Raw genomic sequence first — 57,671 nt, forward strand, 5'->3', positions numbered from 1 at the left:
GAGTGGCCAAAGGGAGCAGACTGTAAATCTGCCGGCACTGCCTTCGATGGTTCGAATCCGTCCCCCTCCACCATATTGAAGAAGCCAGCTCATTGAGCTGGCTTTTTTCGTTTCAGGATCTTGATAGCATAGTCCTACTACAACGAACCTTTCACTCCTAACCGAAACTCTGCTCGATTGAATACCTATCACGGTAAATAAGTGATCAGAAATAGCGTAGGGAAAATGCTTGAGAACAAGGCGCAATTTTTTGATAAGTAGTTATTCTACAATCAAAAATTGCAACGCAGTTATCGAGTATTTTAACAAGCTAGAATGACCTGTTATTTACTACGATTGGTATAACCTATACTCAATCTCACTAAAGCAACCAACCCCATGTGAAACTCCACAAACAAAAGGCTGAGGAGCAGATCTTTACCCTACAAACAATGTACTAGCTATTTTGATTTTGTTAGTTCGTATGGCCTTAATATGAATGTTCAATATAAATAGGAAAACACTTTAGGACTTACTAGAAAAAGTGGGCTCGCAAAATTAGAGCAAAAGTTATCAAGCGGACTCAATTAGTGATGTTTGTATAAAAACACGTACAAGAAATACAAATGATAGATACAAAAAATCCCGCAGGGGATGCGGGATTTTTACTAGTGACTAAATTGGTTTAAAGGTGACTAGCCTTGAATGCCAACGATTAACCATGGCGCATTAGGCGCAGTCAAGTCACGCTCTAGGTGCCAGATATCTTCGATTTCTTCTTCAACACCTTCTACTGTGTCACGGTAACGACCGCTAAACTGCAGACTAAGCTGTGCTTTATTTGCATCGTAATCAGCACGGACGATCTCCGCATCAACGTACATTACGTCAGTATGCTGCTCACCGTCGAGCTTCGCGCGCTCTGCTTTTAGGTCTTCAAACAAGCTTGGAGAAACATATTCTTCAATAGTTTCTAACTGGTTGTGATTCCACGCACCTTGCAGGATTCGATAGTGTTCACGAGAACCATTAATGAACGCTGCTTGGTCAAAACCCGGTGGGTAGTTATGTGGTACGTCTGTTTGAGCGCCAAAACCACCAAAGCCACCATTATTTGTGTTTGGTTGTTGCTCAAAGTTTTGCATGTTTGGTTGCTCAAACTTAGATGCGTTGCCACCAAATGCAGGCTGTTGACGATGCTGGTTCATACTGCCCTGCTTCGCACCTAGCATACCGCGCATTAGTTTAAAGATGACAAAGGCAATCAAACCAATAATTAGGATATCCATAAACTGGATACCTTCAAAAGCACCGCCAAAGAATGCAGCAAGTAGACCACCAGCAAGAAGTCCGCCTAGCAGACCACCCATAAGGCCTTTCTTACTTGAAGACTTTGTCGTCTGATCTTTGCCGACCGTATTGGTGTTTTGTTGCTGTTGTTTCGGTGCTGGTGCAGTTTTGTAGCTCTTACCGAAAGACTTACTGCCACCAAACTTCTTCGCTTCCGCTATAGGCGTTACAGCAACAGTAAACATCAATAAAGCAACAATAGAAAATAAACGTTTCATCGTTATCCTTAAAGTTAGCTATCTAAGATAGTGCCCCATTTTCAAGACGAAACAATCGTTGTTTCAAACAGTAGCACGCCAAAGATGATTTTTAAGTCATCATACTCTGTATACCGATTGATGAAAATAGCTTATAGAAGCTGACATGTATCAGAATATTGCCAAAAATGCAGACTGCTCACACTGCTTACAATTCAGCTGAAGGCGCTTGATCAATGTAAAAAAAGTATGGAATAAGTTCACTAATACTCCAGATTGTTTTACTTGAATTAGAATCAGTGACACAGCTCAGAATCCTACACCTTGAGGGCACTTGGATACATTGCCTTGTTGACGGTTAATAGGTAGCTGACTATCATATTGAACGATGTTCAATAAAGTAGTTTGAGAGTATGGCGCGCAGAAACGATCACACCCGAGAAGAGTTAGTGAATTTGACGTTAACAACGGTCAAAAACTTTTTAGATGAGAATTCTTACCACGAACTCAGTCTTCGTAAAATCGCTAACATGATTGGTTACGTGCCAAGCACATTGGTAAATGTTTTTGGTAATTATAATTTGTTGTTGCTTCATGTTGTCGCTCAAACTTTAGATGAGTTATCTCAAGAAGCACGCAAAGCGACTAATGACAGCAAAGACTCCCATCAAGCGCTTTTTGAACTCGCTTATTGCTACCACGATTTTGCTCAAAAACACCCATACCGTTGGCAGTTAGTGTTCGAACACAACATGAATGGAGCAGAACTTCCGGAATGGCATGCCAAACGTATCGATGGTATGACGGGAATGCTAGAGTCACTATTGGCTCAAATCGCACCACATCGTACTGAATCCGAAGTGATTCAAGCGAGTCGAGTCCTTTGGTCTGGCGTACATGGCATTACTTTACTCAGTGTTGATGATAAGTTTTTCTCTAGTGAACCTATTGATGGCAAAGAGTTGATCAGTAATCTTCTTTCTAACTATCTCACGAACTGGTAACAAAGGATTATCCATGTCATCCGACAGACAGCCGTCGTTACTTACGCAGAGAAAGTTCCTGCCCTATTTCATTACTCAGTTTTTTGGCGCTTTCAACGACAATATTTTTAAAAACGTTTTGCTGTTGTTTGTCGCATTCGCGGGCTCCAGTGCACTGCCTATTTCGAGCAATTTGTTCATCAACCTTGCGGCAGGCTTGTTCATTCTACCGTTCTTTTTGTTCTCTGCTTCCGCTGGCGTATTAGCCGACAAATATGAAAAGTCATGGTTTATTCGTAAGGTTAAACTATTTGAAATAGCCATCATGCTCTTGGGTGCCATCGGATTCATAACCGAAAGTTATGGTGTGCTTTTATTGCTACTGTTTTTAATGGGCACACAGTCAGCATTTTTTGGCCCAGTTAAATATGCCCTTTTGCCTCAAAAGTTAAATGCTAAAGAGTTAGTGCCCGGCAACGCTCTTGTTGAAGCTGGTACCTTTATCGCCATCCTTATTGGCACCTTAGGCGCTGGGATTATTGCCTCTGCAGACAACGCAAAATACCTTGCCGCATTTTGTGTCGTGATCTTCGCATTGTTAGGCTACTTGTCGAGCCGCTCAATCCCCTTTGCTGCAGCCAGCGCGCCCAATCTCTCTTTTCGTTGGCAACCATACAAGCAAACCAAACACACGCTCTCTATCGCCAAATCCGATCGAGTTGTTTTTCAATGCATAATGGCAATAAGCTGGTTTTGGTTTTTAGGCGCCGCATATCTAACACAATTTCCGAATTTCACTAAGATTTACCTAAATGGCACCGAGAGTGCGGTGTCTTTCTTGCTCGCTCTATTTTCCATTGGTATCGCGCTAGGGTCGCTACTTTGCAATTGGATCTCAAACCATCGTATCGAAGTCGGTATTGTGCCAATTGGTGCCTTTGGCATTACGGTATTTGGGTACCTAATGGCCACTTCCATTCCCAATGATCTACCTACTTTCCATAACTTTGTAGACTTCTTTAGATATGAGCCTTTTTGGCCATTATTTTTCTACCTATTGATGATTGGCGCTTCGGGCGGTTTATTTATCGTGCCTCTTTACGCATTAATGCAGCATCGAGCAAAGGAAACCGAACGTGCTCAAGTCATCGCAGGGCTCAACATTTTTAACTCTCTGTTTATGGTCGGCAGCGCTGTCTTAGGTATTGTGTGCCTAAGTGTAATCAAGATGACAATTCCTCAGCTGTTTGCATTGTTAGCCATTTTAAATTTCTTAGTCGCCGCTTACATCTTTTTGCAAATTCCTATTTTTGTAGTTCGCTTTGTCATGTGGATGCTTACGCACACCATCTATCGAGTTAAGCATAAGAATCTACACAACCTACCCGAGCATGGTGGGGCATTGATTGTATGTAATCATGTAAGCTACATGGATGCATTGCTACTTAGTGCCGTATGCCCAAGGTTGATTCGTTTTGTGATGGAGGAAGATTACGCCAACCTACCTCCATTAAGGCGCTTTTTACGTCGAACTGGGGTAATTCCAATTTCAGCGAGTAACAGAAGCTCTATCAGACGTGCATTTAACGATGTGGAAGCCGCGCTAAGCGAAGGTCATATCGTCTGTATATTCCCTGAAGGAAGATTAACGTCAGATGGTGAAATGAATGAATTCATGCGCGGTATTGATATAATCCTACGTCGTAGTCCAGTACCTGTCATACCTGTTGCACTTAAAGGCTTATGGGGAAGCTATTTCAGCCGCGCAAAAGGTCGCGCATGCTGTGGCTTACCGACTCGATTTTGGTCAAAGCTAGAAATTGAAGCAGGACAACCAGTGCCACCAAATGAGGCAACGGCAAAAACAATGTTCGATAAAGTGCATCAACTCAGAGGCGACTGGCGATAAAATACGCTTGAACACATGTTTAGAATAACTGAACATGTGTTCAAATCATTAAGACAAACTGACCACACCCAGTGCGATATACTCTCCCTTTCATTCACAACAGCGAATAAAAACCTTGAATAGAAACTACCTCCTGTTTGGATTGGCGTTACTTTTTTGTCTAACCCCTCTTGCCTCCTCTCCCATTGCTCTAGTTATCGGTTTTCTACTCGCAAGTTTTGGTTTTGTGCCTTCCGAGCTGCCCATCGCTTCTTTTACTAAAAAGCTGCTGTCTTACTCGATTATTGGCTTAGGCTTTGGCATCAACTTTGAGCAAGCACTTGCAGTCACATCGGATGGTATCGGCCTGATCATCGCCACTATTACAGGCACACTGATCATGGGCACTCTCATTGCCAGGGTAATTAAATTGGAGCGAGTAACCGCTTACTTAATCTCATCAGGTACTGCAATTTGTGGTGGTAGCGCAATTGCTGCTGTGGCACCGGCGATTAAAGCGAAAGACGAGCAGATTGGATTAGCACTGGCAACAGTGTTTGTCCTGAACTCCATTGCACTCTTTGTGTTTCCTGTGATTGGACATGCTTTAGGGCTAGATCAACACACGTTTGGCACATGGGCTGCGATTGCCATTCATGACACATCTTCTGTTGTCGGGGCTGCCTCGGCCTATGGGGAAGAAGCACTAACGACGGCAACAACATTGAAACTCGCGCGCGCTTTATGGATCATTCCTGTTGCTTTGATCAGTGCCGTCATCTTTTCAAGAGGCCAAAAAGAGAATGGAAAGAAAAAACTAGCTATCCCTTATTTCATTTTTTGGTACTGTGCAGCTATCGCGTTTAGCGACTTCTTTCCTCAATTTGAAATGGTCTATCACGGCATTTTCATTGGAGCAAAGCAAGCGTTGGTTGTATGTCTGTTCTTGATAGGTTGCAGCATTTCAATTTCAAAACTAAAGTCAGCTGGAGCTAAGCCGCTGTTGTTTGGTGTGACTCTGTGGGTGTTAATTTCGACCACTTCTCTAAGTTGGTTACTGTTTTAGATATTGGTGGTCTGCTTATCGCGTTGAGGGGACGGCATTTCCCGTTTGCTATTTTTGTATATAACGACCAACGCAATAGCGATCAAAAATGCCGTTAGCTCTGCAACAGAGCGGGCTAGCCCTTCACTACTTATCGCGATACCAATTTGTAGTGCTACTGCCGCAATTAAAACTAGCTTTGCCATCCTGAACCTTATGCATTTTCTCTCCACGAAGAAGCATAATTATGATTCAGAGTTATTAGGATACGAAATTCTCTTTATGACTAATACATAGCAAAATTGACTAATGCTGAAGTGATGACAGCAGCCACTCTTTCACTGCCTTACGCGAAATTTTGATCCCACCTTCTAGTAGAGTTTGTGGCATTACGTGGTATTCCACTGGCCATTTAAACTTCTCTAATTTTGATTGCAAATGCTGGTCATACTCCGATTTGCTGCGCAATCCATTGGTCTGAATCACAGCTACTGGTCTATGACCAAACTCCGCGTCTTCGACTGGAACCACTATACTCTGCACTACACCATCAATTTGGTTCAAAGCGGCTTCAATCTCTTCACAATGGATATTCTCACCACCAGAGATAAACTGATTGTCGGCACGGCCGATTATCTTTAATTCATCACCTTGCCACTCGCCAAGATCTTTGCTGTCAAACCAGCCTTTCTCATCCAGAAATGGGGTAACATGTCCTTGATGGAAATACCCTGCCGCTAATGTCTTACCGCCAACAAAAATGCGTTGGTCAACTAATTTTATCTTACGGTGCTTCAATACATGTCCAGCATTACTGGTGCTGTCAATTCTCTTTGCGGTAACGGTAGAGGCCGCCTCCGTCATCCCATAACCTAACCATGTCTCAATGCCTTGCCCTGTTGCTCGTAGTGCCAACTCGTGATCAACGTGGCTGCCGCCCAGTAGCACATGTGTCAATGACAAATGTGCATCATCATCCAATAACCGTTTGAGCTGAGTCGCAACCAAAGAAGCGTGTGATACGCCCTGAACATCATCAACAAGTTTCCCTGAACCGACTTTTAGTGTTGCTCCGACATATAGCCAACGATAGACAATCGCTAATCCAGAGACGTGATACAGTGGAAGCGATAACAGCCAAGCATCTTGCTGAGTGAAAATGAACTCCTGCAACAAGCCCTCTGCAGACGCAAGATGCTGTCGATGTGTATGAACCACAGCTTTAGGCTCCCCTGTAGAGCCAGAAGTAAATACTACTGAAGCGAGCCGGTCATGATGATAGCTATCTTCAGTCAACGAATCACTCTCTTGCTGTGATACTACAGGCGGTGAAAGCAATGTTGCCTTGAGTTTTTGTATATCATGTTCAGAAAAGATCGAAGCGCACTCCTGAGAAAACCAGATAAACCGAGTTTGATCAGGCCTGTAAAGTGTAGCAAGCTTACTCTGCAACTTATCTAGTGGTTGTTCCATGGTCAGCGCAGCGAGCGCGCCTAACTGTTTGGAGGCAAGATAAAACAACAGTGTTTCTACTTGGTTCTTGCCAACCAAAGTCAGCACATCCCCCCGAGTTACACCCAAGTCATTCAAATAGTGAGTGTATTGGTCAATACGCTTCGAGAGTTGTTGCCAGTTTAATACTTCTGTTGATGTCTTGAGTGCAATAGAAAAAGGGCTCGTTTGAGCCCAATATTTCCATGGTGCCTTCGCAATATTGTCTACGCAGAATGCCACACAATCTCCTGGTCTTTTAGAGGAAGAACGGGAAGTTCACACTTAGGCCAGCCCTGCTCTAGCTGAGCTTTGAATAAGCCAATCGTATCCAAACCTGGAACTTCATCAGGCAGCTGCCATTGGGCAAAGCGCGCTAATTGAGTTAAACCGAGACTGGATTCAATGCTCGAGCTAATCACTGCTTTCATCCCCAGTGACTTCGCTTTCTCTATCAGTGTAATACAAAAATCCACTGAACCAATGAGTGTGGGTTTGATGATGATCGTTTTCACACCAGTTAGATCTTCAAGACGGAAATCTTCACGACGAACCGCATCTTGCAATGTTTCATCCCAAGCGATAGCAATACCAGTATTAATCGCAAAAGAGAGACTATCGCCAGGAGAGCGGCACGGCTCTTCTAGAAACGTGATTCGTTGACGCAGAGACGGAGCAATGTACTTAGCGAACTGCTGCGCTTTTTCTGGTGTCCAAGCGCGATTGGCATCGAGTCGAAGCGTTAATTGAGGGATTGATTCAAGAAAAAGGTTCACAAGCATGCCATCGCGAATTGGCTCATAAAGTCCAACTTTCACCTTAGCGACTTTCTCACCTTCCATCTCGTTCAGCTTTGGAATGAGCTCATCTGGGTCGCCAGTGCATAGTGGCGCTGTTTGGTATTTACCTTGTTGTGGTAAGCCACCAGCTAATTCAAGCTGTGCCATCGATAAACCAAACGCAACCGACGGGTACATCTTGGCATAATCCACATCCAACTCTGCTACCCAACGCTCCGCCTGTTCTTGTAGCTGAACACCCGCATCTTCGGTGCTCTCTAAGCTAAAACAAGGAAGAGGAGCGACTTCTCCAAGCCCTGTTTTACCATCTTCGGAAAGCGCAACAACATAACCAACACGTTCGGTTAGCTTGTTGTCACGTAGGATGACACCACTATCCATGGGCAAGCTATAACGATAAATTTTCGCTTCACGCATAATTCAAGTCCTATGTAATGCCGTATATTTGAGCGTTCTGACGAGCAATCCCACCAGCCTCCCAGAGGGCGATGCGCTCAGGAAAAAAGTAACAGAGGAGCTAACACGCTCCTCATTTAGACGGATTATGGGTTGCGAGGGAATTTATCGAAGTCTGGGCGACGCTTCTCGTTAAAGGCATTACGACCTTCTTGGCCTTCATCAGTCATGTAGAACATCATCGTTGCGTTACCCGCTAGCTCTTGCAGACCCGCTTGACCATCACAATCTGCGTTTAATGCAGCTTTCAGGCAGCGCAATGCCATTGGGCTGTGCTGTAGTACTTCACGACACCAACGAACGGTTTCTTTCTCTAGATCCGCTAGTGGTACAACTGTGTTTACTAGGCCCATGTCTACCGCTTCTTGAGCATTGTAGAAACGACATAGGAACCAAATTTCGCGAGCTTTCTTTTGGCCTACGATACGAGCCATATAAGATGCGCCCCAACCGCCGTCAAATGAACCCACTTTAGGGCCTGTTTGACCAAATTGAGCGTTGTCAGCTGCAATTGTTAGATCACACATCATATGCAGTACATGACCACCGCCAACAGCCCAACCAGCTACCGATGCGATCACTGGTTTTGGACAAGTACGAATATCGCGTTGGAAGTCCAATACGTTGAGGTGATGTGTGCCTTGGTCGTCTTTATAGCCGCCGTAGTCGCCACGGATCTTCTGGTCGCCGCCAGAACAGAATGCGTCTTCACCTAGACCTGTCAGAATGATCACGCCAACACCAGAGTCGTAACGCGCATCTGCCAACGCATCAATCATCTCTTTTACCGTTTGAGGACGAAACGCGTTACGCACTTGAGGACGCGCAATGGTGATTTTCGCGATACCATCTTCAGACTTATGGTAATGAATGTCCTCGTATTTCTCGCCGCAATCTTTCCATTGAACCGGAGCGTAAAGTTCTTCTTCAGAAATGCCTACTGTTTTAGCCATGGTGATTCCCATTGTTCTCGTTACTCTCACCAAAGTGAGACTGAATTATTTGCTTGGTATGTATCGCAAACTGTTTGGGCTGCTCTTGATGGACGTTATGACCAGCGCCTTCAACTTGTCGATACGCCAACCCGCTACGTTGTGCCAGTTGGCTAAATTTTTGGTCTTTCTCACCACACAAGTAATACACTGGTATGTTCTGCTTTTGCAGTGAGGGCAACAAATATGCCTGTTTGGCTAACGATGTCGCCATCAACATATTCGCCACCGCTGAGCCAAGATTATCACTTCGCTTCGCAATGAATGTTTGTCTTTGCTCATGGTTTAGTGAAGAAAACACCGCTTGTTGGTACCAATCGTTCAAAACACGTTCAAGTGGTTCAGTTTTGAAACGCATTGCCCAGCGAGCATCATTCTCTAATCTCACCTGTTTCTCTGACTCAGTTTGAAGCCCGAAGTTTCCCCCTTCAATAATCGCGCCTGCAATATTGAGCTCTGGAAAGCATTGATGGGCAATACCATGCATCGCAATGCGGCCGCCCATAGAGTATCCAATCAAAATAAGTGGTTGTTGTGAGGGAAATAATAAAGATAGTGTGGAACCAAGAAGTTTGCAGCAATCATTTAAATCGCAGCAAAAAATAGATTGGCTGCGTCCGTGACCAGGAAGGTCAACCGTAACACGTTCATATTCGGGTAACGCGTTGATACACGATTGCCAGTCTTCACCGCTACCAAACAAACCATGCAAAAACACCAGAGTAGGCAAAATACTACTTTGGTGCTTTTCCGTTGCTGGGAAGCGTTTAGAATAGAGCATGCAAATTCTTGTTGAAGGATTTTAGTTGCTCTACCGCTTGGTTCGATGGCGTTTGAACTTCAACCACTAACGCCCCTTCGCCGCTAGCAAAATGCTCAGAGACTATAGATTGATACTCAGCCAGCGTGTTCGGTTTGCAATACTGTAAACCAAACTGTTTCGCTGCATGTTCAAATTCATAACCATGAGGCATTTGATAGAACGACTCGCGATGCTCTTGCGGTACAGGCAGTAAGTCAAAAATCGCCCCACCATCGTTGTTAGTAATCACCAACACCGAAGGCAACTTGTTGTGCGTAAACAGTGCCAATGAGTTCAGCCCATATAAGGCAGAAGTATCGCCAATAAACATTAACATCGGGTTCTGGCGCGCGCGTTGTACCCCGCTTGCTGTGGCAAACAGCCCATCAATGCCAGACGCACCACGGTTAGTGAAAACCTCTGTGTTATCAAGCTTGCCGAACATGTCGATCAATCGGACAAACAGACTGTTGCCAACAAACAGATCCACACCCTGAGCACGCTCAGCCACATCAATCGCTAACGCAATCTCACTCAGCTCACTCTTAGGGTCAGAAGCAAACAAGCCTTTCGCGTGTTGCGTGACCTGTTTGATGTCCGCGGCAAGTTCATTTGCCCAACCAGCATGTTCTGATGAAAACTCCGTCGTACGTTCAACCCATGAGCTTGGCTGCTCCGCCCAGTGCCATTGTGGTAAGTGACTTTGGTTATCTCGCTCTAATCGAGGCGATACGTACCAATATTGAATGTCACCACCTTGCTGATTACGTGCTACGTGTTTTTCTAACCAGTGATTAAAACGTTTAGAAATGATTCGACTACCGAACTGCACGATTAAGTCACAGCCATCCAGTAGGCTAGCCAATTTCGAATTCTGCAACCATAAATCAAAATGCGCCCAATCCGAACTGACACCACTTTGTGGATCAGCAAGGACTGGCCAGCCCATTTGCTCTGCAAACGCTCGTGCAGCTTGAGCCTGAACCAGTGGCAAACTACCAATGACCACCACACCTTTGTTATCCCCACAGCTTGGAATTGCACTGCTGGTTTTCGGGTTAAAGCGCTGGCAATACGTCACCTTGCTATCTCGCCAGCCAGCAACGGTATCAAGGTAATCCTGATAGGTACTCTTTTCTGTATTGGAGTACAAAGGCTCTGGAAATGCACAATTAATATGAACAGCACTACCCTGCAATTGCTGAGTAAACATCACTTCGTCAACAGAGGTCAGCAACCAGTTAAGCGACGTTGCTAAATTTGGGCTTGGTAAATTCAAACTGGCCGAAACATGATGTGAAAAAATACCCAATTGATTTATCGCTTGGTTTGCACCACAGCCGACAAGTTCTACTGGACGATCTGCTGTCAGCAGCACCAGTTTTTCACCAGTAAGTTTGGCTTCGGCAACCGACGGTAATAGGTTCGCCACTGCCGTACCAGAGGTAACGATAATTGCCACTGGCTCCTGAGTAGCTTTCGCTAAACCAAGAGCCATAAAGCCCAGTCCACGCTCATCAAAATGAGTATGAATGGAAAAGTCGGACTGTTCTGCCGCTTCTAAAGTTAAAGGAGTAGAACGAGATCCGGGAGCGATACAAACATGCTTAACGCCAAATCGCTGAAGCTCAATCAATATGGTTTCTGACCAAACTCGATTGAGCACCGCTTGGTCATGACTCATGATGCGACTCCCAATGGCGGATGATCAGAAATCAGCGTAAGTAACGTCGACATTTTCTTATCAAGTTCTGCCCACTCATGTTCTGCCACAGAACCAGGCACAATCCCTGCGCCCGCAAACAGTTGTACTTGATCACCGAGCACAAGCGCGCTTCTGATTGCAACACAAAACTCTGCTCGTTCATGGCTTATATAACCCATTGACCCCGCGTACCAGCCGCGTGCAAAGGGCTCATTATCAAGAATAAACTGCATGGACTCTTGTCGGGGTAAGCCAGCAACCGCCGCTGTTGGCTGAAGCGCCGATAACAACTGAACACCATTTATCCCCGCTCTTAGACTAGCGTGAATATTTCGCTTAAGGTGCTGCACTTTTCGTAGTCTGACCAAACTAGGTTCAGCTTCCACTTCAACCATTTCAGAATGCGGTGATAGACGATCAATGATGTCGTCCACCACATACTGGTTTTCGTTGAGGTTCTTTTGGTCTTGGGATAACCAATTCGCCAACTCCATATCTTGAGTGGCATTGTCTCCCCGACCAATCGTACCTGCTAACGCTTCGGTATGTAGCTCATGCCCTACGCGAGAATACAAACGTTCTGGTGTAGACCCCATAAAACTGTGCTTACTGTCTAAGCTCAGCATGAAATGGAAGCTATGATGGTTATTTAAGTAACTTGCTTTAAGTAGCTGTGCAGCACTTAATGTGTTATCAAGCTGCACGGTAGAGCGACGCGCTAAAACCACTTTCTTAAAATCATCATTCTCTATACCAGTCAGAACCTTATGAACTAACTCATTCCATTGAGGCTGACTTGGCGTATGAACAATAGAGCGGATGTGAGACGAAATTGGAGCTAAGGCCGCGACCTCACAAACCAGTTTATTCAACCCAGCTAGAGTTCGCGATTTGTCTTCTGAAATATTAACTGCGAGAGACCACTGATGGTCAAAACGAATTAACTCAATTTGAGGCAAAAAGAAAAAAGAAGGCATACAGCGACGATTCTTCTCATGCTGTCCATCAAAAGAGCGCCCGCCCCAGACTCTTTGCCCTTCACCTAGAATGGTATAAGCAGGACCTGGCTCAACAAAAGCGTGCAATTGCCCTAGTGCAACGACCTCTTCACGTGTATCGCGGGACTGCCAATAAAACTTAGGGAAAAGTGGTTGTGCATCAAGCCAATCAATAAATGAGAAATTGGGTTTCTCGCTAAGGGGCTCGACCAGACGTGTTTGATTGCCTTCCGATTGCTGAACTCGCTCGATAATTCTCTTTACGGCTTGATGGAACTGTGACAAATCAACCTCGTTGTATGTGAGGATAAATGGTAACTGACGGCTACTCTAAGTTTAGACCCAAAGCAAATCAAGGTCGTATGCGATCTTTTGCAAAATCCTGTGATAGCAAGCGAGCAAAACTTAACCAGCAGACAGATTATTTACAGATATATATTCTAATAAAAAACAAATTATTGTATTTTAATAAAGAAATTAACGAATTTTTAGGAATTAAACAATGCAAAATATCGGGATGTCGTCAAAACTCGACAATGTCTGCTACGACATTAGGGGTCCTGTACTCAAACATGCTAAGCGCATGGAGGAAGAAGGGCATAAAATCCTAAAGCTAAACATTGGTAACCCTGCCCCATTTGGTTTTGACGCCCCTGATGAGATTTTAGTCGACGTGATTCGTAATCTGCCGACTTCTCAAGGCTATTGTGATTCCAAAGGTATTTACTCTGCTCGTAAAGCTGTGGTCCAACACTATCAGCGTAAAGGTATACGCTCGCTAGATGTAGAAGATGTGTATGTAGGTAACGGCGTGTCTGAGTTGATCGTAATGGCCATGCAAGCGCTATTAAACAATGGCGACGAAATGCTGATCCCAGCACCAGACTATCCGTTATGGACAGCTTCAGTTGCACTATCTGGTGGTAAGCCGGTTCATTATCTATGTGATGAAGAGGCTGACTGGTACCCAGACCTTGAAGACATCAAAAAGAAAATCACACCAAAGACACGTGGCATTGTTCTGATCAACCCGAACAACCCGACAGGTGCGGTATACAGCCGTGACTTCCTACTTGAAGTGATTGAGATAGCACGCCAGCACAAACTGATCATTTTCGCAGATGAGATCTACGACAAAGTGTTGTACGACGGTGCAACACATACCTCAGTCGCCACACTCACTGAAGACGTACTAGTCATGACATTCAATGGCCTTTCAAAAGCCTACCGTGTTTGTGGTTTCCGTGGTGGCTGGATGTTCTTAACGGGGCCTAAACATCTGGCTCAAGGGTACGTGAATGGCTTGGAGCTGCTTTCATCGATGCGTTTATGTGCAAACGTACCAATGCAACATGCCATTCAAACCGCGTTAGGTGGATACCAGAGTATCAATGAACTGATTTTACCTGGCGGACGCTTGTTAGAGCAGCGCAACCGAGCGTATGAACTGATCAATCAGATTCCTGGCGTTTCTTGTGTCAAACCTAAGGGTGCGATGTACCTCTTCCCGAAAATCGACACTAAAATGTACAACATCAAGAACGATCAACAGATGGTTTTAGATTTCTTAAAACAAGAGAAAGTCTTACTGGTGCAAGGTTCCGGCTTTAACTGGCCAAAACCAGACCACTTCCGCATCGTGACACTACCGCACGTTGAAGATCTAGAAATCGCCATTGGACGTTTTGAAAGATTCCTATCAACCTACAGCCAGTAATGAATCACTGGTAGTAATTAGTGCTGATCTCTCATATGCTTAGAGGAACTCCTAGTGAGTTCCTTTTTTACACCAGAAACGGAGAAAGCCATGAAAGAAAGCCATTTTTTCGCCCACCTGGCTCGAATGAAGCTGATCCAACGCTGGCCTTTAATGCGGTCCGTCTCACCAGAAAACGTTTCAGAGCATAGCTTACAAGTTGCTTTTGTCGCTCATGCCCTTGCCCTCATTAAAAACAAAAAGTTCGGCGGCAACCTTAATCCAGAACGCATCGCGATTCTTGCCATGTACCATGACTCCAGTGAAGTATTAACGGGTGATCTTCCGACTCCAGTGAAGTATTACAACCCTGAAATTGCCAAAGAATATAAGAAGATAGAATCGGCAGCGGAGCAAAAATTACTCTCAATGTTACCGGAAGAGTTCCGAGATGATTTTGCCCCCTATCTTCTTTCTCACTCTGCACATGAAGAGGACGCAAAAATCGTTAAGCAAGCCGATTCCATCTGTGCCTATTTAAAATGTCTCGAAGAACTAAGCGCCGGCAACCATGAGTTCGCTCTGGCAAAAAAACGCTTAGACGTCACTTTGCAAGAACGCAGAACGCCTGAAATGGATTACTTTCTCAATACCTTTGCCCCAAGTTTCGAATTATCGTTAGATGAAATCAGTTAGCTTACGGAGATAATCGTGTCGTTTGAATTACACCCGCAATGGCAAGAGCGCCATGATGATGAGCATAAAATCCGTCGAGACGACCATCGGAGCCCGTACCAACGAGACCGAGCGCGCATTCTTCACTCGGCTGCATTTCGACGCCTACAAGCAAAAACCCAAGTACACGGCAATAGCTTGGAAGACTTTCACCGCAGTCGGTTAACGCACTCCTTAGAAGCGTCGCAACTCGGGACCGGTATCGTCGCCCAGTTAAAGAAAAAACAACCAGAGTTCCGTGAACTATTACCATCAGACAGCTTAATTGATTCATTATGTTTGGCTCACGACATCGGGCATCCTCCATACGGTCATGGGGGAGAAGTCGCTCTAAACTACGTAATGCGCGAACATGGCGGCTTCGAGGGGAACGCCCAAACCTTTCGTATCGTCACTAAGTTAGAGCCTTATACCGAGCATTTCGGAATGAATTTATCACGCCGCACACTGCTTGGTTTGATTAAGTACCCTGCCCTCATTAGTCAAACACGCTCCGTCAAGTTGCCTCAACCAGCCGAGCATCAACGTAAACTAAAAGCAAAAGATTGGAGCCCAGCTAAAGGCATTTATGATTGTGATAAAGACTTATTTGATTGGGTAATTGCACCGCTTTCTGACAACGACAAGGCATTGCTTAGTCTGATGCGTTCAACGCCAGAATCGGAGTTTGAGCACAGTAAAACGCGTTTTAAATCACTCGATTGCTCAATCATGGAGTTAGCAGATGATATCGCCTACGGTGTTCATGATTTAGAAGATGCAATCGTACTTGGTATGGTGACACGTCAGCAATGGCAAGAAGGCGCAGCAAGTCAATTAGTGGACTGTGGCGACCCGTGGTTTGAAGCTCATATCGATTCCATCGGACAGATGCTATTTAGCGGTAAGCACCATGAGCGGAAAGATGCCATCGGTGGTATGGTTAACGCGCTACTGACCAGCATTTCAATCAAAGCGGTGGATGAGCCGTTTAATAACCCGTTACTGTCTTGGAATGCGTGTTTAGAACCACAGATGGCACGTGCACTTGACGTACTCAAGCACTTTGTCAGCACCTTCGTTATCCAAGTCCCGCAGGTCCAGATCGTTGAGTATAAGGGTCAGCAAATTATTATGGATATTTTTGAAGCGTTAACAGCAGACCCAGAGCGATTACTACCCGTTCATACAAAAGATCTGTGGTGTCAGGCGAAGAGCGAGAGCAATAAGATGAGGGTCATCGCCGATTATATTTCTGCAATGACCGATGGTCACGCGCAAAAGCTACACCGCCAACTTTTCTCTTCCATCGTTCTTTAGTAACACTCAACCTTTCAAGTAATTCTTTTCAAAAACGCCCGGAGGCATCTGGGCGATTTGGAATTCGATCATCTTTTCAAAGGCACGCATCAGCGGTGTAAAGTCTCGCTCGGGTTCAAGCAAGCGAAGCGAATGATAACCAGCCTCGACTGTCGATAAGCTATTCTCAGAGGGCGCCTTACGAATGGTGTAGTGCCCTTGTAGTTGCTTAGGCAACTGCACGGTTGGGAATGAATGTAAGTTGCTTGAGAGTTGCCACATTTTGTACGCTTTTTTCCACGTACCATCGAGCAAAATCAAACGTATTTTCTTAGATACACTATGACTCGCTTGAGTGATTTCAGAAATGCATCGTGACTCTTCTGATGGGTAAAGAACAAAATGTTGATATGACTTATCCGCTAATAAGTGATTTAAGACATCATCACAAGAAAAGTCCTCTCCTATCAAACAAATACAGTTATCTAAACTCAAATTGAGAATCCGTGCCGTACCAAGCGGACGATGTTCTTCACTCGTGTGCTGAAGAATGATAAGTTCTACCTCGCTTGCCAGCGGTACAATCCATTGGCAAATACACGCTTTTTGCGATTTTCCACAACGAGAACAATAACGAGACATAGAGTGAACCTTTATACCTTGCTGAGTATTATCAGCGTGATCTGTTTGATACTTCAATTTGAACCAATGGCAAGCCTAACCGAGTGGCACAGCTACAATATACGCCATGGTGAATGGTGGCGAATCGTAACAGGAAATCTCACACATACCAACTTTGCGCACTTAGGAATGAACCTCGCCGGATTGTGGATCATTACTTTTATTTTTCGCCCAAGCACTCGTAACTTCCTTATCGTTTTTTCAATCTTATGTGCATGTGTTGGTGCGCTGAATTTGTTTACCAACATGTCGGTATACGTGGGTTTATCCGGCGTATTACACGGATTGTTTGGATTTTGGGCGCTCAGAGAAGTCTTTGAAAGCAGAAGAAGCAGTGTGTTGTTAGTCGGAGGGCTAATCGCCAAAGTAGCATGGGAGCAGGTCTATGGCCCATCCAGCAGTACTGCTGAGCTTATCGGTGCAAACGTTGCTATTGATGCTCATATGTTTGGCGCACTCGGTGGGTTAGTAATGGCTTTACTGGAAAAAGGCCTTCGCCGTCGTTTATTCGGATAAAAAATCCCGAACCACGAAAGAGGAGCTGGTTCGGGAAAGCAGTAATAGGGAAACAGATATTGTTCTGAATTCAGACTCAATATCTGCAATACATCAAGCTACAGTAAAATGCGGTCTTCGTTTTTCTTAACTGTCGCTTCACCTATGCCTTTTACGCTCTTCAAATCTGCTGCCGTTTTAAAAGGGCCATGTTCCTCGCGGTAGTCCACTATACTCTGCGCTTTCTTCTCACCTATACCTTTCAACATGGTCGCAATTTCTTCAGCAGTGGCCGTGTTGATATTTACAGTAATTTCAATTCCTTCATATTTGTCAGTGGCTGAATCCGCAGCCATGCTAAAAGGTGCAAAAACAAATAAGCACAATGTCAAAATCCATTTCATATTGAACATACAATCTCCAAAATAGTAGGCTAAAAACAGTCATCGAGAGCGAGTCACTATCAAGTTTGCAATGAAAAGCAATATGGTTATGCATTTAACAAACTGAGATGACCCGGAATTCACAACGGCCGCTATCACTTAAACGCGCACTAATTTAAGTAATGCCTATTGATGATTGAAGTTCATAAAGACAAAAATAAAACGGACCGCTTATGCGGTCCGTTTTATTCAACATACAAATTACACTAATTGTGCTTAGTTGCTCACAATAAAGTACTCAATGTCAGTATTTGCACGCAGTACGGCTAGTACAGATGATAAATCTTGCTGAGAAGATGCACGCTGCATTTGCATCGCAACTTGATCTTCTAACTCACTATCTAGCTCTGCATTTACAGCATCAAGCTCGATGATAATGATGTTACCTTCAAGATCTTTAGACTGACCGTATACTGGTTTACCATCGACTGGTTTTGCCATCGCGAATACCGTTGTTGCTAACGGAGAACGACGGTCTACTGTCTCTTGTTCACCAAAGGCAAGATTGTTTTCAGCAAGCACGTTCGTCTTACCTTCTTTCAATGCCGCAACGACTTGTGTTCCAAGTTTCATCGCTTCTTGCTCACCTTTAACACGAGATAGCTCTGCAACAACCTGATCTTTCACTTCTTCTAGTGGAAGAACTGTCTCGTCACGCGCATCTTCAACACGAACAACGATAATATGCTCAGGCGCAACTTCGATAGCTTCAGAGTTTAGGCCATCTTCTTTAACTTCAGGACTAAGGATAGCTTGCATTACCGCAGGGCTACGAAGCACTTCAGGTGCATCAACCTGAGAAATAAAGTCTGTTGTCTTCACTTCTTGGTTAACCGCTTGAGAAGCATCATACAATGAGTCTGGGTATTCAAACGCTACACGCTCAAGCTCATTTTGCAACTCGTAGAATTGATCGATCGCTTGTTGGTCCACCATCTCTTGTTTGATTTCAGCAGCGACTTCTTCAAATGGCTTCGCCACAGAATCTTTTAGCTCTTCAAGCTTGATAATGTGATAGCCAAAGTCCGACTTTACTAGACCTGACGTATCGCCAGGATTCTTCAGTGCGAATGCCGCTTCTTCAAAAGCAGGGTCCATCACATCACGCTCGATCCAACCTAAGTCACCACCGTTTTCAGCGCTGCCAAAATCGTCAGATTTCTCTTGAGCAAGCGTCGCAAAATCTGCACCCGCGTTTAGCTCATCTAGGATAGCTTGCGCTTTTGCTTCATCGTCCCCTTCTACAAGAATGTGAGCGACACGGCGTTGCTCTTCTGAAGAGTATTTGTTTAAGTGCTCGTCGTAGTACTTTTTCACCTCAGCATCAGAAACATTAACTTGTTCCTTTAGCGCTTCAGCTGACAGTTCGATGTAAGAGACTTTAACCTGCTCTGGGCGTGTAAAGTTGTCTGGGTTTGCTTTGTAGTACTCTTGAATTTCTTCGTCGGTCAATTCAATATTTTTCGCGAACTCCGCTAAGTCGATCTGAATCGTGCGAATATCACGAGTTTGAGTGAACAGCTTGCCTTCTGCTTGTACTTCACCCGGCAGAATAAATTCACTGTTTTTTAGCGCATTCAGCAGTTGCTCACGAACCAATTCACGACGCATGTACTCAGCAAAAGAGTCTGGCGAAAAGCCTGCACGACGCAAAGAAGCTTGATAGATCTCTTGATCAAACTGACCATTAGATTGGAACTGAGGCATGTCTAGAATCATGCTACGCACTTGAGTGTCGCTGATTCGCAGACCCAAAGCTTCAGCTTGTTGGTCAAGCAACACGTCATTGATCATTCGATCTAAAACGGATTTGCGGAAAGATTCAACATATGCAGGGTCAGCCAGCATTTGAGAGAAGTAGTCACCCAACTGAGCTTGCATACGGTTACGCTCATTTTGGTATGCCATCTCGAACTCACCACGAGGAATCTCAGTGTTACCGACTTTCGCTGCAGAGTTGTTGCTACCACCAACGATGTAGCTACCTACACCTGCAAATACGAAAGACAGGATGATAAGTCCAAGGATAATTTTGACCGCGATGCTATTCACGCCTTCGCGTAGTCGATCCATCATAATTTAACTGCTCTCCACAATTGAAGCCTACTGCTTCTATCTAATAGAAATAATGGCGCAATAATATCAGAAAAAGAAATGCGCATCAGTATGATGCGCATAATTTAAGAAAGTTCGGCTCGAAGTTTGTAAATTTTTGTTCGAAACTTATTGTTTGAGCAAAAGTTAAGCAAATGGCCGGTTACAGAAATAACGCCGTGATTAGTTACAAGCGTCTTTCAGTGCTTTACCAGCTTTGAAAGCTGGTACTTTTGCTTCTGCGATTTGGATTTCTTCACCAGTTTTTGGGTTACGACCAGTACGTGCAGCACGAGTACGAACGCTGAATGTACCAAAGCCAACTAGAGCGACTTGATCACCAGATTGAAGAGTTCCGCTTACTGCTTCGATGAATGCATCTAGAGCACGACCCGCTGACGCTTTAGAAATATCTGCATTTTCTGCGATTTGTTCTACTAACTGAGTTTTATTCACTGTAATTTCCCCTTTGTGTCATCTGTGATTATTTTTGTGATGACTTTCGTTCCATTGTTAAGAAAATATGCTCCACCCCTTATTCATCAAGGGCTGGCAGCTATCGAAACTAACTTAGCGCCCAAAAAAAACGCTGACAAGCCTTTTTGGGCTTATCAGCGTAAACTTTTACTTATTTTTGCTACACATCACTATTTTTGAGACTCAAACTCAACGCCCGTCGGGTCTCGCTCTAGTGCGACTTTCAGTACTTCATCAATCCACTGTACAGGGATAACTTCCAGATCCGCGATAACATTATCAGGAATCTCTTCCAAATCACGCTCGTTATCTTTTGGAATTAGCACTGTCTTAATGCCACCACGGTGTGCCGCAAGTAACTTCTCTTTTAGGCCGCCGATAGGTAAAACCTCACCACGCAGTGTGATTTCACCCGTCATCGCTACTTCTGCTTTCACAGGGTTGCCTGTCAGAGAAGAAACCAATGCTGTACACATTGCTGTACCCGCACTTGGGCCATCTTTTGGTGTCGCGCCTTCCGGGACGTGTACGTGAATATCTTTCTTCTCGTAGAAGTCAGTATTGATACCTAGCTTTTCTGCACGAGAGCGAACCACTGTCATTGCTGCTTGGATAGACTCTTGCATCACATCACCAAGAGAACCCGTTTGTGTTAGCTTACCTTTACCTGGCATTGATTGAGTTTCAATCGTTAATAGATCGCCACCCACTTCGGTCCAAGCTAGACCAGTTACTTGACCAATTCGGTTACTTTCATCCGCTTTACCGTAATCGAAACGTTGAACACCTAAGTACTCTTTTAGGTTGTCCATCGTTACCGTTACTGACTTGATGTCCTTATCCAGCAAGATGTTCTTCACTGCTTTACGGCAGATCTTAGAAATCTCACGCTCTAAGTTACGGACACCCGCTTCACGCGTGTAGTAACGAATGATGCCAATAATCGCAGAATCTTCAATGACGATCTCATCCGCTTTCAAGCCATTACGCTTCACTTGTTTATCAACAAGGTGACGTTTTGCAATGTTCAGCTTCTCGTCTTCGGTGTAACCAGATAAACGAATAACTTCCATACGGTCTAACAATGGACCCGGGATGTTCATCGAGTTCGATGTCGCAACAAACATAACGTCAGAGAGATCGTAATCCACTTCTAAGTAGTGATCGTTGAACGAGTTATTCTGTTCAGGATCAAGGACTTCTAGTAGAGCCGATGCCGGATCACCACGCATATCTGAAGACATTTTGTCGATTTCGTCCAATAAGAACAGCGGGTTCTTCACACCAACCTTCGACATCTTCTGGATCAATTTGCCTGGTAATGAGCCGATGTAAGTACGACGGTGACCACGAATTTCCGCTTCATCACGCACACCACCCAACGCCATACGAACATACTTACGGCCTGTAGCTGAAGCAATTGAACGACCAAGAGACGTTTTACCTACACCAGGAGGACCAACAAGACAAAGGATAGGACCTTTTAGCTTGTTGATACGGTTTTGAACCGCTAGGTATTCAAGGATACGTTCTTTGACGCGTTCTAGACCGTAGTGATCTTCATTAAGAACCTCTTCTGCTTTCGCTAAGTTTTTCTTAACTTTTGAGCGCTTAGCCCAAGGAACGCTGACCATCCAATCGATGTAGCTACGAACCACTGTTGCTTCAGCAGACATTGGAGACATCATCTTAAGCTTTTGCAGCTCTTGCTCTGTCTTTTCACGTGCTTCTTGAGGCATTTTTGATTCGTCAATCTTCTTCTGTAGCGTTTCGAACTCGTCTGGTGCGTCTTCCATCTCACCAAGTTCTTTCTGAATCGCTTTCATTTGCTCATTCAGATAGTACTCACGCTGAGATTTTTCCATTTGCTTTTTAACGCGACCACGAATTCGTTTTTCAACTTGCAGCAAGTCGATCTCTGATTCCATCTGGCCCATCAGGAATTCCAGACGCTCAGTGACATCAACAATTTCAAGCACTTGCTGCTTATCCACCAACTTTAACGGCATATGAGCCGCAATGGTATCCGCTAAGCGTGCAGCTTCGTCGATACCATTAAGTGACGTTAGCACTTCTGGTGGAATCTTCTTGTTTAGCTTAATGAACCCTTCAAACTGATTAATCGCGCTGCGCACAATCACTTCTTGCTCACGCTCATCCAATTCTGGCGTAACAACAAATTCAGCTTCCGCTAGGAAGAAGTCACTCTCTTTAAAGTGATTGATTTTTGCTCGCTGCTGGCCTTCGACCAATACTTTTACTGTGCCATCCGGAAGCTTCAAGAGCTGGAGAATGGTGGCTACCGTACCTACGTCAAATAGGTCGTCAACCGTAGGCTCGTCAGTATCCGCTTGCTTTTGTGCCACAAGAAGAACTTGTTTGTTGGTTTCCATCGCCGTTTCTAGACAGCTAATCGATTTCTCACGACCAACAAACAATGGAATAACCATGTGTGGGTAGACCACTACGTCACGTAGAGGTAGTACCGGGATCTCGATACGCTCGGAACGTTCCAAGTTCATATAATTCTCTCTTCCGCTTTCACGTTTAACGTATTACTTAAGGCAGTATATGGGGGCTAATTGTTTGGATTCAATAAGAGAAATAAAAAAAGGAGGTAATTACTTACCTCCTTTTTCATTATGGCTGAATTTACTCTGCTCCAGCTGCCTGATTGTCTGCGTTACTGTAAATAAGCAGTGGCTCTGACTCGCCATTAATGACGGACTCATCAATCACGACTTTACTAACGTCTGTTGCAGATGGTAATTCGTACATAGTTTCAAGTAGCACGCCTTCAAGAATCGAGCGTAAGCCACGAGCACCTGTTTTACGCTCCATTGCTTTTTTCGCGATAGCGCGCAGCGCATCTTCACGGAATTCAAGTTCGGCGTTTTCTAGCTCAAACAATGCTGCATATTGCTTGGTCAGTGCGTTCTTCGGTTCACATAGGATCTGAATCAACGCTTCTTCATCAAGCTCAGTCAGTGTTGTTGTTACAGGTAGACGACCAATGAATTCTGGAATGAGGCCGTACTTCACTAAGTCTTCAGGTTCAACTTGAGTAAATAGCTCACCAACTGTCTTCGATTCATTCTTCGAACGAACTTCAGCACCAAAGCCAATACCTGTACCTGTTGCAACACGCTGCTCAATCACTTTGTCTAAGCCAGCAAAAGCACCACCACAGATGAACAGAATCTTAGATGTGTCCACTTGTAGGAATTCTTGCTGAGGATGCTTACGACCACCTTGAGGTGGAACCGATGCAACCGTACCTTCGATAAGTTTTAGTAGCGCCTGCTGAACACCTTCACCAGATACGTCACGCGTAATAGATGGGTTTTCAGCTTTGCGTGAAATCTTATCAATTTCATCAATGTAAACGATGCCGCGTTCCGCTTTAGCTACATCGTAATCACATTTTTGCAGAAGCTTTTGGATGATGTTTTCAACGTCTTCACCTACGTAACCGGCTTCGGTTAGTGTCGTCGCGTCTGCCATTGTAAATGGCACATCCAAAAATCGAGCTAATGTCTCCGCAAGTAGTGTTTTACCACTACCTGTAGGACCAATTAGAAGGATGTTACTCTTACCAAGCTCCACACCTTCGCTCGTTGTATCACCATTGCGTAAACGCTTGTAGTGGTTATATACCGCAACTGCGAGCACTTTTTTCGCGTAATCTTGCCCGATCACATAGTCATCAAGGTGTTCACGGATCTGTTTTGGCGTTGGTAACGCTTCAGATTCTTTCTTAGGGAGAACATCCTTGATTTCTTCGCGAATAATATCGTTACATAAGTCGACACACTCGTCGCAAATGTACACTGACGGACCTGCGATTAGCTTGCGAACTTCGTGCTGACTTTTGCCGCAGAAAGAACAGTACAGCAATTTACCGCTGCCACTTTCTTTGCTTTTATCTGTCATTCGCTAACCTCTTAGCCTTTACTCTTCATGAATGAGTGTATATCAATTTTTGCCAAAATGCGCTGGCAAATTACTCGCCACGGTGGCTTAACACTGCATCCACGATACCGTATTCCACAGCCTGCTCTGATGACATGAAGTTATCACGATCAGTATCGCGCTCAATGACTTCAAGAGGTTGGCCTGTATGTTCTGCTAACAACTTGTTTAGCTTCTGTTTAATCGTCAGGATTTCCTGAGCATGGATTTGGATATCAGAAGCTTGACCCTGGAAACCACCCAATGGTTGGTGGATCATTACACGTGAGTTAGGCAGTACATAACGCTTACCTGGCGCACCACCTGCAAGCAGGAAGGCACCCATTGAACATGCTTGACCCATACATACTGTGCTCACATTTGGCTTAATGAACTGCATGGTATCGTAAATAGACATACCTGCTGTTACGCTGCCGCCTGGAGAGTTGATGTATAAGAAAATATCTTTATCTGGATTTTCAGATTCTAGGAAAAGTAGCTGAGCCACGACAAGGTTTGCCATGTGGTCTTCCACTTGACCCGTTAAAAAAATCACGCGCTCTTTAAGCAGACGTGAGTAGATGTCGTAAGAGCGTTCGCCTCGGGAAGTTTGTTCAACCACCATTGGTACTAGCGCGTCCATAATTGGCGACATTGCATTTTTTTCTTGGTAGCTCATATTCTTATGTCCCTAAAATAAATGGCCCGGATGATGACTATCATACGGACCATTGTTAGCAGAATAGTTAACGTTAAGTCAACCTTCTACGCAAGATATTGCTTATTAAGCAGCAGGTTGTTGTTGGTTAAGTAGCTCGTTGAAGCCTACTTCTTTCTCAGAAACCTGTGCTTTAGCGACGATCGCGTCGATTGCTTGCTCTTCTAGAGCTACGTTGCGCATGTTGTTCATCATTTCTTCGTTTTGCTCGTAGTAAGCAATAACTTCTGATGGATCTTCGTATGCAGTAGCCATTTCTTCGATTAGAGCTTTAACTTTCTCGTCGTCCGCTTTTAGCTCTTCAGATTTGATTACTTCACCTAGTAGAAGACCAACAACTACGCGACGTTTAGCTTGTTCTTCGAACAGTTCACGTGGAAGCTGAGCAGCAGCTTCTGGGTTACCACCGAAGCGTTGTGCAGCTTGTTGACGTAGAACTTGGATTTCTTGCTCGATAAGCGCTGATGGTACGTTGATGTCGTTTTGCTCAACTAGACCGTCAATCGCTTGCTCTTTGATGCGGTTCTTAACAGCTTGCTTAAGTTCGCGTTCCATGTTCTTGCGAACTTCAGCTTTAAGTGCTTCAACACCACCTTCAACAACACCGAACTTAGCAACGAACTCGTCGTTTAGTTCTGGAAGTTCACGAGCTTCAACTTTGTTCACTTTGATTGCGAACTTAGCTGCTTTACCTTTTAGGTTTTCAGCGTGGTAATCTTCTGGGAAAGTCACGTCGATGTCGAATTCCATACCAGCAGTTTTACCTGCGATACCGTCTTCGAAACCAGGGATCATGCGACCAGCACCCATTTCTAGAGGGAAGTTCTCAGCTTTACCGCCTTCGAACTCTTCACCGTCGATAGAACCAACGAAGTCGATGCTTACGCGTTTGCCATCTTCTGCTGCTTCTTCAACTTCAACCCAAGTTGCTTGTTGCTTACGTAGAGTATCGATCATCTCTTCTACGTCTGCATCTTTAACTTCTGTTAGTGGTTTTTCAACAGTGATGCTCTCTAGGCCTTTAAGCTCAACTTCTGGGTAAACTTCAAAAGTTGCAGTGAAAACTAGGTCTGAACCTTCTTTGTTCTCTACAGGAGCGAAAGTTGGAGCGCCAGCTGGGTTGATTTTCTCTTTAACGATAGCTTCGATGAAGTGGCGTTGCATTACTTCACCAAGAACGTCTTGACGTACTGCTTTGCCGTACATCTTAGCAACCATTTTTAGAGGCACTTTACCCTTACGGAAACCATCGAAACGACGGTTTTTAGCGATGTTGCGTAGTTCAGCTGTTACAGCGTCTTCGATGTTTGCAGCTGGAACAGTAATGTTTAGACGGCGCTCTAGGCCCTCTAGCGTTTCAACAGTAACTTGCATTATATATAAACCTCTAAAGTGGCTCGGTTTTCCGAGCGTATGAGCGAAACTCAGAGGAGCTTACGCTTCATCCTTGTGTAGTGTTCTGTCCGAACACCTAATTTAAAATCGAGTATCGATACTGGTTGTCAGTACCGGACTAATCAGTGATATCTTCGATAAAATAACCAAAGGTATCTCCTATTAGCCTCAGGACAGAATTTTTAGACGCGACATTCTAGCGATCTGTCGCAACCCTGTCGAGCCAATAGCCACTATGTGGACATTGTCTGCGCTAAATTCTCGAATGCTGACCCATTTTTTCTTCAAAAATGCGATTCAGACACCGTCTAAGCATCGCCAGCATATCTAGAATGGGGACAATAGCGACTTTTTCAAGAGAATCGACCGGTTTTTTTATCGAAAAGCCTAAAAAGAGATCTTGCTCTTGTTTTACTCCACAGAGTTGAAAACTAAATCCCTAATCCTTCCTACAAACTATTAACATTTTCTTACGTGACCAAAGGAAGTTGTAAGGAGTGTAAGGATGTCGCAAAAAAAACGGATTCTGCTGACATTTTTTGCTTTCTATTTCCTGTCCGCAATTATCGGTGGCCATTGGGTTTGGCAGACCAGTTATCAATCTCTACTTGATAAACACCAATCACAGCTGGAGCAGTTTTCTGGCTATATAAAAAATAAACTCGATAAGTACGCCCATATCCCAAATCTTCTCGCTAAAGATGATCCTCTTTATCAAGCGCTTCTGCACCCCAACAACAGTGCGCAACTGGAAATCACTAATCGGTATTTAGAATCCGTTAATGGCGTGATTGAAGCAGCGGATACGTACTTAATCGAACAATGGGGTACAACGATCGCGGCCAGCAACTGGCGTAAAGAGCGCTCCTTTATCGGTCGAAATTTTGCATTTCGACCTTATTTCAAACAAGCCATTGTAGGTAAACGAAGCCAATACTACGCACTGGGCTCAACATCTGGTAAACGTGGCTACTACTATTCTTATCCCATCGTATACGCTGGCGGTGTACTTGGTGTCGTCGTGGTGAAGATGGACCTAAGTAAGATAGAGGACAACTGGCAGCAACCTAACAGTGTTTTTGTCGCCAGCGACCCATACGGAATTGTTTTCATGAGTAGCCGAAGTGAATGGCTACTCAAAAGCTTACAACCACTGACAAAAAAAGAGAAAAAGCAAGTTTGGGCAAGCCAACAATATCTTGATGCGCCAATTGAAACGCTTGGATTAGTAGGTAGTTTGGACGAGGTGCATTCTGAGCTTAAACAGGGTTACCCATACAATAAAGGAACCTTGGTGGTCTCTTCGCTGCCCCTTCCCGAACTCAAACTGACAATTCGTGTGCTGTCTCCTAAACAGTCGATCGTTTGGTTCACCATGGGTTACATCTTTGTACTCACTCTAGCATTCATGGTTTTGTTTTTAATTGGTCAGCTTATCTATCACCGTCAACAGCGTCACTTGCAAATTGAACGAATTCAACAAGAAGCCAATCAAAAGTTGGAATATCAAGTCATGGCACGGACTGCCGAGTTGCAAGCTGAGATCGCACAGCGTATCGATACCGAGCAAACTTTACGCGTTACTCAAGATGAATTGGTGCAAGCAGCGAAACTCGCGGTGTTAGGACAAATGTCAGCCAGTATCAGCCATGAACTGAATAATCCACTTGCGGCAATTCGTAGCTTTGCGGAGAACGGCAAGCTGTTTCTAAAAAAAGAAAAATATGAGCGAGTGGAAGATAATCTCACTCGCATTTCTGCTCTCACTGACCGTATGGCAAATATCAGTCAGCAACTTCGCTCTTTCGCCAAAAAAACCAGTGGTGACGAGTTGGCTCAATCTCGATTGTTCCCTGTGATTGCCTCTGTAAAAGAACTGATGAAGCCCGCATTTAAATCAGGGCGCGTCACGTTAGAAACAAATTTGCCAAAGCATGATGTTGAAGTGCAGATCAATATTATTCAACTGGAGCAAGTGTTGGTCAATTTACTGACTAATGCGATAGAAGCACTCAAAGAACAACAAGACAAACAGGTAGAATTATCTGTAGAACACGATGAGCACACTGATTTGGTTTGGATTCATGTTGATGATAATGGCCCAGGGCTTGGCTCTTTCTCACTTTCTGATTTATGTGAACCGTTTCTAACTACTAAACTGAACGGTTTAGGTTTGGGTCTCTCTATCTCGCAACAAATCTTAGCCAGTATGAATGGAAAATTATGTGCCCATAATCGAGAACAAGGCGGCGCTCGATTCTCATTGTGTTTACCTATCACTTCTTACAACACTGAACCATCAAAAGGATAAGATCATGTGTCAGGTGTTTTTTATTGATGATGAGGCCGATCTCAGAATCGCTATAGAACAGACCTTTGAACTGGCGGATATCGACGCCAAGTTTTTTGTGGATGCAGAATCGGCTTTAATAGCGATGCAGCAAGGAGAAGAAGCTGGCGTCGTGGTCACTGATATCTGTTTGCCGGGCATTTCTGGTATGGATATGCTGACAACTTTGACTCAACGCGATGCAAACTTACCCGTCATCATGATCACTGGACACGGTGATATTTCCATGGCTGTGCAAGCCCTTCATCAAGGCGCTTACGACTTTATTGAGAAACCTTTTGCGCCAGAACATTTGGTTGAAACGGTTAAGCGGGCGATTGAGAAGCGCAAACTAACCAATGAAAATGAAAAACTGCGCCTGTCACTTAAAGCCAGTAAAACCCTTGGTCCACGAGTTATTGGTGAAACCTCTAGCATCCAAATATTACGAGAGACCATCACCCAAATCGCCGATACCGACGCCGATATTTTGTTGTTTGGTGAAACCGGTACAGGGAAAGAGTTAATCGCTCGTTCTTTACATGAGCAAAGCTCTCGCCGGAACCAAAACTTTGTCGCCGTAAATTGTGGAGCGGTTCCAGAGAACTTAATTGAGAGTGAACTCTACGGCCATGAAAAAGGCGCATTCACTGGCGCCGAAAGCCGTCGTATCGGTAAATTTGAGTTTGCACAAGGCGGCACACTTTTCTTGGATGAGATCGAGTCGATGCCTATCCAAGCCCAAATTCGTTTATTGAGGGTATTACAAGAGCGCGTGATTGAGCGTGTCGGTTCAAATGAATTATTGCCTTTAGATATTCGAGTGATTGCCGCAACAAAGGTCGATTTAAAACACGCAGCTGAAGAAGGTACTTTCCGTCAGGACCTCTACTATCGGCTCAATGTCGTGACCCTGGATCTCCCGCCACTACGCGAACGAAAAGAAGACATTCCCGCCCTCTTTCACCACTTTCTGTTGGTAGCAGCTTCACGTTATGGCAAAAGCTCACCTAGCTTGTCACCCCAAGATCTAGCGCAACTGATGAGCCATGACTGGCCTGGCAATGTTCGAGAACTCAGAAATGCTGCAGAGCGTTTTGTGCTATTGGGTAAGTTAATTCAGTTGGGAGAATCGAACCCAGTTGCTAAGTCTTCCTCAAGCCTTGCAGAGCAAGTGGCGGAGTTTGAGAGAGCAGCCATTGAAGGCGCTTTATTAGAAAACAACGGTAGTATTAAACAGACAATGTGCCAATTGAATGTGCCAAGAAAAACTCTTTACGACAAGATGCAGCGCTACCAAATAAATAAAGACCTTTACAAATAAAACACGTTCAAATAGCTGGCATTATATTCAACTTGAATCATAATTTTTAACAACGGGTTTATCATGGTTGTTATAGATATGAACGAAAAAGTGAGAATACCGATTGTTACAGATACCGTGCTCGTAGACGGTTGCTATCAAGAAGAGAGAAGATTCGGTGAAGAGCGTCGTAAAAATAAAAAGAGGTGGCGACACTATGAACGTCGAATTAATTCAGACCCGCGCAAAACTTGTTACAAGTCAATAGACGAAGAGGTGTGAATTCTCACACCTCTTTCTACTTTCTGGCTTCCATTACTTGGTAATGATCTCCGGCCCCATCAAGGTAGTAGGCAACCAAGTCGAAACCCATGGTACATATGTGACGATAATTAGGAACAAGAACATCACTCCAACCCAGGGTAATGCTGCCTTCACTACGTTCATCATCGACATTTTGGCAACACCAGCGGTCACAAATAAGTTAAGACCCACGGGCGGCGTTATCATTCCTATCTCCATATTCACCACCATCATTATGCCCAAATGAATTGGGTCTATACCTAATGCAATCGCAATTGGGAACACGAGCGGCGCAACAATGATCAACAAGCCTGATGGCTCCATGAACTGACCACCAATCAGCAACAAGACGTTCACCACAATCAAAAAAGTGATTGGTCCGAGACCAGCCGAGAGCATCGACTCGGTGATCATTTGCGGGATGCGTTCTTCCGTTAAAACATGCTTCAAAATTAAGGCATTAGCAATGATGAACAGCAGCATGATGGTGAGTTTGCCCGCTTCATACAGGGTGTGTTTCGTGTCTTTATGAACAAAGGTTTGGAAGATTTTAACGAGCGCAGGTTTAGTGTTTTTCTTGTCTGCAAATGGCCCCATGTCTTTGTATACAAAGTTAGCAATAAAGAATGAGTACACAGCAGCAACCGCAGCGGCTTCTGTCGGCGTAAAGATACCGCCATAGATACCACCAAGAATGATGACGACCAACAACAAGCCCCAGCTTGCATCCTTGGCGGCATCAAAAGTTTCTTTCCAACCGACAAAAGGTTGCTTTGGAAGGTTCTTGATTCTCGCGGCAATGTAAATCGCGATCATCAACATGACACCCGCCAGCAAACCGGGAATCACACCACCAAGGAACATACGTCCAACTGACACATCCGTTGCGGCTGCATACACCACCATCACAATCGAAGGTGGGATCAAAATCCCTAGCGTACCTGCGTTACAAATTACCCCAGAGGCAAACTCTTTTGAGTAACCGTTTTTGATCATACCTGCGATAACAATACTACCTATGGCAACAACCGTTGCAGGTGAGGAACCTGACAACGCGGCAAACATCATACACGCTACAACCGAAGCCATCGCCAAACCGCCGCGGAACCAGCCTACAATGGCAATGGCGAAACGAATGATCCGCTTTGCTACGCCACCCGTCGACATAAAGCTTGAAGCCAATATAAAGAATGGAATAGCCAATAGCGTGTAGTGGCCCGCGAATGCATTAAACAGCGTTTGAGCAACTGACGCTAAAGAGGCATCCGAATGCATTAAAAGGAAAAGAACACTGGAAAGGCCCAGCGAAATAGCAATTGGCACGCCAACCAGCATAAAGCCAATTACCATCAAAAATAGAAATAAGATATCCATGGCTTATTGCTCCTTGTTTTTAGCGTCTTGCGAGGCCTTTGGAGCCATTACGTCTTCAGCGTCACTCATCTCCGCTTTAAGAGATTCGAGCTCTTCCTCCGCTTCATGTCCTGCAATCAAGCGATCGAGCTTACCAGTAGCGATTTGCCACGTGACTTGAACAAATCTAAACGTTAGTAGCGCCATTCCAAGTGGCAAAGCGAAGTAAGGAATAAAACGTGGCAGCTTTTCATAACGCTCTCCCTCATTTAACCAGTCGGCCATGAACTGGAGTATTTCAGGCATCGGAATATCGTCCGTTTCATACCACGCTCGGTCGGTAGCGAACGGATACCAGTAGTTCCAAGCGCCAATTAACAGCAAAATAGAGAAGGCTAAGCAACACATTGCTGCAAAAAGCGCCAGGGCTTTTCGTTTACCTTCCGGAACGATGTTAATAATGACATCGACACCAATATGAAAGTGTTTTTTCACACCATAAGATGCGCCAACCAACACCATCCATGCGAACATGAAAACGGTGAGCTCAAGCGCCCAAAGAATATTGTCGTTAAAGACATAACGAAAGATGACATTGGCAAAGGTCAGCAAGGTCATGGCACCCAAGAAGAAAGCAATCAAAGTCTCTTCAATGGCATCGGTGATTCGTCCAGCCTTGGCAAAAAAAGTCTGTTCCATAATTACATCACGTCGTCTGTAGGGGGAAAGAGCCCCCTCAGTTTGAGAGGGCTAAATGTGCTAGGTGTTATTATTTTTGGTTAGACGCCAAAGCGGCTTCGATTAGGTCAGAACCAATGTCTTTTTCGAACTTCTTCCATACTGGTTGAAGTGCAGTGACCCATTCTTGGCGCTGTTCTGGCGTTAGAGTACGAACCACACCACCTGCTTCGATGATATTGTTCTTATTCGCAAGGTTTACTTTGGTTGACTCAGCATTACGCTGCGCAGTTACCTCTTGAATAATGGTGTTTAACTGCTCGCGCTGATCATCTGGTAGGTTTTTCCAGAAGTCGTTTGACGTCACAACTAAGTAATCCAGAATTCCGTGGTTCGTTTCCGTAATGCCATCTTGAACTTCGAAGAATTTTTTGCCGTAAATGTTTGACCAAGTATTTTCTTGACCATCAATAACCTTAGTTTGCAAGCCGCCGTAAACTTCTTTGAACGACATTTTTTGTGGGTTAGCACCTAGCTGCTCAAACTGAGCAACGAGTACATCAGACGCTTGAACACGGAACTTAAGTCCTTCAGCATCAGTTGGAGAAATGAGCGGCTTGTTGGCTGACATTTGCTTCATGCCGTTATGCCAAAACGCAATGCCTTGTAGGCCACGACGTTTCATTGAATTTTTCAGCTTTTCACCCGCTTCCGAGTTTTGGAAACGGTCAACCGCGTCGACATCATCGAACAAGAAAGGAAGATCGAAAAGGCGGTACTTCTTGGTGAATTTCTCAAACTTAGAAAGAGAAGGAGCAGCGAGTTGAACATCACCATTCAGTAGCGCTTCCAACACTTTATCATCATCATAAAGTGTTGAGTTAGGAAACACCTGCATACAGACTTTACCGTTCATCTCTTCGTTGACGCGCTTTTCAAGTAACGAAGCCGCGATGCCTTTAGGGTGTTTGTCCGCATTCGTTACATGGCTAAACTTGATGACCGTTTCACCCGGGTCACAATTTGCGGCAGCATTAAAACTGGTAACAGCAAGTGCAGAGACAGATAGTAGAGTTAGAGGCTTAAACATTATTATTCTCCTTGTTGAATCACATCCCATCCCGTCCATGAGTAACTAGGTGTTAGGCGATGGGTACGGATGTTCAACAAAGAGCAATTAATGGACCATGTTAAAATTTATATGCATTTCAATAAATTAACACAATCCATTAACATGAATCCGAAGTGTAACGAGTGAATTCCACCCAAGAAAAAGATACAAATGGGTGGAAAATGACCCACTTATGAAGAACAGCTTATCTCCATTTTCTTCCCCCATTCCGGTGGCAATTTCGCATAGTCATCAAACTCGGGTTGCTCATCAAATGGGCGTTTTAACAGTTCGACCAATCGGTGTAATTCGCTAAAGTCCCCTTCTTCCGCTTTATCAATCGCCAACTGAGCCAAGTAGTTACGCAAGATGTATTTGGGATTGGCCTGACGCATCTGTTTGCAACGCTGTTCGGTTGAAATCAGGCCCCCTAGTTCATCAACCTCTAGCTCACACCGAGCTAAGTACAGATCAAGCCAAGCTCGCGCAGCTTCTCGGTCGAGAAATAAATCGATTACGGCTTGGGAAGGCGCATTATCAAGGTTTGAAAGCGTTCTGAAGAAGCGAGTGTAGTCCGTTTTGTTCTGGTGAAGAAGCTCAAACATAGCTTCAAACAAACGCCCATCTTCCGCTATCTTGGTTTTTAAGCCCAACTTCTCACGCATGAGGCGGCTGAACTGCTGGCTTAAATGAACTTCAAATTGACTCAACGACGATTCTAAATCTTCTCGTTCAACGAGTGGCGATAGCGCATGCGCCAGTGCTGACAGGTTCCAAAGCGCAATTCTAGGCTGTTGATCAAATGCGTAACGACCCTGGTAGTCTGAATGATTACAAATGTATCCCGGCTCATAATCATCAAGAAAGCCAAACGGACCATAATCAAAAGTTTGCCCAAGAATTGACATGTTATCGGTATTCATCACACCATGCGCAAAACCAAAAGCTTGCCAATATGCGATCATCTCGGCTGTTTTAGTCACGATGGCGTCAAACATCGCGGCATATGGTTTCTCCGCCGATGCACAATCAGCAAAGTGCCACTCAATCACCTTATCCGCCAACAGCTTCTGCTCTGCTAACTGGTTGGTGTAAAAGAAATGCTCAAAGTGACCGAATCGAACATGGGTTTCAGCCATTCGAAGTAACAAAGCGCCCGATTCCGTTTTTTCTCGATAAACAGGTGTATCACTGACCATCATACCGAGAGCACGTGTCGTGGGAACCCCAAGGCCCGCCATGGCTTCACTGCACAAGTACTCACGGATAGTTGAGCGTAATACCGCTCGCCCATCTCCCATTCGCGAGTAAGGCGTTAGCCCTGCACCTTTGAGGTGAAGATCAAACCAAGTACCATCCTGATGCTCAATTTCTGCCAACAGTAATCCACGTCCATCGCCCAAATCTGGGTTGTAAACGCCAAACTGATGGCCTGCATATTTCATCGCAAGAGGACGAAATTGTTCGAATTCACTTAGTCCAGAAAAAACCGCCAATAACTCATCGTTTTGCTCTTCTGGTAAACCAAACTGCTGTGCAAACTCACCATTCCAAGCGACCCAGCGAGTGTTGTCCAAGGGTTGTGGCTCGACCAACGTATAGAACGCTGACGGTAATTGACTAAAGCGATGGGTGAAATTGACCCGTTGCCAAATGGACATGTAGGGTTCCTTAATAAAAAGAAGTACTGTTGTGAGTATACGTGTGAATGTCCCTGTCATTCAGCCATGAAATGGGCATGGGTATTTTGCGTGAATAACGCGAAGGCGGCAGGAAGGTATCAACCTGCCGCAGACCGTCTCCTAAACGGAGGTAGCATGTAAAAACGATCAAAGGGTTAAGCGGAAAATTCTTCACCCGTTTTTGGTGACTGTGATGGCGTATCAAAACGAGCGCGTTCGATATCCACTACCGTTTTATAGCTCAATGATAACAATGCCAGCTGGTACGCGCCAAAAATACCATAGGCCACACCGACGAGGCTCAACATAAAGAGATTCGTAAAGTGGCTAAAGATCAGCTGACTGAGCAAGCCCGCACCCAATGGAATTAGTCCCATCAAAATGAATACTTGTTTGTTGTATGCTCTGCTCTGGTTCCACGAACGACGCAAACTGCGAGGCTGATGATCCATTGCAGTCGCTGGCAACACAAATGACCATCGCGCCATTACCCAATAGCCGGGAATGCTTGCAATCGTTGTGATAATAGCCATAGCAACAAAGTCGGCTTCACCACTTTCTGCAATGTAGATAAACGACAACACAAAGATCGGGATACCAATAACGAGCATCATCATCAGTCCAAACAGTATCCACCAGCCTATGAAACGGAATTCTCGAGCTGACAAACGAAATACATCCAACGCAGAGTGCATGTAATCGCCGGCTAAATAAATTCGATGCACACGCACAGCCGCCATAGCGGCAACAAGTGGGTACAAAATAATTGTGACGAAATAAAATCCTGAGACATTGCCTTCTTGAACGTTCGCTTGATCTTTCCCCGTCATTTCAGGATACATAAAAGCAAAAATTGAGTGCACGATAATCAACGGAATACAAGCAATAACAATTGCGAGTAGATTCCTTCTGACCATCACTGCCGCTTCTCGGCATATTTCCGAAACAGAAAAGGCCTCGGTAGACATATAACATCCTTAGTTCATAAAAATCGGCCCCTAGGGTAACCGCAGAGTAGAAAAATCGCTTTAAAAATAATGAGAAACACATCTCATAAGACAATGAGAACGAAACCAAAATAGATCAGATAAAAAATAAGCCACTCAATGTGAGTGGCTTATACCGCAATTCAATACCGTTTTAGACGCGACGTCGCCAGCCTAATGTTGCAAGTAACATCAAAGCCCAATAAGAAACACTGCCGCTACCTTCTGAGTTCTTGAATGTCGTTGTCTTCAAAGAAGCAACAACCGTCACGATAACTTCCCCCGTAGCAGTGGCACCATGACCATCTGAAACCGTATATTGCAGCTTGATGCCGTCAGTAGGGCTATCCGGTGCTTGAAAACGGATTTTGCCATTCTCTACACTCGCACTTCCCACACCCGTTACGTTCTGTACGCTTTCTACAACCAGTTTATCGCCGTTCACATCCGAATCATTGCTCGCTGCATCAATCAGAATACTTTCACCAACGGCAACGGTCGCCGTATCTGCAAGCGTAAGTGGCGCTGCGTTTTTCATGGTTAAATCGACGGTAGCACTGGACGTTTCATTACTAGGGTCAGTCACGGTTAAACGGAATGTCAGAACCTCACCCGCTTTTGCACCTTGAGGCACCGTAAAGCTTGTGCTAACACTGGTTGCATTGCCAAGAGAAACTGAAGTGCCAGCCAACTGCTCCCATTTATAACTCAACACATCGCCATCAGCATCCGTACTATTTAACGCAGACAACGTGACTCGCTGCCCAACCGTCATGTCTTTATTATCAACATCAATCACGGCCACTGGCGCTTCGTTGCTGCCAAGCACTTCCACCTGCACATTCACGATTGAAGATGAGTACGCACCATCAACCGACAACAAACGATATTGGAAAGTGTCCAGACCAACGAAGTTAGCTTCAGGTTGGTACTGGTTGCCAGAGATGGTGCCGTGCTCAGGCTTCTGCACAATGTCCACATTGAACTGATACCCTACCGCCATGAAATCATTGTCCATCAGGTTCAGTTTGATTGGCGTATTTTTATTGGTTTGTAACGAATCAGATTTCGCTTCAACCAAGTTGCTCGCATCCACATTTAATAATGCTGCAAACGGAATATAAGAGAACCCGGCTTTTTCTAGACCAAACGTGCCAATCTCACTGTAATCACCAGTCCACATTACAGGTAGGGAGGCTTTTTCAGTTTTTAGCAAGCGGCCGAAGTCAAAGTTTGCATCAAATTGACCGCCTTCCAATTCAACGACCAATAAGTGCTGACCCGCACTCAATTGGCTTGATTGGGGGAATAAAATTCGAGATGACTTTTGGAAGTTACCTTGCTGTAAAAGCTCAGCGTTGTTTTGATTCAATATTAATCGATAGCCAATGTTTCCAGAAAATGGGAATCGCCAAACTCGATAAGTCATGTCACTTTGAGCGCTATCTCTTTGCGCGTAAAGTTGAAGGCCATCAAGCTCTGTATCACTATTCAAGTCCAGTGACACCGCCAGAGTGTTACTCCCACTCGCGTACACATAACCTTGGTGAAGAGAGTTCAGCCATGCTGATTTATTTGGTTCGTTTGTATGTTCAAGAGAAAAACTACCACCGTTGGTGTTGCTGGCAATGTTGGAAATACGAACCCCAGTATCAAACCCTGTGATCGCTCTCAGACCCGGGGTCGATGTATCTGAAATGACATCGCCACCATTAGGATATAAATCGTCAGCGTCACTCCTACCATCATTTTCTAACTCATTCAGACCATCAGCCTGCATGATTTGAACCTGCATCGCGCCAACATCATTAAAGCGGTTCTGGACATTAACCGACGTCGCCAGGATACCTTCAGCCGCCAATGCTCGGTCGTAACCGCTAAAGGTGCGATTTTCCAAGTAAATACGTGGACCAAACTCTTTCAAGTACGGGTCGAGATACACCAGCTTGACATCGTCGTTGTTCACAGAAATAGGCGCTGGACTTTCATGAGTTACCGTTGGTACAACAAAACCAGCAGCGTGTTTGCTCCATGCACTCATGTTCACCGGAGTGTCGCCAGCGTATGAATCTCCCGGTTTCTGCGCCCATGAACCGCCACCCATCACGCCCCAAGAGCCAATCGAGGCATCACTGTTCCTTGCGTACAAATCCGGTAAGCCAAGCATTAAGTGACCAAGCTCGTGTACGATCACGCCCAACGTCGCTTGATGATCAACTTGATAGTCAGCGAACACACAATAGTCTGTGATCTTTTTACCATCTAGTGTGACATCATCGTGAGAGAATTTGTGCGGCCAAATCGCAGGACGGTTGAGAACCCCTGTTGAACGATCGCCCCCCGCAAAAATAAACATGACAGAGAGTTCTGACGGTTCTACGGTACCATTTTGATTGCTGTCGTAGGCCGAAAGATTAAAGTATGGATCCAGTTTTTGATAAGCCTCGGTGAAAACCGCATTCAACTTGGCGGTGCATGTCTTATCAGTCGAACTAGAGTGACAGTTAGGGTGGCTTTGTGCCACAGTCACATCTATCACACCGTCATTGGCGGTGCCGTAACTCTCAAGTGCAGGAACAACTTTGAATTTACCTTGAGAGTTTTTATCAAAGTAATCCACAACGCTTTGACCATTGGTATTAAATACGCGTTGCTCAAAATCATGCACCATTGCTTGGTCATCAAACGAAACTTGCACAACCAATAGGGGCTGCTGCTTCACCGTTGAACTGCTCATCGCCTGGTAACCTTGCGCCGAACGCAGTAGGTTTTTTCGTGCCATCGGCTCAATGGTTTTTAGAGAAGATAATTGCGGTTTAACTTGTAAATCCGGGCGAAACTTCGCCGACTCAGGTGGCTCACTCGACTGCGTTTTCACCACACCTGTCGAGATCAATATTGGCGTGTCTGACTCGCGCTGAATCTGCGCGAAAAACCAAACGCCGTCTTCCTGAAGTAAGGCATTGCCCTGCTTATCTTCAAACCAGTGGAAATCTGCCGTTCCACGTAGAATTGCCTCACTGGAGCTACCATCGCTCAACGCAATAGTATGCCAAACCGGCGATGGCGGAGTAGTTGCCATGCTCTTCCCTGCAAGAAGCGCAGTTAGCATAGCCATGGCGAGTGTGTTGAATTTCAAAGTACGACTCCATCTTTTCGATTCGTTAATTAATACCAAGCACAACAAGCACAAAGTAACCCTATGGGCATAGAGTAAGACTGAGTGACTATTGACGAAGGCTGGTATCAATTCGCTCAGATAACACGACGTAGTTTGGTGTCACACTACAAAAGCGTCGGATTCCAAAACGCTGTTATGAGCGTAGCTTCTGAGAATATAAATTGAGTGAATGAATAATATCGAAACGAAAGGAAGATGAAATGAACTTCTACGAATTTGTAGGTAAAACTGGGCAACATTCCACATATTCTATAAATGTACGAGCACTGCTATTAATCAATGCTCGTAATGGTCGCGCGGCCATTGTTTAACGCTATATTAACCTGTAAGAACGGCGTCTTCTGGGTATTTGACCAAGGTAGGTTCAGGACGTGCCAACATGTAGGCAAGCGTGAGCGGCCCAATACGACCAATGATCATCACCACGATCATAATGTATTTACCAGGTTCAGAAAGTTCCGCAGTCAAACCGGCGGTGAGCCCCACTGTGGCAAATGCGGAAATGGTTTCAAACATAACTTTATCAAAGCTGGCCTTCTCGGTAAGCATCAATAAAAACATTGCGCTTGTCAGGATGGCTCCGCTCACAACGATAATTGCCAATGACTTAGTCACAGTTTGCCAATTTATGGTTCGCTTAAACATAACCACATGTTTCTTTTGGCGTAAAAAGGTCCACGTAGCCATAAACGCAACAGCAAATGTGGAAACTTTAATACCGCCCCCCGTTGAGGTGGAACCCGCTCCAATTAACATTAGAACAATCATGACCAGTAAGGCTGGCTGGGTAAACAACGCCAAGTCAACACTATTAAACCCTGCCGTTCGAGCACTCGCAGATTGAAAGAATGCCGCCAACCATTGCCCTGTTGCAGGTAAAGACGCCATTGTGTTTGGGTTGCTTCGCTCAAGTAACCAAAACATCATCGTTCCGACTAAGAGCAATATCGGTGTCGCAATCAGCATGATTTTGGTGTGAAGATGCAAAAAGTGGAAACCTTTGCGCCAGTTTATCCAGATGTCACCCACAACAGTAAAGCCAAGCCCGCCAAAAATGAATAGCCCCGCCAGTGTAAAGATAACCAACGGATCATTCACAAAGCTCATCATACTGTCAGAAAACAGCGCGAACCCAGCGTTGTTAAATGCAGAAATTGCATGAAACAAGGCGTAAAACATACCAGTCTGCCAGCCCATTTCAGGGACCCAGCGGATAGAGAGAAAAATAAACCCGACCGTTTCTGCAACAAGCGCGAAAACAACAATCCGCTTTACTAATCGGTTTAGATTGACTTGCCGATCTTGCCCTAATGCTTCTTTCGCCAGCGCTTGTTGACGCAAACTCAAACGCACGCCGAACATATAGAGTAAGACTGCCGACAACGTCATCTGCCCCAACCCACCGATTTGCATTAAAAACATCAGCAAGATTTTACCCGCAAGCGTAAAGTGTTGCCCAGTATCGACAACACCAAGCCCTGTCACACTAATAGCGGACGTTGCAGTAAACAAAGCATCCGTTATCGACAGGCCCGTAACAGAAAAAACTGGCAAGGTTAGCAATACCGCAGAAGGCAGTAAAACACCGAGAAAACTGAGCAATATAATACGCGGTTCGTTGCCCTTCGCTTTCTCTTGTTTACCATCTGGTGCGTAAAAAACACCTTTCTGATGAAAATACGTCATAGCGATTTTAATTTATTTGCGAGCGCATCTTGAGGGCCGACCACAATAATTAGGTCACCAATTTCCAGCGTGGTATTAAGGTCAGGTGCCTTGGTAATTTCTGGGCCCCGTTTAAACCCTAGCACTTGCACGCCATCGACTTTGCACAGAGCCAAATCACTTAGTGTCTTACCCATCCAACGAGAGCCAATCACAAACTCCGTCATAGCTAAGCCACTGCCTAATGGGTGGAACTCAAGAACCCGTTTATCGAGCATTTTACGCGCGACACGTATCCCCATGTCACGCTCAGGCATGATAATGTGGTCTGCGCCAATTTTTTGCAGAACACGAGCTTGGAAGCGGTCGTTGGCTTTAACCCATACTGACTTTACTCCCGCCTCTTTAGCAATCAATGTCGCAAGAATACTGGCATTGACATCCGCTCCGATGGCAATCATCACCATGTCGTAATCATCAAGTTTGAGCTCAGCAACCGTCTCTTCGTGAGTACAGTTAGCCACAACCGCCTGACTAACAAAACTGGCGGCTTCTTTAACTCTGTCTTCGTTGATGTCAACGGCTAAAACTTGAGCGCCTGAATCTTGTAACTCTTTACACACTGCCAAACCAAATCGGCCAAGACCAATAACGGCGAATTGCTTATCACCTGTTTTCATTTGTGCCCCATCTTATGCATTCATTAGCAAGCAAAAAAGTTTGCGCCCATTCCTTACCTTGTGCAAACCTGCGGACAGATAATTGACAAAAGCTTAACGCACCTTGATTCACTTTACGTGTTAAGCGTATGACACTGATTAACTTTTTTCCTCATTACCGAATAGAAACCGTCGCGATGGCTACATAATTGGATGCCTTAAAACGCAAAAAGCCGCAAGAATGCGGCTTTTAGATCATGGGATAAACTGGCTATTTTGATTCGCGCTTATCGTGCGGTTTACGTTTATTCTTAGGCACGTAATTTAAAATTGAAATTGGTACTGGCTTTCTTGGCGCAAAACCTTCAATTTCCACTCGCTCTAGCAAGTGCCCTAAACGACTTTCAATCATGCAGAGGTTCTTAAAGTCGTCTTTTGAAACCAGTGATATCGCCTCACCTTTCGCGCCAGCACGACCTGTACGACCAATACGATGTACATACTCATCCGCTGGGTAAGGTAAATCGTAGTTGATGACAACTGGCAGATTATCAATATCAATACCGCGCGCAGCAACGCCGGTTGCGACTAAGTACTGGATTTCACCCGCTTTAAACTTTTCTATTAATTCCTGGCGAACACGCTGATTACGGCCACTGTGGAATGCTTCTGCCACAATGCCACGTTTCTCAAGTTGGCTTACCAGTTTGGCTGCGCCGTGTTTAGTTTCAATAAATACCAGTACTTGCGACCAGTCATTTTCTTTAAGCAAGTGACTTAACAGCGACGACTTCATGTCTTTATCGACGGTCGTGATCCACTGTTTAATATTTGATTTTGAGGCACTGTGCTTTGCAATCGTGATCTCTTCAGGATCAATAATCGCATTTTTCGCCAAGTCACGAACAGGGTTAGATAACGTCGCTGAGAACAGCAAACTTTGCACATGTTCTGGCATACAGTCGACGATTTTGTCGATCGCATCGATGAATCCCATATCCAACATTTTGTCGGCTTCATCAAGCACTAGCATTTCCACTTCATCAAAGTGAATCGCGCGTTGACCGTACAGATCAATCAAACGCCCAGGCGTGCTTACCACAATATCGACACCCTCGATCAAGGCTTGTTTTTGTGGTGCATAATCCACACCACCAAACATCGCCATTGAGCGTAATGGTAAGTTTTTACCATAAGCTTCAATACTTTGATGAACCTGAAGCGCAAGTTCGCGTGTTGGCGTTAGGATTATCGCACGAGCGCGTTTTTTACGTTGCGTTTCGCCTCGACTAAGCTTTTCTAAGATTGGCAGAACAAAACTGGCCGTTTTACCTGTGCCCGTTTGCGCTGCTGCAATTAAATTGCGGCCACGCAATACGATTGGAATGGCTTTTTGTTGGATAGAAGTGGGTTTTTCATAACCTAGCGCTTTTACTGCATCAGCAATCGATGCGCTTAAACCAAGCTTAGAAAATGGCATAGAAAGGTCTCAACAGAGGAAATGGGCGCGTAGTGTATCAGAATCCCCGTGAAGTAACAGAAGGATTCATGCGCGAAAAACTAGGAACATGACACAATCTTAGCCCATGAAATTGGGCTGCAAACCTTTTTCTAATTTTTTCCTCACTTTGTAGGAAACATCATTAAGTGTGATTTTCCCCGTTTTGTGGCGGTCGATACCTGCATTCTGTCGATAGGCAATTGAGCCTTGTCTGAACAAAACGAAAGACGGCGGTTTACCAATCGCAGCAGGGTAGAGAATGGCCATGTAAGCATCTTCTAAGCTATTAATTTTATTTCGATAGGGCCAATAGTACGCTTTCACATAGTCAAGTTGTTCAAGCGCGCTCATTCTCGCAAGAGTCTTTGTGTTCACTCCTAATGACTCTGCGGTAGAGGGCATAAATTGAATTAACCCTGTAGCCCCGCTTCCGGAACCATTTTTGATGCTTGGACTGAAAGTTTCAGCAGTTTCAAATGCCATGCACGCCATAAGATGATTAGGATTGATCTTTAGCTCTTTACTAATACGGATGACTTTAGATTTGAACTCTGGAGAAACTTTACCTCCCCACGCTACCGCGTTCTCGGGATCTGCAATCGAAGAGACCGTTGATGCGTCATGTTCTTCGACAATTTTAGAAAGTAGAGGAAGCGTTTGGCGTAGTCGATGGCTCGAACTCACCAAGCGAATTGATTTGGTAAGAAACTTGTCTTTTTTTTGGTGTAGTTTTTGGAACTTTACTAACTTATACAGTTGCTTATAAACCGTTTTCACAACGAAGCCAGATGTAGGGAACACTCCCAGAATGTAATCCATTTCCTACAAATTTAATATAAATATCAGCAACAGGAATTCTAGATGTGATCAATGTCACCATAAAAATTCTCAAATTCGATACACACCGATGTAAGTGGTCAATGTGTCTCCAACACGCTAGAAGTAAAAGTAAAGAGGCATTAAAAAGGTCTTACCAATTTTTTGGTAAGACCTAGGTTTACTGATTCTCGGATAAGCGAATGTAATTTTTTACAGTTCAGCTTCCCGAACCAGTTCTGCAAGCGTCGACAAACGCTGCTCACTTTGTTTTACGTAAGGATTATTCGTATCCCAAGCATATCCAGCCAAAATCGCACTAATCATCTGTTTAATACGTGGGTTCGGGTTTTGATAGAAAATCACATCTTGCAACGTGCCGTTGTACCAGCCTTCCACATAAGTGCGGAATGTGTTCACTCCCACCATTAAGCGTTGCGAGTACTCTTCTTGCCAATCAACCTTTTCACCATTCAGCTGACGAACCACGCAGTCCGCTGCAAACTCTGCCGATTTCATGGCGATAGTGACACCCGATGAAAATACAGGATCAAGAAACTCACCTGCATTACCAAGCAACGCGTAGTGCTCTGTCGCTAAACGTTTGACGTTAGCAGAATAGCCACCCAACTCGCCTGCTGGATTCGGGTAATTCGCATTTCGCAACAAAGAAGCCAAACCCGGCTCTTCATTGGCTAACTGCTGCAACGCTGCAATCTTATCTTCTGGGTATTGTTCGAAAAATTCTGGCTCACCCACCACACCAAACGAACAAGTACCATTAGAGAATGGGATTAGCCAGTACCATACGTCGTGATTTTCAGGATGAACTGAAATTAAAATTTTGTTGCGATCGTATTCCGGCTCTTGGGGAGAGATATGATCTTCGATATGGGTAAAGATCGCTTTTCTAGGCGGAAGACAAGAAGGTTCTTCTAGCTCCAACAAGCGTGGCAAAACACGCCCAAAGCCACTTGCATCCAACACAAAATCTGCTTCGATTTGATAAGCCTTCTTATTTGAGTCGAGCACTTCTAATCGAGACTTTTTCCCTTCAAACACTAGGTTGAGCAGCTCATGCTGATAGCGAATCTCTACGCCTTGATCTTCAGCGCTATCTGCCAATACTTTATCAAAGTTGGCACGTTGAACCTGAAACGTCGTGCCCGGTCCTGGCGTGTATTTGTTTGTAAAGTCGAACTGGGTGTATACGCCATTACGACGAAATGCAGCACCATCTTTATACTGGAAGCCAAACTGCTTTACTGCATTGGTCATTCCTGCTTGTTCAACAACTTCCATACATGCAGGGAGCAGGCTTTCTCCTATGGAAAAGCGTGGAAAAGTCGCTTTTTCTAAGACAACAACATCTATGCCACGCGATTTTAATAACGCAGAAACGGTTGAACCTGATGGCCCCGCTCCTACGACAACAACTTGCTTGAGCTCTGTTTTCATTCTGAATTTAGTTTGCTTGTAGTTTTAATAAGGTATGACCAAGGCCAATATTGTCGGTTCTTTCAACGACAGATAAACCTGCCGCTTCGACAATTTCTAAGAAATCATCACTGCGATAAAAGCGACTATTACCGTTAGCTAAACAGGTAAAATAAAGAGAAGTGGCATTAAGGCTATAGGAAGCTCCCGCGTATTTTTGAGCATCCCAAAACAGCTCCAATACGTAAATAGTATCTCCCTTCGTTAACTGGGCTTTAACTTTTTTAAGGATATTGAGGATCTCAATTGGGGAAAAGCAATCCAAGAACTGGCTCATCCACCATACGTCAGCGTGTCCAGGCAATGTTTGTGCTTTGTCCAGCATGTTTGCAGGGTATGGACGTACACGCTCGACGAACTGGTTTTCTGAAACATTCTTCATCGCTACTTCTAATTGCTGTGGTAAATCAACAATCGTCACTTGAACGTCAGGGTCATGTTTACAACACTGAATCGCCCATTTTCCCGTATTTCCGCCAATATCCACAAGATGCTTTGGCTTGCTTGCAAATACTTCTTTAAGCAGAAGTGGGAACGAGCGATCCGAATAGAAATGATCGAACTTAAACCAGCTCTGTTTGGCTTGTTCTGGTAACGTCGATAGACCTTGATAAATGGTCTCCCAATTGCCCAACTCTTTCAAACCTGACGGTTTACCTTCTTGAATTGCTTCCGTCAAATGCATCATCGCGGCGTAACAAACATCTGCCGTAAAATCCATGTTTGCATTCGTCATACCATCATGAAGAAGGTAAAAACCAAGGTTTGCAAGCGAATAGTTAGGTCGTTCCCATAAAACAATATGCGCACTAATCGCCATATCCAACAGTACTTTAACACCATATTCTGATACTCCCGTTTTCTCGGCAATATCTGTGGCACTCATGCCTTGAGCGCCAGCGCTGTCTAAAGCGGCTAAAATACCTAAATCTCGAAGCGTTTTGGCGGTCTGGAACACGATTGGTGCAAAAGATAACTTCTGAGCTTCTGTCTTCGCTTCAAAAGCATTAAAAGGGTCATTATTTTGATTTAACACGGAAAAACCTAACTGCAATTAATAGTTTTATTGTTGAGATTGATTACCCAACAATGCAATAGCTCGCTGAATATCAACATTCAAGTTGTTTACCCAACGATTGTAATTGCGGTGGATTTTGCCATCACTTGCTTTGAGATTTACTGAGTTGAGATAAATAATTGAGTAATATTTATTATTGTATGGGATTTTTACTTCTGCAGAGTGTTTACGAACGTGGATTTTTGCAATAAGAACACCAGGGCTTACTTCTTCGATCGTCCAACCTCGGTTAGTTGCTGATTGCACTATGGCCATTTTTACTTGTTTATTTTGAAGATCATAAGCAACTGGAGTATCCTCCACATTCATTACAGGTTGTACTCGTCCACAACCAACAAGAAGCAAAGTTAATAATAACGAGACATACAGCTTAAAACGCGACATGATAATTTCCTTTTTATTGTGAATTTGGGTCAACCCCAATTTGTATCGAGCTGTAAAATAAACAATTTAACCCAATATGCCAAACTCGAAGATCAACATTTCGTTCAATATTGATGCGTGGACAGCGAATTCATTCGGTTTATCCGAATCCAATGAATGGAAACAATGGGCAACAGAGATAAAATGGCCAGAAGATGGCAAAATCAATGTTGCAAATATTCCTGCGATGATGCGCAGAAGAATGAGCCCACTCAGTAAACTGGCGGTACAAACTGCAATCGAAATGCTTAATCAACATCAAGTTGATTACCTTGTATTTTCAAGCCGTCATGGTGAACTGCATCGCAGCGTCGCACTAGTTGAAGATATAATTAATGGAGAAGAGGCGTCTCCGATGGCTTTTTCTCAATCGGTGCACAATACCGCCGCAGGGCTTGCCACTATCGCAACTAAACAACCCATCCCCCTAACTTCTATCGCTGCGGCAGAAAACACATTCCAAAGCGCAATATTAGAAGCATGGCTGTTTTTGTCCGACAATCCTGACAAAAAAGTACTGCTTGTTGATTTTGATGAGCCTATGCCTGACTCTTATTTAGAATATGAAAACCAACAATACCAAGGATTTGGACTTGGCTTAATACTTTCTCATGGAGACAATTTCGCGATACAAAGCTCCATAAACGCAGAACGTTCCGGTCATCCTCTTCCTCAAGGTTTAGTATTTTTGCAACAATACTTGTTAGATAAAAGCCAGTGGACTATTTTCGCTCCGCAACAAGCTTGGGAATGGCACAAAAAATGACTCGCTTAAATCAGTATTGGCGTGTGCTAGCAACAGGCTTTTGTTTTTCAGTATTTGGGTTAGGTGGTTTAGTACTGAGCTTCATTGTTATTCCGACCATTCGTATTTTTGTTTCAGACCAAACGGAACGCGAATATAAAGTTCAAGGTGCGATTCGATATTCATTCAACACATTTTGTAAATTGATGAAGTTGAGTGGCGCAATCGATTATCAAATTATTGGTGCCGATATTCTTCAACAAGATCGTAATTGTTTAATTGTTGCCAACCACCCTAGTTTAATCGATTACGTTCTCATTGCTTCACAATTAAATCGCTGCGACTGTTTAGTAAAATCGGCAATATGGTCGAATCCTTTTATGAAGCACATCGTAAAAGCAGCCGGATATATTCCCAATGAAGCACCGGATGATTTATTAGCACTTTGTGATGAACGATTTAACAAAGGCAACGTGTTGCTTATATTTCCTGAAGGAACAAGAACAACACCAGGTGTAGAGCCGAAATTACAACGCGGTGCAGCACAAATTGCGGTAAGAACAGAACGAGATTTAAGAGTTGTCCATATTACGGTAACGCCAAGTTTCCTCACAAAAGAGAAAAAATGGTATCAAGTTCCGGCAACAAAGCCCTTTTTCAGGGTTGAAGTTAAGGATAAAGTTGAGATTACCCCCTTTATAAAGCAAACTACGTCGCCGACAATAGCGGCGCGACGCTTACAACAGCACCTAGCTGAAAACATTTTTCCAGAAAACTTTTATTAATAAGCAGGTCCCAGTGGAACAGTTACACAACGACATTAAGCAACTTATTATTGATGCTTTAAACCTTGAAGATTTAACCGTAGATGATATCGAAACGGATGCACCACTTTTTGGTGATGGACTTGGCTTAGATTCTATCGACGCGCTTGAGCTTGGACTCGCAATAAAAAAACAATACAACATCGTTATTGATGCCGACGACTCAAATACGCGCGAACACTTTGCGTCTGTAGCAAATCTAGCGAAATACGTTTCTTCTCAAACTAATGAATAAGTTGTAGGTATATTCATGACTGATGTAAATAAAGATCAAGTATTTGAACAAGTTAAAGATGCGCTTGTTGAGCTGTTCGAAATTGACGCAGCCGAAATTCAATCAGATGCGCACTTATACCAAGATCTCGATCTTGATAGCATTGACGCCGTTGATTTGGTCGTACACCTACAGAATGTCACTGGCAAAAAAATCAAGCCAGCAGAGTTTAGTGAAGTAAGAACCGTTGACGATGTGGTTAACGCTGTCACTGAGTTATTGAAGGAAAGTTAATGCGCCAATTGCTGACTGGTCTGTCTGCAATTGTACTGTTTGCCTACCCCTTCGCCGTCTATTTCGGTATAGATAAATTTGGCTTGAACTTAGTTGGGGGCTTGTTAATTGCTGCGTTACTTTTGCGTGTTTTCGTCGCAAATAAGACCCCACTAAAAGAGTTTAAGTTCTTGGCGCTCGTTACGGGCGCTGTTGGCATTGTCCTAATTACGCTTGGCATGGTGTTTAAACAACATGGGTGGCTTCAGTTTTACCCTGTTGTTGTCAACGTATGTATGCTGTGTGTATTTGGACTGAGCTTAAAACAGCCGCAATCGGTCATAGAGAGGCTTGCTCGCTTGCAAGAACCCAACCTTCCGGCTAGTGGTGTGGCTTACACTCGCAAAGTGACGGTGGTTTGGTGCGCCTTTTTTACGCTCAACGCTGCCGTTGCACTCTATACCTGTTTCCTACCAGTAAAAATATGGACGCTTTATAACGGCCTCATCAGCTACTTACTTGCTGGTGGCTTGTTCGCTGGAGAATGGATCGTGCGTCAATTTGTTCGAAAGGAACACTAATCGTATGAATACAACGTATTCGAGCTTTACCTCCCTAGCGACCTTGTTCATCGCAGAGAGGTCTGAGCAATCCCCAGTCTCTTACGATCGCGACACGGTTATCACGTGGGGTGATTTCCAGCAGCACGTCGCAACACTTGCTCAGCAGTTAGAAACCCAACCAACGCAAAACATTGCGTTGTGTTTTGGCAACAGCTACCTGTTTGCCGTTGGCTTTTTTGCTTGTTGTTATGCAGGAAAATCCATTGTATTACCTGGTAATTACCAACCAGAAGCACTCAAAGAGCTCAGTGAGCACTACGATTTGTTGCTGCATGATGCCGATGTCTCGGTTCCAGAACTGGTGAGCTCGCTTTTGATCGAAGCTCAATCATTGCTAGAAACCACCGTGATTAACGAGCAAGAGGCCAAACAACCTTATTTTTGGCGTGAATTAAACCTGGCAGAAATACCAGTAACGCTATTTACTTCGGGTTCAAGCGGCACACCAAAAGCCATTGCAAAAACGCTGAAACAGCTCGATATCGAAGTTGCTATTCTAGATAACCTATGGGGCGACACGGTTGCCAGCACACGCGTTGAAAGCACCGTTTCTCATCAACACATTTACGGCTTGCTGTTCCGCGTATTGTGGCCTTTGTGCTCCGCACGTCCATTTTCAGCACACAACCTTGAGTTCCCAGAGCAAATTGTCCATCACGCTGATGCTGACACCACGCTAGTAAGCAGCCCTGCGTTACTAAAACGACTCAGTGAAGAGCACAATCCGGTTGCGATTCGGTGCGTATTTTCTTCTGGTGGTCCCTTGCCAAACCAAGCCGCGCAGCACAGCCAGTTGTTGTTTGGGTCACTTCCTATTGAGGTTTTTGGCAGCACAGAAACCGGCGGCATCGCTTACCGTCAGCAGCACGAAGCCAGTACTCCCTGGACGTTATTCCCTGGTATTGAAGCCGAGCTTAACCATGAAAATTGTTTAAAGCTCCGCTCGCCACACATTGATGAAAACACTTGGTACCAAACTGCGGATGAATGCTATTTCCATGATAGTATTTCTTTTGAATTGCGTGGACGCACTGACCGAATCGTCAAAGTCGAAGAAAAGCGTATTTCCCTTGTCGAAGTGGAAAAACGTTTAGAGCAACTGCCGTGGGTTCAAGAAAGCGTGGTGATCCCAATGGAAGAATCTGGTCGCCTCACGTTAGTCTCGATCATCGTACTTAACGATCAAGGCAGCGATGTGCTTAATGAACTTGGTAAAGGCAAATTTTGGCTTGAGCTTCGCAAGGCACTGCGCAATTGGCTAGAACCGATCGCTATCCCGAGAAAATTCCGAGTGGTCGACGAAATTCCATTGAACAGCCAAGGCAAACGCCAAGTTGCTGAAATTGAAAAACTATTCCAATAAAGCTAGTAACATGGATAAAAGAAAACCAACTATTCAGAATATTGAAGTGAGTGACCATACCGCGGAGCTGTCGCTGCGAGTGGATGCTGACATCTTAGATTTCCAAGGTCATTTCAATCACTTCCCTCTTTTACCCGGCGTCACTCAAATTGATTGGGCGCTGTTCTACGCCGTTCAACATTTGAATACTCCCAAGGTATTTAAAGGAATGGAAGTCATCAAATTTCAAGAGCCGATTCTGCCAAACGCCGACGTTTGCCTCTCACTCTCTTGGGACAATGAGCGCGAGAAATTGACCTTTAAGTACACATCGACAAACGGTGAAACCTTGGTGACTCACTCGTCAGGAAAAATGAAACTGGGTGAGTCACGTGAGTGATTATCGCCCCTGCTTTTTAATTCCTTGCTACAACCACGGCAGCACAATTGCAGACGTGGTTGCGTCGTTATCCTCTTTCGCTTTGCCAGTACTGGTCGTGGACGACGGCAGCAATGAAGACACCAAACAAGCGCTTTCTGCTTTGAGTGAACAAGGGCTGATAAAACTGATTAGTTTGAGTGAAAACCAAGGCAAAGGTGGCGCGGTGATGGCTGGCCTACATCAAGCTCACCAGCTTGGTTTTACGCACACCATTCAAATCGACGCAGACGGTCAACACGACCTAGAAGCATTGCCGAAATTGCTCAGCGCCAGCGAAACAAAACCAGATAACCTGATTTCGGGCCAACCGATATACGACGAGAGCGTACCTAAATCCCGTTTGTATGGTCGCTACGCTACGCACGTTTGGGTGTGGATAGAAACCTTGTCACTGTCTATCAAAGACAGCATGTGCGGTTTTCGCGCCTACCCAGTGGCGAAAACGGTCGCCGTGTTGAACAAGTACAACATCGGCAAACGCATGGATTTTGATATCGAAATTCTGGTGCGAATGTACTGGGAAGGCGTCGACATTGATTTTGTTCCAACGCGCGTGATCTACCCTGAAGGTGGCATTTCCCACTTCGACGCATTGTGGGATAACGTCAAGATAAGCTGGATGCACACTCGCCTATTTTTTGGCATGTTGCCGCGCATTCCTTCGCTACTCGCCAGAAAGCGCCGTCACACAGATGACAGCAATGCCCACTGGTCGAAACGAAAAGAACAAGGCACGATTTTAGGCATCAAAACCTTACTCGCGGTTTACCGCTTGTTCGGCAGAAAAGCGTTTGACCTGATTTTAAAATTAGTCATGCGCTACTACCACTTCACGAGTAAATCTGCCCGTGAAGCGTCTGAGATTTACCTGCAAAACTTGCAGTACTGCGCTACGCAGCAGAGCATCGCACTACCAAAACAGTTGGACAGCTATCATCATCTGCTTTCTTTTGGGCGAACCATGCTCGACAAACTGGCAGCATGGCAAGGTGACTTTAACGTCGATAACCTAACCATTCACGGCCAGCATCATTTCGAAGAGATGGCGCAGAAAAAACAAGGCGTGCTCATTTTAGGCTCGCACCTTGGCAATATCGAACTCTGCCGTGCGCTTGGTCGTCGACACTCTCATGTCAAAATCAATGCCTTGGTATTTACCCAACACGCTGAACAATTTAATGCGGTAATGAAGGCGGTAAACCCAAATTCGGAACTGAATCTGATTCAAGTCAGCTCAATGGGACCAGACACCGCGATTCTGCTTCAACAAAAAATCGAGCAAGGCGAATGGGTGGTGATCGTTGGCGATCGCACTTCCACCAGCAAAGAAAATCGTGTCGTTTGGGCAGATTTTCTTGGTAAACCTGCACCATTCCCGCAAGGCCCATTCATGCTAGCCTCGGTATTAAAAGCGCCGGTTTACTTACTCTTCGGCCTACGCGACGATGAAGCGAACACTCCGCATTTTAATGTGTACTTTGAACACTTTAGTGACCAAGTCACGCTACCACGCAAGGAGCGTCAGAAGGCACTAGAACGCGTTGTTCAACAGTACGCACAAAGATTAGAACACCACACACTGCAAGCGCCGTTACAGTGGTACAACTTTTTTAACTTCTGGACTTTAAGTAATCAGCCACATGACAAACAACAATAATCACAACATCACTTTTGGTGCCCAATCTTTAACCATCGAAGATGTCGTTGCCATTGCTCAAGGTGCAAAGGCACACATGAACACCTCGCCAGAATTTACCGCGAAAATTGATCGTGGCGTGGCGTTTCTGGAACGATTACTGAAGGAAGAAGGCGTTATTTACGGCGTGACCACGGGTTACGGCGATTCATGTACTGTGGCGATTCCACCCGCTCTTGTGGATGAACTTCCGTTGCACCTTACACGCTTCCATGGTTGTGGCTTAGGTCAAATCCTTTCTCATGAGCAAGCTCGTGCGGTGCTGGCAACACGTTTATGTTCATTGTCGCAAGGCGTATCTGGCGTGTCTCACGATCTGTTGAACCAAATCGTTACGCTTATCAACCACGACATTGCGCCACGTATTCCACAAGAGGGCTCGGTGGGCGCAAGTGGCGATTTAACGCCTCTGTCTTACCTAGCGGCGACCTTAATTGGCGAACGTGAAGTGCTTTACAAAGGTGATGTGCGACCAACACAAGAAGTGTTTGCAGAGCTGGGCATTGAGCCAATTCGCCTAAAACCAAAAGAAGGTTTGGCGTTAATGAACGGTACATCCGTGATGACGGCCCTCGCCTGTCTTGCCTACAAACGTGCAGAATACCTAGCGCAGCTTTGCACCAAGATTACCGCGATGGTCTCTGTGGGTATGCAAGGTAATGACTTCCACTTTGATGAAGCGTTGTTTGCGGTAAAACCTCATCCTGGTCAACAGCAAGTTGCGGCTTGGCTGCGTGATGATCTCAATGCTGAGCGTCCGCCACGCAATAGCGACCGACTGCAAGATCGTTACTCGCTGCGTTGTGCGCCACACGTCATTGGCATGGTGCAAGACTCACTGCCTTGGCTACGTCAGTTGATGGAGAATGAACTAAATAGTGCCAACGACAATCCAATCATCGATGGCGACAATGAGCGCGTTCTGCACGGCGGTCACTTCTACGGTGGTCATATCGCAATGGCGATGGATACGTTGAAAGTGAACATTGCCAACTTAGCTGATTTGCTGGATCGTCAGATGGCGCAATTGATGGATTACAAGTTCAATAACGGCCTGCCGTTTAACTTAACTGGTGCAGAAGGCGAGCGTAAACCGATCAACCACGGCTTTAAAGCGGTTCAGATTGGTATCTCAGCTTGGACGGCAGAAGCGTTGAAAAACACCATGCCAGCGAGCGTTTTTTCTCGCTCAACCGAATGTCACAACCAAGACAAAGTGAGCATGGGTACCATCGCGGCTCGTGATTGCCTACGCGTACTTGAGTTAACAGAGCAAGTTGCTGCGGCTTCACTCCTAGCAAGCGTTCAAGCGGTTGAGATTCGTCGTCGTCATAACGAATTGGACGAACACCACATGAGTCAGAGTTTGCGAGTAATTCGTGACGCAGTACTGAGCGAGTTTGAATTTGTGATTGAAGATCGCCCATTGGAACAAGATTTGCGCCATTTCATTGAACGCATTCAGCAACGTCATTGGCCACTCTACGCGGAGGTATAATGCAAGAGCAAGTTCTCTACCCATTAGAAGCGGAGGTGACTATGGTCACCTCATTCCAAGATGCTGACCCGATGGGCGTGATTTATCACGGCAACTTCTTTCGATATTTTGAAGAAGCGCGTCGTGTGCTGATGGAAAAGATCCAATACAGCTATCGCGATATGCAAGACTCTGGGTACATGTGGCCGATCATCGACACGCGCGTTAAATACGTGAAGGCGATTCCGTTTAATCACACCATTCGCATTACCGCGCAACTCACTGAGTGGGAAAACCGCTTACGTGTGGATTACGTGATTTACGATGCCGAAACGAATCAACGTATGTCCAAAGCGCATACAACGCAAGTCGCCGTATCCATTGAAAAGCAAGAGATGTGCTTTGTTTCTCCAGCAATCTTTTTAGATAAAGTAGAGCAATGGCACAACCATGGGAGTCTGGACTAATGCAAAAGTGGTTACTCTCTTTTTTGTTGATATTTTCTGTTCCAGCGCTGGCCACACCGACAGCAAACGTAACAGATTTGGCATCGCTTCAGCAGCAGTTGTCTCAGCATGAAATCGTGCGCGGAGATTTTACGCAGCAGCGTCATCTGGAAATGTTCAGTCAACCTCTAACCTCTAAAGGTCAGTTCACACTGAGCAAAACACATGGCTTGTTGTGGCAACAAACAGAACCTTTCGCAGTCAATTTGGTATTGACGGAAAACAAACTTCGTCAGACTTTTGCCAACCAAGATCCGAAAACGATCTCTGCTGAAGAAAACCCAATGGCGTTCTACTTTAGCCATGTGTTTTTATCCGTGTTCCACGGGGATACTTCTGCACTGCAAGAACAATTCACACTCGATTTTTCAGTTGAGAACAATCAGTGGCAGCTCGCTTTAGTGCCCAAACAGTCGCCATTAAATGCGGTGTTTAAAGCCATCACCCTTTCCGGTAAAACGCATATTGATCGCCTAACCCTGCAAGAGCTGCGCGGCGATAAGACCGAAATCACGTTTACAAACCAGACCTCTCTACCTCAGGAACTCACGGATGCCGAAGACGCTCAATTCCGTTTCTAAACTCAGTCTTGGCACTCATACCTTTGCTCTGGTTTGGCTCAATCTCGTTGTTTTGGCGGGCGCGTTGCTACTCAAACAATGGGTTTGGAGTGCAGAATCTCCGATTGAGACCAACATTTTAAAACTGTTGCCGAAGAACCAACAAAACCCAGTGGCTGAGCAAGCCTTTGAGTCGGTCTCGGCAAGTATGAGCGATAAAGTCATTTTCGTGATCACAGCGCCGGACAAAAATGCCCTTTTTGCAGCGGCCACTGAATTTGATAAGGGGTTACGACAAAGTAATCATTTTCGCGATGTGGTGGGAAAAATCTCACCTCAAGAGCAGCAAGCTTGGGCGAGTTACTACTTTAAGCACCGCTTCCAATTACTGACGCCTGAACAACGAGAGCGTTTAAGCAAAAATCCAGAACAGCAAGTGCAGCATGTGATTCAGTCTCTGTACAACCCGTTTTCTGGAGTGACTGGGCAAGAGTTACAAAATGATCCTTTCTTGCTATTTCGTGATTATTTAAGCCAAGTTACCCAGAAATCGTCCTCTTTCCGATTGGATAACGGCTATCTGTCCGTCGAAAAAGGCGATGCTCAATACTTGCTTATTACTGCCGAACTAAAAGACTCGCCTTATAGCCTAACTGGGCAGCTTGCAGTCCCTGATATTCAAGCGCTAGAACAAAGCGTCGCGCAGAAATATGGCGCTGAAGTCGCACATACTGGCGTTCTATTTTACGCCGACTTTGGTACGCAAAGTGCAAAATCGGAGATCAGCACCATCGGTGTATTCTCTCTACTCGGTATCATTGCATTGTTCTTGCTGGTCTTTCGGAGTGTGATGCCGCTGTCTCTGGCACTGCTTTCCATCACCATTGGTTTGCTCGTTGCGTTGTCAGTGACAACGTGGATTTTTGGAAAAGTCCATCTGTTCAGTTTAGTGTTTGGCGCAAGTTTAATCGGCGTGTCTATCGACTACGCATTCCACTACCTAACCGAACGTCTTGCGGCGGGAAATGAATGGGATAGCGAGCAAGGATTAAAGCATATTTTCATAGCTATCACACTTGGCTTAATCACCAGCTTGATCGGCTATTTGGGCATGTTAGTGGCACCGTTTCCTGGTTTGCAGCAGCTTGCTCTGTTTTCATCCATTGGTCTGATTGCCGCTTACGTCACCGTGGTGGCTTGGTATCCGATACTGGCTCGTAACCCATCGCGATCCATTTCGACATTACCGGGACAATCACTGTTGGCGAAATGGTTAACGCTTTGGAATCAACCTCGAATTAAAGTCGGATTGCCGATGTTATGTGTGGTTGCGAGTGGCTTTTTCTTGCTGCAATTGAACTACGATGACGACATTCGTCTACTGCAAACGATGCCGAACGATCTCAAGCAGCAAGAAACCTTGATTACGACGCTTAGTGGCATGCAATCTTCGCAGCAAATGTTGGTCGTTACCGCCGACGATGACGAAAACCTAATGAAAAAGCTGGAGTCTTTGACGCCAACATTAGAAGCGTGGAAAGCGGACAGCACCATCGAAAGCTACCAAAGTCTGAGCCGCTACTTGAGCTCGGTGGAGCGTCAGCAACAAGACTATCAATTGATTCGCGATCTTTACGCGACACAATCCAGCCCACTAGCTTCCGGACTGAGCTTAAGTAAAAAGCCTAAAATGGACGCCGACTTTATCCCTGTCACGGTTGATCAGTACTTGCAAAACCCAGTATCAGCGCCTGT

The 57,671-nt window shown here is 44.9% G+C and carries 51 protein-coding genes and 1 pseudogene (1 of these 52 running past the window's edge); 22 read left to right on the forward strand and 30 right to left on the reverse strand.

Annotation, left to right across the window (positions count from 1 at the left end; genetic code table 11):
- Positions 1 to 674: 674 nt before the first annotated feature.
- Positions 675 to 1,547: a Tim44 domain-containing protein gene (locus R8O70_RS18350; RefSeq protein ID WP_005384268.1), complete on the reverse strand. Its 873-nt coding sequence runs from the start codon at positions 1,545 to 1,547 to the stop codon at positions 675 to 677.
- A 392-nt stretch (positions 1,548 to 1,939) separates the two neighbouring features.
- Between R8O70_RS18350 and R8O70_RS18355 the strand changes: the two genes are divergently transcribed.
- From R8O70_RS18355 to R8O70_RS18365, 3 genes are all read left to right on the forward strand, one after another.
- Positions 1,940 to 2,530 (forward strand): TetR/AcrR family transcriptional regulator, encoded by a 591-nt coding sequence (locus R8O70_RS18355; protein WP_005382308.1) that lies wholly within the window; start codon positions 1,940 to 1,942, stop codon positions 2,528 to 2,530.
- Positions 2,531 to 2,543: 13 nt separating this feature from the next.
- On the forward strand, positions 2,544 to 4,418 hold the full coding sequence (locus R8O70_RS18360; protein WP_005384269.1) for an MFS transporter: 1,875 nt from the start codon (positions 2,544 to 2,546) through the stop codon (positions 4,416 to 4,418).
- Between the two features lie 115 nt (positions 4,419 to 4,533).
- Positions 4,534 to 5,463, forward strand: a complete 930-nt coding sequence (locus R8O70_RS18365) for a YeiH family protein (protein ID WP_005384270.1) — start codon at positions 4,534 to 4,536, stop codon at positions 5,461 to 5,463.
- Here the strand turns inward: R8O70_RS18365 and R8O70_RS18370 are convergent.
- From R8O70_RS18370 to R8O70_RS18400, 7 genes are all read right to left on the reverse strand, one after another.
- Positions 5,460 to 5,648, reverse strand: a complete 189-nt coding sequence (locus tag R8O70_RS18370) for a hypothetical protein (RefSeq protein ID WP_158173745.1) — start codon at positions 5,646 to 5,648, stop codon at positions 5,460 to 5,462. The genes R8O70_RS18365 and R8O70_RS18370 overlap by 4 nt on opposite strands.
- Positions 5,649 to 5,748: 100 nt before the next feature.
- Positions 5,749 to 7,176, reverse strand: coding sequence for an o-succinylbenzoate--CoA ligase (gene menE / locus R8O70_RS18375; RefSeq protein WP_138939405.1), 1,428 nt, complete (start codon positions 7,174 to 7,176; stop codon positions 5,749 to 5,751).
- A complete protein-coding gene (gene menC, locus R8O70_RS18380; RefSeq protein WP_017819994.1) occupies positions 7,161 to 8,150 on the reverse strand; it encodes an o-succinylbenzoate synthase in 990 nt (329 codons plus the stop codon). The genes menE and menC overlap by 16 nt, the downstream gene beginning before the upstream one ends.
- Positions 8,151 to 8,275: 125 nt before the next feature.
- Positions 8,276 to 9,142, reverse strand: a complete 867-nt coding sequence (gene menB / locus R8O70_RS18385) for a 1,4-dihydroxy-2-naphthoyl-CoA synthase (protein WP_005382318.1) — start codon at positions 9,140 to 9,142, stop codon at positions 8,276 to 8,278.
- Positions 9,135 to 9,962 carry a 2-succinyl-6-hydroxy-2,4-cyclohexadiene-1-carboxylate synthase gene (menH, locus tag R8O70_RS18390; RefSeq protein ID WP_017819993.1) on the reverse strand — a complete coding sequence of 276 codons (828 nt, stop codon included), beginning with the start codon at positions 9,960 to 9,962 and terminating at the stop codon, positions 9,135 to 9,137. The genes menB and menH overlap by 8 nt, the downstream gene beginning before the upstream one ends.
- A complete protein-coding gene (gene menD, locus R8O70_RS18395) occupies positions 9,949 to 11,667 on the reverse strand; it encodes a 2-succinyl-5-enolpyruvyl-6-hydroxy-3-cyclohexene-1-carboxylic-acid synthase (RefSeq protein WP_017819992.1) in 1,719 nt (572 codons plus the stop codon). Before menD ends, menH begins: the two co-directional genes overlap by 14 nt.
- Positions 11,664 to 12,971 (reverse strand): isochorismate synthase MenF, encoded by a 1,308-nt coding sequence (locus tag R8O70_RS18400; protein WP_149191945.1) that lies wholly within the window; start codon positions 12,969 to 12,971, stop codon positions 11,664 to 11,666. The genes menD and R8O70_RS18400 overlap by 4 nt, the downstream gene beginning before the upstream one ends.
- Before the next feature lie 217 nt (positions 12,972 to 13,188).
- Between R8O70_RS18400 and R8O70_RS18405 the strand changes: the two genes are divergently transcribed.
- From R8O70_RS18405 to R8O70_RS18415, 3 genes are all read left to right on the forward strand, one after another.
- Positions 13,189 to 14,403 carry a pyridoxal phosphate-dependent aminotransferase gene (locus tag R8O70_RS18405; protein WP_005384283.1) on the forward strand — a complete coding sequence of 405 codons (1,215 nt, stop codon included), beginning with the start codon at positions 13,189 to 13,191 and terminating at the stop codon, positions 14,401 to 14,403.
- A gap of 90 nt (positions 14,404 to 14,493) precedes the next feature.
- Positions 14,494 to 15,078 (forward strand): 5'-deoxynucleotidase, encoded by a 585-nt coding sequence (gene yfbR / locus R8O70_RS18410; RefSeq protein WP_021707675.1) that lies wholly within the window; start codon positions 14,494 to 14,496, stop codon positions 15,076 to 15,078.
- Between the two features lie 15 nt (positions 15,079 to 15,093).
- Positions 15,094 to 16,416, forward strand: coding sequence for an anti-phage deoxyguanosine triphosphatase (locus tag R8O70_RS18415; RefSeq protein ID WP_017819918.1), 1,323 nt, complete (start codon positions 15,094 to 15,096; stop codon positions 16,414 to 16,416).
- A gap of 6 nt (positions 16,417 to 16,422) precedes the next feature.
- On the opposite strand, the gene R8O70_RS18420 is transcribed toward R8O70_RS18415, so the two are convergent.
- Positions 16,423 to 17,037, reverse strand: coding sequence for a tRNA-uridine aminocarboxypropyltransferase (locus R8O70_RS18420; protein WP_017819919.1), 615 nt, complete (start codon positions 17,035 to 17,037; stop codon positions 16,423 to 16,425).
- Between the two features lie 3 nt (positions 17,038 to 17,040).
- On the opposite strand from R8O70_RS18420, the gene rrtA reads away from it, so the two are divergent.
- Positions 17,041 to 17,592 (forward strand): rhombosortase, encoded by a 552-nt coding sequence (gene rrtA, locus R8O70_RS18425; RefSeq protein WP_005382331.1) that lies wholly within the window; start codon positions 17,041 to 17,043, stop codon positions 17,590 to 17,592.
- Between the two features lie 98 nt (positions 17,593 to 17,690).
- Here the strand turns inward: rrtA and R8O70_RS18430 are convergent, their stop codons facing one another.
- The 8 genes and pseudogenes from R8O70_RS18430 to R8O70_RS18465 all read right to left on the reverse strand — a co-directional run bounded on the left by R8O70_RS18430 (position 17,691) and on the right by R8O70_RS18465 (position 27,115).
- Positions 17,691 to 17,975 (reverse strand): ComEA family DNA-binding protein, encoded by a 285-nt coding sequence (locus R8O70_RS18430; protein ID WP_031777211.1) that lies wholly within the window; start codon positions 17,973 to 17,975, stop codon positions 17,691 to 17,693.
- Positions 17,976 to 18,230: 255 nt separating this feature from the next.
- Positions 18,231 to 20,090 (reverse strand): peptidylprolyl isomerase, encoded by a 1,860-nt coding sequence (gene ppiD / locus R8O70_RS18435; RefSeq protein WP_258623718.1) that lies wholly within the window; start codon positions 20,088 to 20,090, stop codon positions 18,231 to 18,233.
- A gap of 201 nt (positions 20,091 to 20,291) precedes the next feature.
- Positions 20,292 to 20,564: an HU family DNA-binding protein gene (locus R8O70_RS18440; RefSeq protein ID WP_005382341.1), complete on the reverse strand. Its 273-nt coding sequence runs from the start codon at positions 20,562 to 20,564 to the stop codon at positions 20,292 to 20,294.
- Positions 20,565 to 20,755: 191 nt separating this feature from the next.
- Entirely contained in the window at positions 20,756 to 23,107 is a 2,352-nt protein-coding gene (gene lon / locus R8O70_RS18445; RefSeq protein ID WP_005382343.1) for an endopeptidase La, read from the reverse strand.
- A 130-nt stretch (positions 23,108 to 23,237) separates the two neighbouring features.
- Positions 23,238 to 24,518 carry an ATP-dependent protease ATP-binding subunit ClpX gene (gene clpX / locus R8O70_RS18450; RefSeq protein WP_005382345.1) on the reverse strand — a complete coding sequence of 427 codons (1,281 nt, stop codon included), beginning with the start codon at positions 24,516 to 24,518 and terminating at the stop codon, positions 23,238 to 23,240.
- 70 nt (positions 24,519 to 24,588) lie between these two features.
- Positions 24,589 to 25,215 (reverse strand): ATP-dependent Clp endopeptidase proteolytic subunit ClpP, encoded by a 627-nt coding sequence (gene clpP / locus R8O70_RS18455; protein WP_005382347.1) that lies wholly within the window; start codon positions 25,213 to 25,215, stop codon positions 24,589 to 24,591.
- Positions 25,216 to 25,320: 105 nt separating this feature from the next.
- On the reverse strand, positions 25,321 to 26,628 hold the full coding sequence (tig, locus tag R8O70_RS18460) for a trigger factor (protein ID WP_318184296.1): 1,308 nt from the start codon (positions 26,626 to 26,628) through the stop codon (positions 25,321 to 25,323).
- 274 nt (positions 26,629 to 26,902) lie between these two features.
- Positions 26,903 to 27,115: pseudogene (locus R8O70_RS18465) on the reverse strand (hypothetical protein).
- 39 nt (positions 27,116 to 27,154) lie between these two features.
- On the opposite strand from R8O70_RS18465, the gene R8O70_RS18470 reads away from it, so the two are divergent.
- The 3 genes from R8O70_RS18470 to R8O70_RS18480 all read left to right on the forward strand — a co-directional run bounded on the left by R8O70_RS18470 (position 27,155) and on the right by R8O70_RS18480 (position 30,563).
- Positions 27,155 to 28,960, forward strand: a complete 1,806-nt coding sequence (locus tag R8O70_RS18470; protein WP_258623720.1) for an ATP-binding protein — start codon at positions 27,155 to 27,157, stop codon at positions 28,958 to 28,960.
- A 4-nt stretch (positions 28,961 to 28,964) separates the two neighbouring features.
- Positions 28,965 to 30,302: a sigma-54-dependent transcriptional regulator gene (locus R8O70_RS18475; protein ID WP_005382254.1), complete on the forward strand. Its 1,338-nt coding sequence runs from the start codon at positions 28,965 to 28,967 to the stop codon at positions 30,300 to 30,302.
- A 78-nt stretch (positions 30,303 to 30,380) separates the two neighbouring features.
- Entirely contained in the window at positions 30,381 to 30,563 is a 183-nt protein-coding gene (locus R8O70_RS18480; protein WP_021034161.1) for a hypothetical protein, read from the forward strand.
- A gap of 33 nt (positions 30,564 to 30,596) precedes the next feature.
- On the opposite strand, the gene R8O70_RS18485 is transcribed toward R8O70_RS18480, so the two are convergent.
- The 13 genes from R8O70_RS18485 to R8O70_RS18545 all read right to left on the reverse strand — a co-directional run bounded on the left by R8O70_RS18485 (position 30,597) and on the right by R8O70_RS18545 (position 47,175).
- A complete protein-coding gene (locus R8O70_RS18485; RefSeq protein WP_005382255.1) occupies positions 30,597 to 31,958 on the reverse strand; it encodes a TRAP transporter large permease in 1,362 nt (453 codons plus the stop codon).
- 3 nt (positions 31,959 to 31,961) lie between these two features.
- On the reverse strand, positions 31,962 to 32,636 hold the full coding sequence (locus R8O70_RS18490; protein WP_005384308.1) for a TRAP transporter small permease: 675 nt from the start codon (positions 32,634 to 32,636) through the stop codon (positions 31,962 to 31,964).
- Between the two features lie 70 nt (positions 32,637 to 32,706).
- Positions 32,707 to 33,705: a TRAP transporter substrate-binding protein gene (locus R8O70_RS18495; protein ID WP_017634784.1), complete on the reverse strand. Its 999-nt coding sequence runs from the start codon at positions 33,703 to 33,705 to the stop codon at positions 32,707 to 32,709.
- Positions 33,706 to 33,917: 212 nt separating this feature from the next.
- A complete protein-coding gene (locus R8O70_RS18500; protein WP_054576727.1) occupies positions 33,918 to 35,387 on the reverse strand; it encodes a protein adenylyltransferase SelO in 1,470 nt (489 codons plus the stop codon).
- A gap of 176 nt (positions 35,388 to 35,563) precedes the next feature.
- The gene (locus R8O70_RS18505; protein WP_171343112.1) at positions 35,564 to 36,376 is read right to left on the reverse strand and encodes a sugar transporter; all 813 of its coding nucleotides are present in this window, start codon (positions 36,374 to 36,376) and stop codon (positions 35,564 to 35,566) included.
- A gap of 172 nt (positions 36,377 to 36,548) precedes the next feature.
- Complete coding sequence (locus tag R8O70_RS18510) at positions 36,549 to 39,533, reverse strand: M6 family metalloprotease domain-containing protein (RefSeq protein ID WP_182016607.1); 2,985 nt, start codon at positions 39,531 to 39,533, stop codon at positions 36,549 to 36,551.
- Between the two features lie 360 nt (positions 39,534 to 39,893).
- The gene (locus R8O70_RS18515) at positions 39,894 to 41,261 is read right to left on the reverse strand and encodes a TrkH family potassium uptake protein (RefSeq protein WP_225473965.1); all 1,368 of its coding nucleotides are present in this window, start codon (positions 41,259 to 41,261) and stop codon (positions 39,894 to 39,896) included.
- Positions 41,258 to 41,920 (reverse strand): potassium channel family protein, encoded by a 663-nt coding sequence (locus tag R8O70_RS18520; RefSeq protein ID WP_005388291.1) that lies wholly within the window; start codon positions 41,918 to 41,920, stop codon positions 41,258 to 41,260. Before R8O70_RS18520 ends, R8O70_RS18515 begins: the two co-directional genes overlap by 4 nt.
- A 250-nt stretch (positions 41,921 to 42,170) precedes the next feature.
- On the reverse strand, positions 42,171 to 43,379 hold the full coding sequence (locus R8O70_RS18525) for a DEAD/DEAH box helicase (protein WP_005382264.1): 1,209 nt from the start codon (positions 43,377 to 43,379) through the stop codon (positions 42,171 to 42,173).
- A gap of 99 nt (positions 43,380 to 43,478) precedes the next feature.
- On the reverse strand, positions 43,479 to 44,219 hold the full coding sequence (locus tag R8O70_RS18530) for a transglycosylase SLT domain-containing protein (protein WP_080960101.1): 741 nt from the start codon (positions 44,217 to 44,219) through the stop codon (positions 43,479 to 43,481).
- Between the two features lie 210 nt (positions 44,220 to 44,429).
- Entirely contained in the window at positions 44,430 to 45,674 is a 1,245-nt protein-coding gene (locus R8O70_RS18535; RefSeq protein WP_065274276.1) for an NAD(P)/FAD-dependent oxidoreductase, read from the reverse strand.
- A 7-nt stretch (positions 45,675 to 45,681) separates the two neighbouring features.
- Positions 45,682 to 46,749, reverse strand: coding sequence for a class I SAM-dependent methyltransferase (locus tag R8O70_RS18540; protein WP_005388297.1), 1,068 nt, complete (start codon positions 46,747 to 46,749; stop codon positions 45,682 to 45,684).
- A gap of 27 nt (positions 46,750 to 46,776) precedes the next feature.
- Positions 46,777 to 47,175, reverse strand: a complete 399-nt coding sequence (locus R8O70_RS18545) for a hypothetical protein (protein WP_005382272.1) — start codon at positions 47,173 to 47,175, stop codon at positions 46,777 to 46,779.
- Positions 47,176 to 47,251: 76 nt separating this feature from the next.
- On the opposite strand from R8O70_RS18545, the gene R8O70_RS18550 reads away from it, so the two are divergent.
- The 12 genes in view from R8O70_RS18550 to R8O70_RS18605 are tightly spaced (at most 15 nt apart) and all read left to right on the forward strand, a layout consistent with a single transcriptional unit that may run on beyond the window.
- Complete coding sequence (locus R8O70_RS18550) at positions 47,252 to 47,980, forward strand: beta-ketoacyl synthase chain length factor (protein WP_053303275.1); 729 nt, start codon at positions 47,252 to 47,254, stop codon at positions 47,978 to 47,980.
- The gene (locus R8O70_RS18555) at positions 47,977 to 48,744 is read left to right on the forward strand and encodes a lysophospholipid acyltransferase family protein (RefSeq protein ID WP_005388305.1); all 768 of its coding nucleotides are present in this window, start codon (positions 47,977 to 47,979) and stop codon (positions 48,742 to 48,744) included. Before R8O70_RS18550 ends, R8O70_RS18555 begins: the two co-directional genes overlap by 4 nt.
- A gap of 13 nt (positions 48,745 to 48,757) precedes the next feature.
- Entirely contained in the window at positions 48,758 to 49,018 is a 261-nt protein-coding gene (locus R8O70_RS18560) for a phosphopantetheine-binding protein (RefSeq protein WP_005382278.1), read from the forward strand.
- Positions 49,019 to 49,033: 15 nt separating this feature from the next.
- Positions 49,034 to 49,291: an acyl carrier protein gene (locus tag R8O70_RS18565; protein ID WP_258623725.1), complete on the forward strand. Its 258-nt coding sequence runs from the start codon at positions 49,034 to 49,036 to the stop codon at positions 49,289 to 49,291.
- Positions 49,291 to 49,851, forward strand: a complete 561-nt coding sequence (locus tag R8O70_RS18570; RefSeq protein ID WP_258623727.1) for a hypothetical protein — start codon at positions 49,291 to 49,293, stop codon at positions 49,849 to 49,851. Before R8O70_RS18565 ends, R8O70_RS18570 begins: the two co-directional genes overlap by 1 nt.
- Before the next feature lie 4 nt (positions 49,852 to 49,855).
- Positions 49,856 to 51,256 (forward strand): AMP-binding protein, encoded by a 1,401-nt coding sequence (locus tag R8O70_RS18575; protein ID WP_318184297.1) that lies wholly within the window; start codon positions 49,856 to 49,858, stop codon positions 51,254 to 51,256.
- 10 nt (positions 51,257 to 51,266) lie between these two features.
- Positions 51,267 to 51,635, forward strand: coding sequence for a 3-hydroxyacyl-ACP dehydratase (locus R8O70_RS18580; RefSeq protein WP_085569952.1), 369 nt, complete (start codon positions 51,267 to 51,269; stop codon positions 51,633 to 51,635).
- Positions 51,628 to 53,334, forward strand: coding sequence for a glycosyltransferase family 2 protein (locus tag R8O70_RS18585; RefSeq protein WP_258623729.1), 1,707 nt, complete (start codon positions 51,628 to 51,630; stop codon positions 53,332 to 53,334). Before R8O70_RS18580 ends, R8O70_RS18585 begins: the two co-directional genes overlap by 8 nt.
- A complete protein-coding gene (locus R8O70_RS18590) occupies positions 53,318 to 54,871 on the forward strand; it encodes an HAL/PAL/TAL family ammonia-lyase (protein ID WP_258623731.1) in 1,554 nt (517 codons plus the stop codon). The genes R8O70_RS18585 and R8O70_RS18590 overlap by 17 nt, the downstream gene beginning before the upstream one ends.
- Positions 54,871 to 55,317, forward strand: a complete 447-nt coding sequence (locus R8O70_RS18595; RefSeq protein ID WP_213912198.1) for an acyl-CoA thioesterase — start codon at positions 54,871 to 54,873, stop codon at positions 55,315 to 55,317. Before R8O70_RS18590 ends, R8O70_RS18595 begins: the two co-directional genes overlap by 1 nt.
- Complete coding sequence (locus R8O70_RS18600) at positions 55,317 to 55,937, forward strand: LolA family protein (RefSeq protein ID WP_258623801.1); 621 nt, start codon at positions 55,317 to 55,319, stop codon at positions 55,935 to 55,937. Before R8O70_RS18595 ends, R8O70_RS18600 begins: the two co-directional genes overlap by 1 nt.
- On the forward strand, positions 55,909 to 57,671 hold the 5' portion of the coding sequence (locus tag R8O70_RS18605; protein WP_258623732.1) for an MMPL family transporter. It continues 580 nt past the right edge of the window; only the first 1,763 of its 2,343 coding nucleotides appear in the window; the start codon lies at positions 55,909 to 55,911; its stop codon lies off the right edge, out of view. Before R8O70_RS18600 ends, R8O70_RS18605 begins: the two co-directional genes overlap by 29 nt.

The sequence above is a fragment of the Vibrio sp. 779(2023) genome (assembly GCF_033344285.1).
GTDB lineage: Bacteria > Pseudomonadota > Gammaproteobacteria > Enterobacterales > Vibrionaceae > Vibrio > Vibrio alginolyticus.

Excerpts from the sequence above, each read along its gene's own strand:
- R8O70_RS18350 (WP_005384268.1), bottom strand. The coding sequence starts at position 1,547 with ATGAAACGTTTATTTTCTATTGTTGCTTTATTGATGTTTACTGTTGCT.
- R8O70_RS18355 (WP_005382308.1), top strand. The coding sequence starts at position 1,940 with ATGGCGCGCAGAAACGATCACACCCGAGAAGAGTTAGTGAATTTGACG.
- R8O70_RS18360 (WP_005384269.1), top strand. The coding sequence starts at position 2,544 with ATGTCATCCGACAGACAGCCGTCGTTACTTACGCAGAGAAAGTTCCTG.
- R8O70_RS18370 (WP_158173745.1), bottom strand. The coding sequence starts at position 5,648 with ATGGCAAAGCTAGTTTTAATTGCGGCAGTAGCACTACAAATTGGTATC.
- menC (WP_017819994.1), bottom strand. The coding sequence starts at position 8,150 with ATGCGTGAAGCGAAAATTTATCGTTATAGCTTGCCCATGGATAGTGGT.
- menB (WP_005382318.1), bottom strand. The coding sequence starts at position 9,142 with ATGGCTAAAACAGTAGGCATTTCTGAAGAAGAACTTTACGCTCCGGTT.
- menH (WP_017819993.1), bottom strand. The coding sequence starts at position 9,962 with ATGCTCTATTCTAAACGCTTCCCAGCAACGGAAAAGCACCAAAGTAGT.
- menD (WP_017819992.1), bottom strand. The coding sequence starts at position 11,667 with ATGAGTCATGACCAAGCGGTGCTCAATCGAGTTTGGTCAGAAACCATA.
- R8O70_RS18405 (WP_005384283.1), top strand. The coding sequence starts at position 13,189 with ATGCAAAATATCGGGATGTCGTCAAAACTCGACAATGTCTGCTACGAC.
- yfbR (WP_021707675.1), top strand. The coding sequence starts at position 14,494 with ATGAAAGAAAGCCATTTTTTCGCCCACCTGGCTCGAATGAAGCTGATC.
- R8O70_RS18420 (WP_017819919.1), bottom strand. The coding sequence starts at position 17,037 with ATGTCTCGTTATTGTTCTCGTTGTGGAAAATCGCAAAAAGCGTGTATT.
- R8O70_RS18430 (WP_031777211.1), bottom strand. The coding sequence starts at position 17,975 with ATGAAATGGATTTTGACATTGTGCTTATTTGTTTTTGCACCTTTTAGC.
- ppiD (WP_258623718.1), bottom strand. The coding sequence starts at position 20,090 with ATGATGGATCGACTACGCGAAGGCGTGAATAGCATCGCGGTCAAAATT.
- lon (WP_005382343.1), bottom strand. The coding sequence starts at position 23,107 with ATGAACTTGGAACGTTCCGAGCGTATCGAGATCCCGGTACTACCTCTA.
- clpX (WP_005382345.1), bottom strand. The coding sequence starts at position 24,518 with ATGACAGATAAAAGCAAAGAAAGTGGCAGCGGTAAATTGCTGTACTGT.
- clpP (WP_005382347.1), bottom strand. The coding sequence starts at position 25,215 with ATGAGCTACCAAGAAAAAAATGCAATGTCGCCAATTATGGACGCGCTA.
- tig (WP_318184296.1), bottom strand. The coding sequence starts at position 26,628 with ATGCAAGTTACTGTTGAAACGCTAGAGGGCCTAGAGCGCCGTCTAAAC.
- R8O70_RS18470 (WP_258623720.1), top strand. The coding sequence starts at position 27,155 with ATGTCGCAAAAAAAACGGATTCTGCTGACATTTTTTGCTTTCTATTTC.
- R8O70_RS18475 (WP_005382254.1), top strand. The coding sequence starts at position 28,965 with ATGTGTCAGGTGTTTTTTATTGATGATGAGGCCGATCTCAGAATCGCT.
- R8O70_RS18480 (WP_021034161.1), top strand. The coding sequence starts at position 30,381 with ATGAACGAAAAAGTGAGAATACCGATTGTTACAGATACCGTGCTCGTA.
- R8O70_RS18485 (WP_005382255.1), bottom strand. The coding sequence starts at position 31,958 with ATGGATATCTTATTTCTATTTTTGATGGTAATTGGCTTTATGCTGGTT.
- R8O70_RS18490 (WP_005384308.1), bottom strand. The coding sequence starts at position 32,636 with ATGGAACAGACTTTTTTTGCCAAGGCTGGACGAATCACCGATGCCATT.
- R8O70_RS18495 (WP_017634784.1), bottom strand. The coding sequence starts at position 33,705 with ATGTTTAAGCCTCTAACTCTACTATCTGTCTCTGCACTTGCTGTTACC.
- R8O70_RS18500 (WP_054576727.1), bottom strand. The coding sequence starts at position 35,387 with ATGTCCATTTGGCAACGGGTCAATTTCACCCATCGCTTTAGTCAATTA.
- R8O70_RS18505 (WP_171343112.1), bottom strand. The coding sequence starts at position 36,376 with ATGTCTACCGAGGCCTTTTCTGTTTCGGAAATATGCCGAGAAGCGGCA.
- R8O70_RS18515 (WP_225473965.1), bottom strand. The coding sequence starts at position 41,261 with ATGACGTATTTTCATCAGAAAGGTGTTTTTTACGCACCAGATGGTAAA.
- R8O70_RS18520 (WP_005388291.1), bottom strand. The coding sequence starts at position 41,920 with ATGAAAACAGGTGATAAGCAATTCGCCGTTATTGGTCTTGGCCGATTT.
- R8O70_RS18525 (WP_005382264.1), bottom strand. The coding sequence starts at position 43,379 with ATGCCATTTTCTAAGCTTGGTTTAAGCGCATCGATTGCTGATGCAGTA.
- R8O70_RS18530 (WP_080960101.1), bottom strand. The coding sequence starts at position 44,219 with ATGGATTACATTCTGGGAGTGTTCCCTACATCTGGCTTCGTTGTGAAA.
- R8O70_RS18535 (WP_065274276.1), bottom strand. The coding sequence starts at position 45,674 with ATGAAAACAGAGCTCAAGCAAGTTGTTGTCGTAGGAGCGGGGCCATCA.
- R8O70_RS18545 (WP_005382272.1), bottom strand. The coding sequence starts at position 47,175 with ATGTCGCGTTTTAAGCTGTATGTCTCGTTATTATTAACTTTGCTTCTT.
- R8O70_RS18550 (WP_053303275.1), top strand. The coding sequence starts at position 47,252 with ATGCCAAACTCGAAGATCAACATTTCGTTCAATATTGATGCGTGGACA.
- R8O70_RS18555 (WP_005388305.1), top strand. The coding sequence starts at position 47,977 with ATGACTCGCTTAAATCAGTATTGGCGTGTGCTAGCAACAGGCTTTTGT.
- R8O70_RS18565 (WP_258623725.1), top strand. The coding sequence starts at position 49,034 with ATGACTGATGTAAATAAAGATCAAGTATTTGAACAAGTTAAAGATGCG.
- R8O70_RS18570 (WP_258623727.1), top strand. The coding sequence starts at position 49,291 with ATGCGCCAATTGCTGACTGGTCTGTCTGCAATTGTACTGTTTGCCTAC.
- R8O70_RS18575 (WP_318184297.1), top strand. The coding sequence starts at position 49,856 with ATGAATACAACGTATTCGAGCTTTACCTCCCTAGCGACCTTGTTCATC.
- R8O70_RS18580 (WP_085569952.1), top strand. The coding sequence starts at position 51,267 with ATGGATAAAAGAAAACCAACTATTCAGAATATTGAAGTGAGTGACCAT.
- R8O70_RS18590 (WP_258623731.1), top strand. The coding sequence starts at position 53,318 with ATGACAAACAACAATAATCACAACATCACTTTTGGTGCCCAATCTTTA.
- R8O70_RS18595 (WP_213912198.1), top strand. The coding sequence starts at position 54,871 with ATGCAAGAGCAAGTTCTCTACCCATTAGAAGCGGAGGTGACTATGGTC.
- R8O70_RS18600 (WP_258623801.1), top strand. The coding sequence starts at position 55,317 with ATGCAAAAGTGGTTACTCTCTTTTTTGTTGATATTTTCTGTTCCAGCG.